Origin of the sequence: Thiocapsa imhoffii, from assembly GCF_016583985.1 — a bacterium.
In the GTDB taxonomy this organism is placed as follows: Bacteria; Pseudomonadota; Gammaproteobacteria; order Chromatiales; family Chromatiaceae; genus Thiocapsa; species Thiocapsa imhoffii.
This window is the reverse complement of sequence record NZ_NRSD01000009.1, coordinates 57,672-115,342: the sequence shown is the minus strand read 5'-3', so window position 1 is coordinate 115,342 and position 57,671 is coordinate 57,672. Positions and strand designations below refer to the sequence as shown.

The following is a 57,671-nucleotide window of genomic DNA, read 5'->3' as shown; positions in this document are numbered from 1 at the left end:
AGGCCCTCGATTGGCATGGGACGCAACCCGATGCCCTCTACCAGCTCGGGCTCTCGCGATTGCGTCGCGATCCCGATACGGCCCGTGCCCTGCTGGCCGAGGCCTATCGGCTGAACCCGACGCGCGCACAGCCGTTGCTCGCACTCAGTGCCTTGGCGTTAACGGATGGCCAGCCAGCGAGCGCCGAACACTGGGTCGATGCCGCGGCGAAATTGGCTCCGGTCAAGGCCTCGGTCCAAGAGGAAGTCGCTGCCTATTGGGCCACACAGGGCCGTCTGGATCGGGCTTTCGTGCACTGGACGCGCGCCATCGAGGCGGGCTCCCCACGAACCAGGACGCTCTTTTCAGGCTTTCGCGAACTCTTGGCGACCCCGATTGGATTGGCCGCATTTCGTGACCTGGCACGCGATCCGCCCACATGGTGGGAATCCTTTTTCATCGAGACCGCGCAAGGGAAGACACCGCTTGAGCTGGTGCAGGCGCTTTATGACATGCGGCGGGCTCCAAGTGCGGTCCCCTTATCGACGCCAGAGCGCATGGCCTATATCGAGCGACTGCTGCGTGAGAAGGCGTTCGAGGCGGCCTATCTGGCCTGGATCAATAGCCTGGTTCCAGCTCAGCGCCAACAGTCAGGGTTCCTCTACAATGGCACCTTCGAGGTTCCCTTCACGGGGTTTGGCTTCGATTGGCATGTCCTCAGGCATGACCGTGCGAGCATCGCGCGCGCTCCAACCGAAGGTGGTCGAGGACAGGCGCTGCGGATTACCTTTCGCTTTACGCGGAGTCGCTTCGAGCATTTTTACCAGCCACTCTATCTGGCTCCGGGGGGCACCTATCGGATCTCCGGGCGGTATCGCAGCGATAAGCTCTATACCGAATCAGGCCTACGCTGGGCACTGAATTGCCGAGACCCGGACAGCCAGACCCTGGGTGAGAGTCCCCGGATCCTGGGCAGCGAGGAGTGGACGACCTTCAGCTTTGAGGTCGAGGTTCCGGAGGAGTGTGCATACCAAGAACTCCGCCTAGCCAGCGTCGACACCCTGAGGCGTGACGAGGCCATCGACGGTTCGCTGTGGTTCGATGATCTGGCAATCGTCCGAATCCCGGCGATGTCGCCGTTGGAGCGTGCTCGAACGGCCGCGCGCCGATCCATCCTTTCAGAAGAAGCGCAGCCGGACTGAGGGGGACCGGGACGGTGATGAGAGTCGACGCATGCAAAGATTGCGACGATCAAACAGCATCACGAGTGGTCTAGTCTTTAAACATTGAGACTGATTGCAGGATCGACGCAGACCGCGATCGACTCAGGAACGCCCATGGAGCTTCTCATGACCGCAAACAGGTTGATCCGGAACATCACACCAGCGGCCCTCGCCATGCTGTCCGCGGGCACCCTGATCGCAGCCGAGCCGGTGGGCGAGATCGTCGCGATCCAGGGCACCATGATGGTGACGCAGCAGGATCGTTACGTCATCACGGGTGGTCATCACCCGATCCATGTCGGCGATCGTGTGTTCATGCTCGAAGGAGGACGCGCGGCGATTTGGTATGCGGACAGCTGCGAGTATTTCCTGTTCGATGACGTGGTTCTGGATGTCACGGAGCAGAGCCCTTGTGCGGCAGGTCGCGGCGGTCAGTACCGGGCGGACATCGCCGAGGTCGAGGCGGCGACACAGCCGCTCGAGGCCGCGACCGAGGCGGCCGCATCGAGCGAGGCCAGCGGAACAGCTGTTGAGGGCGTGGGCGACCGCCTAGCGGCAGCAACACGCATCGAGCCATCTGTCGCGCAGGGCTCGGCGGGAATCGAGGCCTCGCCGTCCGTGACCACAACGACGACGTCGGTGGCTGTGACGACAGGTGTGACCGCTTCGTCCTGGCTTCCTGCCGCCCTACTGGGAGCGGCCATCGGCTCGGCGGCCTTGTCGGACTTCCAGGGGAACATCAAGACGCGCGAGGAGGAGGAACCGATCAGCCGGATCGAGTGATGCCACTGGATCTGGTGATCCTGAATCAGTCTGTGATGGCGTGATAGAGCACCTGATTGGGGTTCAGACGCCTCACCAAGGGGCGGGCGAGCCGGAGCCGCGCGGGGAGAGCCGCGAGTGCCGTCCTGGCCTCTGCCTCCTCTGCGAAGAGCCCAAACCAGACGATGACGAATCGCTCAGTCGACTGCACATAGAGGCGCACGGGCTCCAGCGCGCTCTCGGCGAAGAACCGCGGGAGCCGCTCTGGATTCTGCAAGGTTGACAGTTGGATGGCGTACGCCGCCTCTTCGAGCAGAACCGGGCGCAGGCGGTGCGCAAGCACCTCGTGGGAGCCGATCCGCTGATGCGACGTCTCGGCGAATAGGTCACGATCGAATTCCGGATCGAGCGGCCGCGTCAGAATCGGCTTGACGCTGCCCGGTTCGCTCTCGTCTCTGGCGCCCGTGTGCTCCGGTTCGGGTTCGGGTTCAGTCATAGCGGGGTCCGGGCGCGGTCGGTCACCACCGAGCAATACCGGATCGCCGCCCGGTCCCGTTAGCTCTGCTGTCGGTCGCTCCACCGGCATCCGAGCGGATGCAATCCCCTCCGCTCCGGTCGTGTCGACGGGCTTTAGCCTCGCTTGCTCGGGACCATCCGTGTCCTGACCATCCCCATCCGGCCCGACTGTCGCGAGGTCGGATTCGCCCTCTCCCTCTCCCTCTCCCTCTCCCTGTGTCTCTCCCTGTGTCTCTCCCTGTCTCTCCTCCCCGGTCTGCTCTGCCACGCGGTGTCCTGATGGCACCTGTTCCGCTGATGTGGACGTTGGCTGCTCCAGCCACGACCAGTCGGTCTCGTACTCACGAGCCACATCGCGTTCGGCACGCAGCTGCAACACCTCGATCTCCAACTCAGCGAGACGTCGCTCGAGACGCGCGGTCGCACTGGCCGTCTGTTCGGCGAAAGCCCGATCCGGTGACATCATGGCTGGGGTGTTGTGCTCGTTGATACCACTATGGTCGCTGTCCGGGCGATCGGGGCGCATGATCAACTCCTCCAGGAACAGGAAGGCGCCCAATCCGGCCACTGCGACCAGTGCCAGGATCCATGCCGTCTCGGTACGGCGCCGGCGGTGCTCGGCTCGGGTGTCTAACCAGGGCGGTTCGGCTGCATCATGCCATTGCGGTCCTGGTCCTGATCCTGATCCTGATGGAGTGCCTCCAGGTGGCGTTGGTCCCGCGACCTCAGTAACCGAATCTGCTGGCTCAGTCCGCTCTCGCGCTGCCGACAAACCATCCGGTCCGTTCTCCCGCGCCCGTGCGGTGTCGCGCGCCGCCACCGCCCAGGGGGTGATCCGGCGCGTCGTCCATCTGGAGACCATTGGTGTTGCATCCGCGTCCAAGGTCATCAGCATGGTCTTGGCATGCACCAATTGCTGTTCGGATTTCCCGAGAATCCGTTCGAGTGCCTGCATCGCCTCCGCGCTGTCTGGATCTTTGCGCAGTCGATCGATGGCCGAGCTCAGTTGTTCGGAGGATCGCGTCAGGCTCTTGGCGAGGGCGACAGCGACGGCCTCGACATGGATACGGTTTCGTTTCCTGGCCGGGGACTCGCCCTCGTCATCGGATAGCCCGAGCGGAACGAGGAGCAGGGCTTGTCTTGCCTCAGCGATCCACGCCGAGATCTGACGACCGAGGTCGTTCAGGTGGTCAGCCATGTTCCCTGTTGGATCCGACACAGGTGAAAAATACACGTGCGGAATGCGAGCCTGCAGTGCATTCAGGGCCGCTAAGGCGTCTGGTGCCGCACGTTCATTGAAGACACGCATGGATCGAGTGAGGTCTTGGTGATTCAATCGCTTGTGAGTGACGTGTCGCAAACTAGAGGGACCTGCGTCCATGTCATGGCGACGTCGGTTCGACCCGGTCTGGAGCCCTTTGGGTCTTGAGGTCTTGAGGATCGCTGAATCGCTGGTGCGTGTGACCCACCACACCCGCTCACCGCCGATCTGATCGCTAAGGATGACACAGTTGACCCATGAGTCTAGTCATGCGCGGTTCGAACGGCCTTTCAGGTGGCGGGGGGATGTGCAATTGGAGCCTCGGCGGGAAGGACGGCGAGAACGGTGAAAATAAGGCGTGTGAGGGCACCCGTCTGTCCTGAAGCGAGACGGCCGCGGGCGGGGTCGCGCGTTCGGACCCTTGCCGGAGGAGTCAACCGCATCAGTGAATTGGGTCACGGTGGAACCAGGCGAAAGATGCTAGCCTTGGCGGTTCTGAGGACGCAGGTTGCACAGAGCCATTGCAGGGGTGATGAGGGTGAGTTTGAAGACGGCGTCGGATCCCGAAACGGAGACGGTGGTGCCCAATGAGCGAGATGATGGCGCATCACAGCGGCGGTCTTCGGGAGCGAAACGTGCCCGCACGGGCGCCTTGGAGCCATTGGGTTCGCGGCTCATCTTTTTTGGCTTAGCCGCGTTACTCGCCTTTGCCCCGATGCTGCGGGGTGGCTATGCCCCGAGCGCAACCCTGGTGCTGCAGTGGCTTGCATTGGGATTGTTGGTCTTGACGGTCTGGCAACCGCGACCCCCGGTGCTGCGTGGAACCGAGCTGGCCTTCCTCGGACTCCTCTTCATCCTCCCGTTGTTGTATCTGTTCCCCCTACCAACAGGGCTTGCACAGTGGCTCCCAGCACGGAACCTCTATCAGCACACGGCCGCGTTGCTCGATGACGAGGGGGGGAGACGCTTTGCTCAGCGCTTGGCGATCGCACCCTTGGCGACCGAGACGAGCTGGCTGATGCTGATCCTGCCCATCGGCGTCTATGTCGCGACTCGCGCCCTGTCCGAGACGCTGCAAACCCGCTTGGTCTATTGGTTCTTTGCCGTCGTGCTGGCGCAAGTCCTGATTGCGCTGTTTCAGTTCGCGACCGAAGGTGGCATGAGCTACGCGATCGCTGATCTGTTGGCCCGCTCGGGCGCTTCGGGCACCTATGTGAACCGCAACCACCTTGCCGGCATGATCGAGATGGCCTTACCGCTCTCCCTAGCGATGTTTCTCTTTGATTTTGGTGGGCAGTACCAGAAGAGCAAGCGTCGCGAGGGATTCGGTGACACCCTGGTGAAGCTCCTGAACTCGAGCAATCGCCCGAGCTGGTTCTTCGTCTTGCTCGCGCTGCTGTTCATCATCGGGATCATCGTAACCCGCTCGCGGACCGGGATCATGATGGGGATGGTGGGGATCCTACTGACCACGATCCTCTTCTCGCGCCGTGTCGGTGGGCGTGGAACCTTTGGCCTCATGGGGCAGTTGATCACCATTGGCATCGGGGTGGCGATCTTCATCGGCTTGGCCCCGGTGCTGGATCGCTTCTCGGTGGCGGAGATGGATGCCGATGCGCGCTGGCCGATCGCGGTCGCGACCTTCGATGCGGCCGGTCGCTTGCTCCCTTTTGGAAGTGGTCCGGGAACCTTTTCGGATGTCTTCGTGCTCTATCAGCCGATCGAACTGGGGCGCTGGTTCGTCAACTATGCACACAACGATTATCTGCAAACACTCTTCGAGATGGGCCTAGTCGGACTCGTCTTGATGGTGATGTTCCTGGTGCTCTACATGGCACAGTGGCCACGGCTGGTCACGCGACAGGCATGGTCACGCTATCGCTCGTTACAGATCGGCGCGGGAATCGCCATCCTGCTGGTCTTGCTGCATAGTCTGACCGACAACAACCTGCGTAATCCCGCGAATATGGCCTATTTCGCCATGGCCGCGGCGCTCTTCTTTAGCCCTCCAGGGGTGCCGAGCCTCTCGGAGCGGCCGCGCAAACGGGCGCGACGCACCAGAACCCTCGCACAGGCCGTGCCCCCGCCGCATCCTGATCAGGTCGCTACAGGTCGCTTCGAACCAAGCCCAGTCGATCAAGAGCCGGGCGATCGAGACCAGCTCGACCAGGAGGAGAGCAGCGCGAGCGAGGAACAGCGCTTGCGGCGACCATGGAATCCGTTCATGGATTGAGTGCGGTCTTCATTGAACGTGCGGCGTTGCGGACATCGCTGTGCCTCGGGCTTGAACCCTGGCCCACTGAGTGTTGATCGCGAGCCGACAATGATGGGATGAACAGGGGAACGTCGGATAGACCAGATGCCAGTTGACCCTTGTCGCCCATGATCGATCTACATTGCCATCTCTTGCCCGAGATCGACGACGGATCCACCTCCGTAAGCATGTCGCTCGAGATGGCACGCATTGCGTTCGATGACGGCATCACCGATACGGTGTGCACCCCGCACATCTACCCGTGGGTCTACCCCAACGAACGTCTCGATATCTGCCGCCGCGTCGACGTCCTCGCGCGGCAACTCCAGGAGGCTGGACTCTCGCTCCGGATTACCTCTGGGGCGGAAATCCAGATCGTGCCCGATTTGCTTCAGGGGTTGCGCAGTGGACGGATGCCCACGCTCAACCAGGGTCGTTATGTGCTGTGTGAACCACCGCACTTTTCGGTGCCGCATCGGTTTGCTGAGTTGATCGAGGATCTACTGATATCCGGTTATGTGCCCATCATCGCTCATCCCGAGCGATTGACCTGGCTCGACGAGGAGCATTACGACTGGTTCGTCGATGCCGCCTTCGCCGGGGCATGGATTCAAGTGACCGCCGATGCCTTGACGGGACGCTTTGGTCGGGAGGCGCGACGTTGGTCGGAACGCTTTTTAGATGACGGGCTGGTGCATCTCATCGCGAGTGATGGACACGACGATCGGCATCGTTTGCCCACACTGAGCGCGGGGCTGAGGATTGCCGAGCAGTGGATTGGCGCGGCGGAGGCGCGACGCCTCGTACTCGATCGCCCACGCTCCGTGCTAGACAATCGTGACCCATTGTCGGTTGTTCCGCCTCCAGGCTTGGCCGAGGATGATGTCATCAACGACGACTTGATCGAAGACGCATCACGCAACCTGACCTCATGGGAATGATGGCCGTTTGACGGGCGTGAGCGGGTCGGCGTATCGCTTCATGGTCTCCATCTTACTGTCACCACGAACCGTCGGCGGCCCGGTGTCGGATTGCTGATTGAGGCACCGGGACAGCCGTCCGGCCAGATAGGTCAAGGCGAGATAGCAGACGAAGGTGAGCAACGCCGCATAGAAGATGACGGACTCGTCTAGATTCGAAAAGTGTCCGAACAGACCCACCCCAGTCAGCGCGATCGAGAGCAGCAAGACGACGATCAGGGTCTGACGAGGGTTCTGAACCAGCCGTGTGAGGATGTGGTGCAGATGTTCATCATCGGCCTTGAATGGAGAAGCGCCGCGAAGGAGACGGCGGCCGATCACCCGTAACGTGTCCATCAGTGGAATGGCGACCAGCCATAGCGCCGTGACAGGAGCGATCGTCCCCCGTGGTTCAGAAGCCTCGACCAGCGACCAAACCAAAATATAGCCAAGCAGAAGACTACCGGAGTCGCCCAGAAAGACCTTCCGGCTTGCCCCGAAGAGACCGAGATTTCGGATCAGTACCGGGACTAGGGCCGCGATCGTTGCCAAACCCATCAGTTGCACGGGACCGAATGTCGGCGCCAACAGGACCAAGACCATCAATGCGATCGCGACCAGACTGCCGGCGAGACCGTCGATGCCGTCCATCATGTTGACGGCATTGATGATTCCAACCATCGCAAAGACCGTCAAGGGCACGGCGAATGGGCCCAGGCTAATGGTCCCAAACCCAAAGAGGTCGCCCAAAGAGGTGAGCGTCACGCCACTGCCCAATGTCAGGAGCAATGCCGCGGTGATCTCCGTGGCGAATCGAACCGATGTGCGACAACTGAAACGATCATCGAGGGCACCGACGATCACCAGTAATGCCGCTCCAGCGAGTCCCCAGAGATAGACTGGTTGAATTGGAAAAACGACCAGACTGGCAACGGCGAGGCCGAAAAAGATCGACAAGCCACCGATGGGTGGCACCCCATCGGTATGGAATTTTCGACGATCGTTCGGGAGATCAACCAAGCCGATCCGCTTCGCGAGCGGATACAGAAGCACTAGGGACCATGCACTGATCACCGAAGCCGTGATGATGCACAGGGCGGCGATGATCAAGCTGACACCCCAATCGCGGGGCGTGAGACAGATCGTCGGGGGCCCATCGGTCGGACCGACACCCCCATCCGACCCGGTCGTTCGAGGTTTGACAAGAACATGATCAGTTTGCAGATCCGCTTCAAATCGCAATGGCATGCCCGAATGCGGCGGCACGCTATATGCGTCCCTGTATGCGGTCCCGCGGCGGGTGTCGTCTGAGACGGAATGCGCGTCAAAAAACCGGTTGATCTGCAGCGAGCTTGCAAGCATTCATCCGGTCCAAGAGCAAGATCCCGACTCTGGTTTCACTTCATTATAACCTCTAGGATGGCCAGGTTTAGCGACAAAGTCTTGAAACCTTGCCTCGGAGGCGAATTCGTAGACGGCGTCCGCCCGTCCGTCCCGCTCGAAGCGCGTCAGGTCACGCCACAGCCCAAGGGCTCCCCTGCGGTCACTGGTGCATTGCAATCACACCATGCCCATCACGCCATGCCCATCACGCTATACAGGGAGGTCCCGCTGACCAGGCTCGCGGCGATCCGCTAGCCTCCGAACTCCTGTCGCACACGCGCCTGGATCTTCTTGGCCTGTTTGAAGGCTTCCTTGAGCATCAGGCGGTGCAGTTCGTTGAGATCATCCGGATTGACGCGATTGACCGCGTCGGGGTCTTGCGTGGCCAGTTGTTGATGGATCCGAAAGCGCTGGATCAGGAGGAAGGACTCGATCTCGGCGGCGACCTCCTCGGGGTCGCGCCGTTTGACCGCGGCGGCCTGGCGCAGTCGCTCGGTGGTGCTGGTGGCCCAGATGCCGTGCCGCAGCGCCCAGAGCCGGGCGGCGTCCATGAAGAAGCGCGCGCCCTGGGTCTTGAGATCGATGGTGTGGGGGAAGTCACGATTGCGGTCGAACAGGAATTGCCCCGCCCAGCCGATGGGTGGGGCGATGCCGAGTGACTGTTCGGCGAGTCCATGGAGAAAGCGCGTCGCTTCGGGTGCGCTGTGGCTAAGCCAGTCGCGCAAGCGGTCGACCGGTTCATCGCTGCCGTAAACCGGGCGAAAGTCGAAGAAGATGGTGGCGTGGAGCAGTGCCTCGGGCTCGGGTTCGCGCAGCCAGGCGCGGAAGTGTCCGCGCCATTCCTCGTCGCTCAGACACCATTGTGGATTGCCGGCCATGATGTTGCCGCGACAGCGCGCGAAGCCGCAGAAGTGCAAGGCCTGATTGACCGCGTGCGCGAAGGGCAGGAAGGCCGCGCGGACCGACTCCGCCTGCTCGGGAGCGGGCGGCACGAACAGCAGACCATTGTCCTGGTCGGTGGCGAAGGTCTGCTCCAGGCGTCCCTCGGAGCCGAAGGCCATCCAGCACCAGGGGACAGCGGGAAGGTCGTGTTCGTCCTCGATCAGTTCGATGACCCGCATGGTGATGAGGTCATTGAGGCCGGACATCCAGGCGCACAGGGTCTCGACCCCCATGCCGGCGTGGAAGAGCTCGGCACCGCGCCGTCGCACGCGGTCGGCGGCCAGGGCCATGGCCTTGACGTCGCGCGCGGCCTTGATCGCGGCGATCAGGCCCTCGGCGCCGCCGGCGCGCAGCCCGAGCAGATCCGCCTGGTTGATCAGGCCGACGAGCTGCCCGTCGTGCTCGACCAGCAGCAGATGCTCGACGCCCCGTTTCGCCATCATGACCCGTGCGCGATGCGCTGGGGCGTCCGCCGTTAGGGTGAGCGGAGCGCCCTGCATGTGCACGGCGACAGGATCCTCGAGGTTCCCGCCTTCGAATCCGATCACATGCAGCATGTCGCGCAGTCGGATCAGCCCCAGCGGCAACCCGCTGACCGGATCGCGAACGACCGCCGCGTCAAGATGGTCTTGACTGAAGTGATAGAGCGTCTCGCGCAAACTGGTCCCGGGATCCACCAGCAACGGCTGACGCCGCGCGAGGCTCCGCAACAGATCCTGCGAGCCCCCCTCGGCCCCCATCAGACCCGCGCACTCAACGCCTTGGCTCTCCGTCTCGCTCATCGAGTGTTTCTCCAACAGTGGAAACACGCCCATCTCAGGCTCAGCCCAACCCACATCCGCGCCAACACCAGCCACGACCCACTATTCACTACCCCCTATCCCCTATCCACTATCCACTATCCCCTATCCCCCCAACAACTCCTTCACCTTCGCAACCAAATCGCGCGTGGAAAAGGGTTTGGGCATGTAAGCATCGGCCCCGAGCGCCATTCCTTTCGTCTGCTCGGCCTCGCGCCCCTTTGCGGTCAACATGAGGATGCGGGTGCCGGTCAGATTCGGGTCGGCGCGCACGGCCTCTAGGACGGCGAAGCCATCGAGCTTGGGCATCATGACGTCGAGCACCACCAGATCCGGGCGATGGGTGCGCACCGCCGCGAGACCGGCCTCGCCGTCGCGTGCCACCCGCACCTCATGACCCTCGCGCATCATGAGAAATTCCAGAGAAATGACGATATTGGGTTCGTCGTCGACGATCAGGATGCGTTTGCTCATGCGTGTGGCCTTGAGTCCGGAGAAGTCGCCAACTGGGCGGGCAAGTCGAAACAGACGGTCGCGCCTGTCGTGGGCCGGCATTCCGCCCAGATCCGGCCACCGAGATTGTCCATGATTCGACGGCTGATCGGCAAACCCAGACCGGTGCCGCCCGGCTTCGCGCCGCCGAGTGCGGTCTGATGGAACTTCTCGAAGACGCGCTCGAGATCCTCGGCGGGAATTCCGGGGCCATTGTCGCTGACGCAGACCCGCCAGCTGGCCCCCTCGGCGCTGAGGCGGATGTCGATCGCGCCGGTGCCGGCGGGGGCAAACTTCGCGGCGTTCGAGAGGAGATTCACGAGGACCTGCACGATGCGGTCGCGGTCACCCGAGACCGCGGCGGGGGTGTCCGGAAGGTCCAGGGTGACGCGGCTGCCGCGCTCCTCGACATATTGCTCGGTCGCCGCCACCGCCTGGTGAATCAGATCCTGCAAGCAGAGGATCTCGGTGCGCCAGTCGGCATGACCGGATTCGATCTTAGCGAGATCGAGCACCTGATTGACCAGGCGCGAGAGCCGCTCGGTCTCGCTCACGAGGATGCCGAGGAAGCGCCGGCGCTGCTCGAGGTCGATCTCGGGGTCATCGAAGAGGATCTCGGAGAAGGCGCGGATCGAGGCCAGCGGGGTTCTCAGCTCGTGCGTGACCGAGGAGATGAAATCGTCCTTCATGCGATCGAGTTCCTGGAGCCGCAGATTGGCGGCCCGCAGTTCGGCGGTCGCGGCTTCCAGGGCGAGTGATTTCTGTTCCAGCTCGCGGCTGTAGGCACGGATCTGCGAGGCCTCGTCGAGGATGTTCAACACCTCGTCGAGACCGAGGGGTTCCTCGTCGGTCACCGAGGCGACCATGACGCGCGCCGAGGCGCCGCCGATGGCACCGGAGAGGAGGGTCTCGGCAAAATAGATGGTCTCGGCATCATCCGGCAACTGGTTCGGCGTCTTCACGCCACGCTCGCGCGCGAACTGTTCGAAGGCCGCGCGGGTGCGGCTCTGGCCAAGAAACCGGGCGTTCAGGGCCATGAGTTCGTCGATCTCGGCGCTGCCGCGCCACAGGGGCGCGCTGCCACGCACGGTGCGCCGGGAGGCGTCGACGAAGATCCCGGCCTGCGAGGCCTCGGTGGCATTGGGGGCGCGCAGTGAGGAGACGAACAAAAAGGCGCCGATGTTGGCGGTGAGACTCCAGAAGAGCCCATGGGTGATCTCGTTCCAGCCGGTCATGCCGAATAGGGCCATGGGGGCGAGGAGATCGAATCCACCGGGGCCGGATTCCATGAAGGCCGGGGGCAGCCAGCCGGACTTGGCGAAGGAGGGCAGCAGCAGGGTGTAGATCCAGACCAGGAAACCGGCGGCCAGTCCAGCGAGTGCCCCCTCGCGCGTGCCGCCGCGCCAGTAGAGCCCGCCGATCACGGCGGGGGCGAACTGGGCGACCGCCACGAAGCTGATCAGGCCGATGCTCACCAGCGCGTAGGCCTCACCGGCGAGCCAGTAGTAGAGATAGCCGAGCAGCAGGATGACGACGATGGCGCCGCGGCGGATCAGCAGCAACAGTCGCCCAAGATCCGCGGCCGGGGGACGGTGGCGCCAAAATCGCAGCAGCGCGGGGAGTGCGAGGTCGTTGCTGACCATGGTCGAGAGGGCGATGGTCTCGACGATCACCATGCCGGTCGCGGCCGACAGTCCGCCGATGAAGACCAGCAGCGCAAGCCAGGGCTGCTCGAAGGCCATCGGTACGGTGAGGATGAAGGTGTCGGCATGGACCTGACCGTCGGGGAAGGTCAGCAGTCCCACGATCGCGATGGGCACGACGAAGAGGTTGATCAGCAGCAGATAGAGCGGAAAGAGCCACAAGGCGCGGCGCAGGTGGCGTTCGTCGCTGTTCTCGACCACCGCAACCTGGAACTGACGCGGCAGCAGCATCACCGCGAGCCCCGCCAACAGGGAGATGGCGAACCAGTCGGCGAAGGGCGCGACGCTCGGCTCGAGCAGCGGCTGCAGGGGCGCGGGGTCTTGGAGCGGGGGTAAGGCCGGACCGCCCCAACCCAATACTCCCAGGGTGACGAAGAGACCCACCGCGAGAAAGGCGACCAGCTTCACGATCGATTCGAAGGCGATCGCGGCCACCATGCCCTCGTGTCGCTCGCTCGCGTCGAGATGACGGGTGCCGAACAGGATGGTGAAGGCGGCGAGCGACAGGGCGACGATGAAGGCGGTGTCACCCCAGAAGGGCTGCGCGCCGGCAACCGGCATGCGCACCGCTGGATACTGTTGCAGGATGGTGAAGCTCCAGGCGATTGCTTTGAGCTGGAGTGCGATGTAGGGCACCACGCCGATCACGGCGATGATGGTGACCAGGCCACCGAGCGCTTGGCTCTTGCCGTAGCGCGAGGCAATGAAATCGGCGATCGAGGTGATGCGCTCGGCCTTGCTCACCCGCACCATCTTCAGGAGCAGGGTGCCCCAGAGGAGCGCGATCAGGGTGGGACCCAGATAGATAGGCAGAAAGCCTAATCCGTTCTCGGTCGCCCGCCCGACGCTGCCATAGAAGGTCCAGGCGGTGCAGTAGACCGCGAGCGAGAGGGCATAGACCGTTGGATGGGCGATGACCGAGTGTCCCTGCTCGGCCCGACGATCGGCCCAGTAGGCGACCCCGAACAGGAGTCCGAGATAGCCGAGGGAGAGGGCGATGAGGACGGGGCCGCTGATCATGGGCCGCGCCTCAGTCCCGTGAGCGCGAGACGATCCAGGCCGCGAGGGCGATCAACAGGGCCCAGGTGGCGAAGAGATAGAGCACCAGCACGGGAATGCCCGACCAGCGTCCGAGCTGTTCGAATTGCAGCACCAGCGGGGAGAACAGCAGCAGGATCCCGACCAGGAACAGGAGGAAGAGGCGCTGTCGTAGGAGCGTGGCACGAGGCATGAGAGCGACCCAGAGACACGGAAGAAGGATACCTAAGCCTAGCAGAGCCGGCGAAACCGTTGGCCGAACGATGGCGCTTGACCTGGGTGATGTGTTGCCGCGGCGATCGATCAGCGGGTGCGCGTCTCCGGGCAAGCGTTGCCTGGATGCGATTCTGAATGGGTGAGGCGACCAAGTCGGTCCACCCGGTCTCAGGCGGCTTGCTTAGTCTTCTGCGTCAGGTGCAGATCGACGTGGATCTCGCTGAACGGACAGCAGACACCCCCCCGGGTCGTGCGCTCCAGGAGTCCCAGGTTAACCAGCGCATCCACCTCCTCGGACACGTGCTTGAGGTCGCGGCCAGCGCGCCGAGCGGTCTCGCGCAAGCCGAGTTCGCCGGCCCCGATGAGCAACTGCAACAAAGCCCAACGGAGTTCTGTCAGTTGGCTGAAGAAGGCGGTTGGGCTTTCGAAGTTGAGCGTTTCGCCCCGATAGCCGGACGCGCCGAAAGCACTTGCCTGAACGCGGAGCAGATCCTGCCAATGCGGGGACAATGTGATCGTTAGTCTCCGTTGCGGCATCGCTGGACCTCCTTGATGAAGTCTTCGATCAGTTGATCAGGGCCGCTGAACTGGTATGGGTGCTCTTTGCCGCCGATGTGGCAGTGATCCCCCTGACCACGCTCGTTGTCGAAACCAACCAGCCGTTGTCCGTTTCGCACATAGACCAAGCGGTACTTGTAACGATGTCCTGACGGTGGGACTGACTCTGGGAGTCGCCAGATCACCAGCTCGATGATATCGCCCTCCGGAGTGACGTCCTTGAGTCGTGTGATCAGTTCAGCAGACACGCCTGCAAATCTGCCCATCATGACGCCCCGTGTCAAACATGACGCGGACAGGCTCGAAATGGATCGAGCTTTGTTGATCGGCGTGGGGTTGTTTTTTGACCAAGCGCAATTAGGAACAGTTCAGAGTCGCATCATTTTGATTCTGATCCATACACCCTGCCCGGACATCGATTGCGAGCTGCCCATCCGCCTGCCCATCCAGTCGAGGTGATAGATGATGTCGTGCCCCCGTCCGCTCCAGACCCAGCGGATCCTTGATCCGTATCGCCACGCTCGCGCCCGACTCCTCGCGCTCGGGTTGAGCCTCCTTGCCGTGACCGCCCAGGCCGACACCGACGATGATTGGGCGGAGTTCGATCTCGCCGCGCGCATCGCCGCGGTGAATGAGGGTGAACTGAGCTTCGTCACGCCCGAGCGGGCCGCGAACACCCATCGTCATGTCAATCAGATCCGAATCGATGCCGACAGCCTGAGCGAAGGCTGGATCGAGCTGGTGCAGTGTCACGAAAATCTCGATGCCGTGCGGGCGGCGCAAATCCTCTTCAGCCCCGAGCGCATTCGCGACCTGGAGGTGGTGAGCAGTGACCGCATCGGCCGTGCTTGGGTCGAGGGTCATTCGGTGCAGCTCACCGACATCGCCCCGGAGGCGACGCTCTGCATCCGCGGCGAGAGTCGTGCGCTGACGGCGCTGGGCGAAGGGCGCTATCGGTTGCGCAATGGTCCCTATATGCGGCGTTTTCTCGATGGCTACTACCCGATGCAAGTCGTGCTCGATGTCTCCTATCCGGCCGAGCGTCTTGACCTGGTGCAGCATCAGCCGAACGCACAACCGGGTTTCGAGGTGCACGCCGAATCCGGTCACATCGCGGTCGCGGCAGCCTTCGAGGGGCGACTCTTCACCTGTCTCGATTTCTGCGAACGCGGCTCTCCGGACTGTGATCTCATGGTGAGTGATTGCACCGAGTGATGACCGCCGCCGCGGGGATGCGCTCAAGCCAACAGGGGTGGGTTGGAACGGGCCTCCACCCGCCGCCATTGGCTTCGATCGCGTGACGCCGCTCGTCAAGTGGAAAGGGCCGGGGCAGGCGAGGCGATGGTGCTCAGGGATGTTTGGGGCGCCGACCCGACAGGGCCCGCGGCGCCCCAAACACCGGTCTCGATCCGGTCGCTCAGGTCGAGCGGTTACGGAGAAAGGTTTCGGGTGACTCGACGCGCAGGGAGGACGGATGCGACGGGGGTTCATCGAAATCCTCGGCGTTGAGCGTCAGCAGGATGTCTGCGTTGATTTGGCGCGCGGCTTGCACCGTGAGTGCGTCGTCGAGATAGCGATAACCGAGGCTCATCGCACCGTCGAGGGTGGCCGCATCGACGGGAGCAACCGCGAGGATCGCCAAGATCCGCTGCAGGTGTGAACGCGCCGCTGCCGAACCGGATGAGCGGATCAGCAGGTCACCGACCTGCTCGATGGCGGCGGCGCAGATATAGCCGCGAATGCGCCCCCCCGCGGCCAGATCAAGAATCTCCTTGGAGAGACCGTCTGATTCGTCGGCATTGACGATCGCATCCAGGATAACGGTGACGTCCAAGAGCACTTTCGGTTGTGAGTCCATTGGCCTTCTCCTTTTCGTTACTGATTTCAGAGACTCAAGCGATGTTAATTCACGGGTTCGATGCCCCCGGTGGCACCAGCATCAGCGATTCGAGCTGGCGAGGCCCGCGTCCTGAGGGGGCGGCGCAGGCCGCGGGCTGAAACAGGAGGAGACGCGCGCGCGGGCTGTCGAGCTCCGGTGGAGGTGAGCAGATCATGGTGGGTGACAGGCGTTCGCGCACCACGGTAGAGGAGACAAGGGGACGTCTCGGGATGCGCCGGGGTGAGATCGGTTGCGGCTGGGCGCCGAGCCGGGTGCTGAGATGAAGACTGGGCCAAGGACTGAGCTGACGTTTGGGCCTTGCAGCCCGGAGTGCTTGGCTCGCGACGGATAATCACGCGCGCAACAGGGGTCGAATCCATTGGCATCGTCCTTGATCCGATCTGTGGCTAGGTGCGCCGGATGCGCTGTTTGATGCGCCCAGAACGCTTTGACGCTCCACGAGATTCCATCATCGTATAACAATTCAATTTGGTCAGTCTTTCCTTACCTTGGAGTATGCCACAAGTTTCCGAGATCGGCGCAAGTCTATTTTCCCCTGTTGCGCCGGACCCAACCGATCCGGACACCCGGCGGCGAGAGCGGGGCCTTGGGGCCATCGCCGACGCCCTGTGTTCCCGCGACATCGGGCTGGCTGGAACTCAGGAATCGAGCACGACCGGTTCGATCTGCCAGATCCGCTCGGCATACTCGCGAATCGCGCGATCCGAAGAGAAACGGCCCATGCGGGCGACGTTGAGGATCGACATCCGGTCCCAGCGCCGCGGCTGCGCATAGGCCTCGGTGACGCGTTCCTGACACTCGAGATAGGCGCGATAGTCGGCGAGGACCATGAAGGGATCCGCATGGATGAGGTGATCGGTGAGCGGGCGGAAGAGATGGGGATCGCCGTGGGAGAAGAGGCCTGAACTGATGAGATCGATGTCCGACTTCAGCTCCGCATCACCCTGATACAACGCCCACGGACGATACCCTTCGGCCTGTTTGCGCTGGACCTCCTCCGCGGTCATGCCGAAGAGGAAAAAGTTCTCAGCCCCGACGGCCTCGCGAATCTCGATGTTCGCCCCATCGTCAGTGCCGATGGTGAGGGCTCCATTCATCGAGAATTTCATGTTTCCCGTGCCGGAGGCCTCCTTACCGGCCAAGGAGATCTGTTCGGACAGGTCGGCCGCGGGATAGAGACGTTGGCCGTTCTTGACGTTGAAATTGGGCATGAAGGCAACCCGGAGGTAGCCGTTGACCTGAGGGTCACGGTTGATCACCTCGCCCACGGCATTGATCAGCTTGATCATGAGCTTCGCCATGACATAACCGGGTGCGGCCTTGCCACCGAAGATGAAGGCACGCGGCACCATGCTGACGGACGGGTCTTGTTTCAGGCGTTGATAGAGCCGGATGATGTGAAGCACCTTCAGGTGCTGGCGTTTGTATTCGTGCAGACGCTTGGCTTGGATGTCGAACATCGCCTCCGGATCGATCGGCACACCCGTGTGATGGTCGAGCCAGCACGCGAGGTCGCGCTTGGCGGCGATCTTCACCTGCCGCCAGCGCGCCTGGAGCACGGGATCGTCCGCATGGGTCTCGAGGTCACGGAGGTATTCGAGGTCACCGATCCAGCGGTCGTGCCCGCAGGTCGCCGTGATGAGACGGGCGAGGCGCGGGTTGCTGACGACCATGAAACGACGCGGTGTCACGCCGTTCGTCACCGTGTGGAAGCGCTCCGGCGCCAGCTCGTGGAAATCCTTGAAGATGGTCGTCTTGATCAATTTCGAATGCAGCGCCGCGACACCATTGACGGCGCGACTGCCGACGACCGCGAGGTGCGCCATGCGGATGCGCCGTCCGTGCGTCTCATCGATCAGTGACATCCGCGCGATCCGCGCCTCGTCACCGAGGAAGCGAACGCGCACCTGGTCGAGGAATTCCTGGTTGATGGCGTAGATGATCTCAAGATGCCGCGGCAGCAGTCGCTCGAACAGGGCGAGGGACCAGGTTTCCAAGGCCTCGGGGAGCAGGGTGTGGTTGGTGTAGCAGAAGGTCTGGCGCGTGATCGACCAGGCCTGCTCCCAGGTCATGGCCTGCTCATCGACCAGCAGGCGCATCAATTCGGCGATGGCGAGCGCGGGATGTGTGTCATTGAGCTGGACGACGAATTTCTGGTGGATGGTTTCCAAGGGGCCGACGGTGTTGCGATGCAGCCGAATCATGTCCTGCATCGAACAGGAGACGAAGAAATACTGCTGCTTCAGTCGCAGTTCCTTGCCGGCCTCGGGCTCGTCATTCGGATAGAGCACCTTCGAGATGGTTTCGGCCTCGATCTTCGCATGCACGGCGCCGTAGTAATCGCCGACGTTGAAGGTCTGGAAATCGAACGACTCGGGGGCCTCGGATTTCCACAGCCGCAGTAGATTGGCGTTGCGCACACCGTAGCCGAGGATCGGGGTGTCATAGGCGACCCCCTTGATGACCATCTCCGGGACCCAGCGCACGCGGCTGCGTCCCTCCTGATCGCGGGTTTGCTCGGTATGACCACCGTAGCGCACCGCGAAACTGATCTTCGGGCGCGGCAGTTCCCAGGGGTTGCCGTTGCGCAGCCAGTTGTCGCTGCGCTCGACCTGCCAGCCATCCTGGATGACCTGATCGAAGATGCCGAATTCGTAGCGGATGCCGTAACCAATGGCCGGGATGCGCTGGGTCGCGAGCGAGTCGAGATAGCAGGCGGCGAGACGTCCGAGCCCACCGCTGCCCAGCCCCGGCTCCACCTCCTCTTCGAGGATGGCGTTGAAGTCGACCGACAATTCCTCGGCGGCGGCACGGGCGACCTTGGCGATGCCGAGATTGACCAGGTTCTGCGTTAATTGCGGCCCGAGCAGATACTCGGCCGAGAGGTAGCAGAGGGTGCGCGCATGGGATGTTTTATAGACCTGGGCCGACTCCACCCAACGCTCGAGCATCCGATCCCGGGCGGTGAAGGCCGCGGCCATGTAGAGGTCGTAGGTTGAGGCCACATCGCGAAAACGCCCCTGGATGTAGAAGAGATTGTCGATGTAGGCCTGCTTCAGCGCGGCCTTGGACATCCCCGTGCGGGTCTGCTCGGGCGGATCGTTCGACGGCGCGGCGGTGGCTGGCGACCGGGTGCTCATGGGGTGGGGTGCTCGGCTAGGGTGACCTGATCCGCTCAAGAGTCGGGATGGATTCAGCGTTCATGGCGCGGCTTGAACAGATCACGCACGGCGGTCAGCGCGCCTAGGGTGCGCTGCCGCAGCCGCGCGGACCCCTGTGCGAACTCGCCCGGACTCGGCCAGGGAACCCCCTCCTGGGGCGACGCCGCCGACCGCGGGGACGTGGCGGCGTGCGCGTGCCGATCCGTCGTGACCGCTAGGGTCTGCGTCAGGTCCGCGACGATCTCGGCGCGCTCCCGGGCGAGCGCTTCGCTGAGTCGGTGGGTGATGAGTTCGGGTAGGATTTCATCGCACAGACGCCGCTCCAGGTGGTGCAGATCGCCGGACGACACCGGCGGTGGCGCGCCGACGCCCAATTCGGCGAGTCGGGCATCGACGAGATGGCGGGTCTCGGCCATCAACATCTCAGTGAGATCGCGCCGCAGGGATTCGACCAGTTGCGTCAGATGCTTGTTGATCCCGGCCTCGAGCCGTTCGTCGATCAAACCGCGCAGTGCCCGTGGGTCGATGGATTCGAGCGGTGCCGTCGCGCTCCGCGCGAGCCCGCCTGCGGGGGCGGGCGGCGCCGCCGGCTCCCCACCCGCGCGCGGCGGGGTCCCGGCGAGCACCTGGCGCAACTCCGCGATGATCTGGGGCAGGCGTTCCGTGACGAGCGACTTCGGCAGGATGCTCAAGATCCCCTTGCGCCGCGCCAAGGCGGCGAAGTCCCCATCCTCCTGAGAGGCACAGAGAACGATCGGAATCTGGGCCGTGCGCGGGTCGGTGCGGATGATCTCCATGGCCTCCAGGCCGTTCAAGCCCGGCATCACATGGTCCATGAAGATGGCATCCGGCACCTGCGTCTTCAGGATTTCCAAGCCGGCTTCGGCGGAATCCGCTGTCTCAACGTCGAGCCCGAGCTGTTGCAGTTCGATGCGCAAGGCATAGCGGGTGACCTTGGAGTCGTCGATCAGCAGGATCTTCATGGCGGCGGCGCGAGCGGTCTCGGTCATGTGGATGAAAGGCCGAAGTTTAACCCAGAGGGGCTGTTTGAGGCCCATTCGACGCGTGCGGCAATGCGCGGCGGCCGCCGGTGACATCGGGCTGGATTCCGCTGGTGCGATATGCCAGCCTGAACCCGCTGACACCAACCTTACCGACACCTAAAAACCAGAACCACCACCAAACGGAGGACTACGCCATGGTCGAATCCCAGGTCCAGTTCGAGCAATTCGATTCCGCCGCCGCCGTCGCCACGGAAACCGCGCGACGCATCAGCGCGGCAGCCCGCCGCGCGATCGCCGCGCAGGGGCGCTTTCGCTGTGTCCTGGCGGGCGGGCGGACGCCACTCGAGGCCTACGCCCAGCTGGTGGACGAGGCCGAGGATTGGGCACGGTGGTATCTCTACCTCGGCGACGAACGCTGCCTGCCACCCGATCACCCTGAACGCAACAGTCGTGCCATCACGGAGGTCTTCAGCGCGCATGTGCCCATTCCCACCGAGCATCTGCATTGGATCCCATCGGAGTTGGGGCCCGAGCTCGCGGCGGCCCGCTACGATCGACTGCTCGCCGCCGTGCTGCCGGTCGATCTGATCCTGCTCGGCATGGGCGAGGACGGCCATACCGCCAGTCTCTTTCCCGGTCAGAGCACCGCCGAGGGGATTCGTGCCGCGCCGGTTCACGGCGCACCGAAACCGCCACCCGAGCGGGTCACCCTCACCCCCATGGCCCTGGCGGCTGCGCCCGTGCGCCTGATCCTGGTCACGGGCAGCAGCAAACGCGAGGCCCTCGCGGCATGGCGCAAGGGTGCCGACCTGCCGGTGGCGCGCGTGGCGGCCCTGGGGCCGACCCAGGTGCTGTTCGATAACGAGGCCGCCGGAACCTGAGACGGCTCACCGCCTGGTCCACTGCGCGGGTGGTTCCGCATCGCGTGGCCGCAACGGGTCACGCGGTGTAGGACCATCACGCGGGTGACCCGAGCGCGGAATGCTGGACGACTGAACACGGACTGCGAAACCGTCACTTAGCGGTCATTCTTCGGACCCTGTCTCGTCACAGCGAAGCAACACGCACAGAATAGAGGGCATTTCACAGATGCCAACAAAATCTGTGGATAAGTTTGTGAAGAAGTGGTCTCCAAGCCGAACGGAAGGCTTGTCCTGTCTTGCTTCGGAACAAATCGGTCAAATCTTGACCGCATGCAATCCGCCCCATGAAATCAACGGTTTGACGATTCGTGCTCAACCCCACTGGATCGCCTCGGTGTCGTCGCCGACCCCGCGCCGGGCGGTTCGGATGCATGTGTACAACCGCCTTGTCAAGCCGGCGCCGGGGCGCGCCGAGGGCATCGCGCAGGACCCTGATCATCCGGGGGCGGCCACGGGATCGAACCCTGCCGGCGGGCACCCAAGGTGCGTGCCATGGACCGAGAGAGGACGCTGCCGAGGAGGCTTGCACTCAAGTGTAAAAAGACCGAGCATAGCCAGGCGGAGTGAGTCAATGCTGAGCATTGCTCTTCCGAATGGTGCGCAAACGATGGAGTTTGACATCGCGGGCTATCGGCGCGGCCGGTTGGCCCGCCCGGAGGCGGCCCGCTGTCGATCCGTCAATCGCTGATGCAGTCACGTCGTCGGCCGGACCACTCCAGTCGCCACGTCGGACCTCCAGCACTCAACCCTGTCCGGCGACCCTGCAGGCCTTGACCGGAGTCGCCCCCCGAACCCTTCGGGTCCGCCATTCTGCCGAGAAGTGCCCGAGCATGACGCCCACCGATCTCAAGCCCGTTCGCGACCACATCGCCGCTCAGATCATCGGGCAGGCTGATTTCATCGACAGCATGCTGATCTGTCTGCTCAGCGATGGACATCTGCTGGTCGAGGGCATGCCGGGACTGGCCAAGACCACGGCGGTGAAGGCCCTCGCCGAGGCCGTGGAGGGGGATTTCCATCGGATTCAATTCACCCCCGACCTCTTGCCCTCGGACCTCATCGGCACGGACATCTATCGCCACGAGAAGGGCGAGTTCGAGTTCCGCCCAGGCCCGCTCTTTCACAATATCCTGCTCGCCGACGAGGTGAATCGCGCCCCGGCCAAGGTGCAGTCCGCCTTGCTGGAGGCCATGGCGGAACACCAGATCACCGTGGGTCTGCGCACCTATCCCTTGCCGGACCTCTTCATGGTGCTGGCGACACAGAATCCCGTCGAGCAAGAGGGCACCTATCACCTGCCCGAGGCCCAGCTCGATCGCTTCCTGATGCAGGCGGTCGTGACCTACCCGAGTCGCGAGGAGGAGCTGAAGATCCTCGAACTCGACGCGCAACAGCGCGGCGAACCCGCGGCGCGTCCGGCCGCCCCCTTGTCGCAGGCCGATCTCTTCAGGATGCGGCGTGACGTCTCCGCGCTCTATCTCGACCCCAAGCTGCATCACTACATCGTCGATCTGATCCAAGCCACCCGGCAGCCGCGGCGCTATGATCCGGATCTCGGACGCTGGTGCCGCTTCGGGGCCTCGCCGCGCGCGAGCATCGCGGTCGCCCGCTGCGCCCGTGCCCGCGCCTGGCTCGATGGCGATGAGTTCGTCGCACCCCATCACATCCAGTCCGTCGTGCCCGCGATCCTGCGCCACCGCTTGCTGCTCACCTTCGAGGCCGAGGCCGAGGGCATCACCACGGATGCCTTCGTCGATCGGCTGTTGACGCTGGTGGCCATTCCCTAGGGCTGGACGCCGACGCCATGAGTCTCTACCCCCGTCTCGACGATCTCCTGGAGCTGCGTCATCAGGCCCATACCCTGGGCATGTCATCCCATCACCTGGTCAACTCGACCTTTACCGGGCTCTATGCCTCGGTGTTCCGAGGCGCGGGGGTCAATTTCGAGGAGGTGCGCGAGTATCGCGAGGGCGACGACATTCGTTACATGGACTGGAAGGTCACCGCGCGCATCAATGAGCCGCACATGAAGATCTTCCGCGAGGAGCGCGAACGCTCGGTGGTGCTCTGCGTCGATAAAGGACCACACATGGCGTTCGGCACGCGCGGCACCTTCAAGTCGGTTCAGGCCGCGCGCGCGGCCGCCTTGATTGGCTGGGCAGCCTCCCGCTTGAACGATCGCGTCGGCGGTCTGGTCTTCGGTGACCCGGCCGCTGGACTGCAGCATTTTCAGCCCTCGCGCGGCCGGCGCGCACTCTGGCAGTTGTTACGCACCCTGACGGAACCGGGCGCCGAACTCGATCCCTCCATCGACTGTCTCGGCGGCGCCTTGCGCCGGGCGACCGCGGGGCTGCCCACCGGCTCCTTGGTGTTCGTGATCGCCGATCTCAATCGGGATGCCATGGGACTGGAGCGCACCCTCGGTGATCTCGGCCAGCGCAACTCGGTGGTCCTGATCCCGATCGATGATCCGGCGGATTGGGAGATTCCCGCGATGGGTTACACCACCTTTATGGGCACCGATGGCACCCTAATCGAGGTCGATACCGATGATCCGGCGGCACGCGCGGCCTACCATCTCGCCTGGGAGGGACGACGCGCCCTGCTCCAAGCGATCACCCAGCGGCTCGGCATCCTGTTGCTGCCGGTGCGCACGGACACCGAGATCCACCTCAGCCTGATCCGCGCCCTCGAGCAGCGCGCGCGATCGCGGGCCGTGTGAGGTCAATAGGCGCGATGGAGACCCTCTCCCCATCCCTCCAACAGACTGCCCTGTTGCGCGATATCCATGAGATCCCGCCGCTCCCCTGGTGGCCGCTCGCCCCCGGATGGTGGCTGGTGGCGCTGGCCCTGATCGCGGCGGGGCTGCTGCTCTGGCGTTGGCGCGCACCGCTCAGCGTGCGTATTCCGCTGCCGGGTCTCACACTCGGCACCTGGCGCTGGGAGGCGGCCGCCGCCCTGCGTGATTTGCGGCGTCGCGTCGCGCGGCGACAGGACCCGCGCGCGCTGCTCGGTGAGTTCTCCGAACTGTTGCGACGCATCGCCATGGCGCGGCTGGGACGGGAGGCCTGCGCGGGTTTGCAAGGAGAGGCTTGGCTCGCCTGGTTGACCCAGCATGATCCCCGTGGTTTTTCCTGGTCCGAGCGCGCGCGCGTCCTCATCCTTGGCCCCTATGCCCCGCCGGAGCATCAACCGGAAGCCGGTACGGCTCAGGATCTCCTGCATCTGATCGACGCCGCACTGGCCTGGGTCACCGTCGCGGACGCGCGGGGGCGGTGGTGGCGGTGGCGACCCTGGAATGGGAGCCCGCGTGCACCGGGGCGATCAGCGCGCCCTGGCCCGATCCGTTAAGGCCGCCCCATGTTCGAGTTCCATTGGCCTTGGGCCGCACTCCTCTTGCCGCTTCCGCTCCTGCTCCACTGGCTGTGGCCCGAGCGGGGCGATGCCGCCGATCGCACGCAGACGCTCGAGGGCCAGCAGGTGACGCTCCGGCATCCTCAACTGAGCACCTTGGAGGCCGCCTTCAGCGTGCGCCGACCGCGCCTGCGTCTGGGTGGGTGGCTCTACCGTCTCTTGCTCGCGCTGCTCTGGATCGCACTGGTGCTCACCCTGATGCGCCCGCAGTGGCTGATGCCCTATACCGAGATCAGCACCCCGGGTTATGACCTCATGATCGCGGTTGATGCCTCGCACTCCATGGAGGCCCTGGACTTCACCGTCGAGGGCCGCCCGGTCAATCGCATGAGCGTGGTGCGGGGGGTCATGGGCCGTTTCATCGACGGGCGCAACGGCGACCGCGTCGGGCTCGTGGTGTTCGGCACCCAGGCCTTCGTGCTGGCCCCCCTGAGCCTTGACCGCCTGGCGGTCCGCCAACTGCTCGACGGCATCGTCCCCAGCATCGCCGGACCCGCGACCGCGCTGGGCGACGCCATCGCGCTTGGGGCCGCGCGACTGCGTGAACGCCCTGAAGGCTCCCGGATCTTGATCGTGATTGCCGATGGGGACAACAATGCGGGCCATTTCTCGCCGCTCGAGTCCGCGGACCTGGCCCGACAGCTCGGGGTGCGAGTCTATGTGATCGGCGTGGGCAGTACCGAGGCACGGATTCCCATCCTCGAGGAGGGCGTGGTGCGCTATCGCGACGATCTGACGATGGACGAGGGGACCTTACAGGAGATCGCCGAACGCACCGGCGGCGCCTACTTTCGCGCCACCGATACGCGCGCCCTCGAAACCATCTCCGCACGCATCGATCAGTTGGAGAAGACCGAGGCGGAGACGCGCACCGCCTATCTGCCGCAGCCACTCTATCGGTGGCCGCTCGGCGTGGCCCTCATCGCGCTGCTTGCCCTGGGTCTCTTCCCGGCGGGTCGGGCGCGTTTCCTCACGGGGCCGACCCCATGATGGAAGGCGGACTGCATTTTGCCCAGCCGTTCTGGTTGCTTGGTCTGCTGATGCTGCTGCCCGTGGCCTATTGGCTCAGGCGCAGTGCCATCCGGGCCGCGCAGGGTCCGCTGCATCGCTACGCCGACCCCCATCTGCTGCCGCACTTGACCGGAACGCGCGAACTGCGCGCACCCGAGCGCTGGCGCCGCGACCTGCGTTGGAGCCTGCTCTGGACCCTGCTGCTGGTGGCAATGGCGGGACCGCGGTGGGATGCGACCGATGTGCGACTCTTCCATCCCGGCAACCATCTGCTGGTGCTGCTGGATCTGTCGCGTTCCATGCAGGTCGCCGACGTGAGTCCGAATCGCCTGGCGCGCGCCCGGCATGAGATGAGTGACCTGATTCAGAAAAACCGCGAGCTGCGGCTCGGCTTGATCGTCTTCGCCACCGTCCCGCTGGTGATCTCGCCCTTGACCGATGAGACCCAGAGCATCCTCAATGCCTTGCCCGCGCTCACCACGGATCTGGCGAGTCCGAATCTGCAGGGAAGTCGCCTCGCCGCCGCCTTGACCCTCGCCGAACAACTGCTCGCCGGCCTTCCTGCCGAGAGTGCGCGCGCCATTCTCTTGATCTCCGACGGCGACTTCGAGGAACCGGATCTCCCGGAGCAGGTCGCCCGCTTGGCGGCCCAGGGCGTGGTCTTCCATACGCTTGGGGTCGGCTCCACGAGCGGCGGCGAGGTCCCCGCGCCCGGCGGGGGCGTGCTGCGGGATGCGCGCGGCGAACCGGTGCGCTCGGCGCTTGATGAAGCGCTGCTGATGGACCTTGCCGCCGCGGGCGGTGGGCTGTATCGCCGCGCCGATTTCCGTGACGAGGATACCGCGGCCATCCTGCGTGCCGCGACCCGGTCGGGCGGACCGCCGCAGACTCGTGACGAACGCACCTATATCTGGAACGAACGCTTCTGGATTCCAGTGGCCCTGGTGATGTTCCTGCTCCTCCCTCAGCTGCGTGCCCTTGGTGCGCGCCGGAGGCCAGGGCGATGAAGACCCGAACACCCCCCCTGGGCACGCCGGCGACTCGCGTGCCGAGCGCACGCCACGGACCGGTCGGACCCCTGCTGATCCTCGTCAGTGGGTTCTGCGGACTGGCTCACCCTGGCCTGGTCGCGGCCGATTGGTTCAAAACCACCGAGCAGAAGGCCTTTGAGCAGTATCAAGCCGGTGATGCCGAGGGTGCGGCGGAGCAGTTCCGCGAGCCCTATCGCAAAGGCGTCGCCCTCTATCGGGCCGGGCGGCTCGAGGAGGCCGAGAGCGCGTTCCTCGCCGCCGAGCAGGGCCAGTACGCCCAGTCGGCCCGCTACAACCTGGGCAATACCCGCTTCGAGCGCGGTGACTACACCGGGGCTGCCGCGGCCTATGAGTCCGTGCTGCGCCAGCAGCCCGACCATGAGGACGCGGCGCACAATCTCGCCGTGACGCGCGCCACGTTGGCGCGTCTCGAGCAGGAGCAATTTCGCGAGACCGAGCGCCTTGCGCAGGATCAGCCCGACGAGGAGCAGGAGCCATCCGAGCCCTCGGAACAGAGCGCGTCCGACGAGCAGGGTGAGTCCGCGCAGCAGGACTCGGAGACCGCGCAAGACGATGCCGCGGAGCAGAGCCAAGCGGGACAGGACAGCGAGGGAGAAGACGACTCGGGCGACTCGCAAGGCCCGGGCAGCGGTGCTCAGCCGTCCGCGGACGAGGGTGCGACCGGCGAGCAGCCGGGCGAGCCCTCCGCCGCGGGCGGTGCCGATGAGATGGATGCATCAAGAGGTGCCCCAGACGAGGAGACGACCGCGGGTGAAGGCTCCGCCGGGGACTCGGCCAGCGCCGGGGCCGCATCCTCCGAGGATCGCGATGAGCAGGGTGGCGGTGGCGACACCACCGCTGGGCGAGCGGATGCGGCCGGTCCCCCGGATTCCGAGATCGCGTCCGGGACGGAGGAGCGGCCCACCTCCGAGCCGGGTCCAACGCCCCCTGAACCCCCGCCGGATCCAGGGCCAGAACCGGATAGGGCAGGGTCCGACACCGATCCAGCGGCCGACCCTGATGCACCAGACGCGGGTGAGGAGACGGGCGCTGGCACAGAACCCGGCGATGCGGCGCCGGCTGCGCGGGCGGAGGGTGACGAGACCGATCGCATGGACCGGTCGGGGCGCCGCCCAGAGGGGTCCGCGCCGGCCTCATCGACTGAGGCGATGCCGCCGGAGCGTGTCTCGGATGCGGATGCGGGCGCAGCGATCACGCAGTTCGATCAACTCGCCGACGATGTGGGTGACCCACAAGGCGCGGAGGGCCTTGGCGAAGAGGGCGCGGGCGAGGATGCGGACGCGAATGCCGCGGGTCTGGCCCTGATGGAACAACGCTTGAAACAGGTCGAGGGGAGCCCTGCCATCCTGCTACGCAATCAGTACCGACTCGAGGAGTTACGCTGGATCCAAGGAGGAAGCACCCCGCTGTTGGAGAATCGCCCGTGGTGATTTCCGCGCACCCGAGGATGGCCGTGGATCAGGGGGGGCGGCGCGACCGCCTTCTTGTGCCTCTGTTCGTCGTGCTCTGCCTGATCAGCACGGCAACCTGGGGCTGGCCCTATGGACCGCCCTATGGCCCAGCGGCGGGACCACCGCCCGGCCATGCCCCCGGTCCGCCCCAGGGCAGCTATCCCCAAGCGCCAGTTGGTTCCGGTCCGCCGGCAGCCCCACGACAGAGTCCGTGGGAGTTCCGGCAGCCACCCCAAAGCCATGCCGAAGGGACACCGCCGGGTCCACTTCCAGCCCCCCAGCCGATGATGCCGGGATGGTCCGGTGGTTATCCCCAGCCGGTCTATCCTGGCATGCCGGGTCAAGCCCCAGGGGGGCGACCGACTCCCTACCCGGGTCCCTACTCCGCACCCGCGACCGGACCGGCGCAGGGTTCGCCGCCCCGACTCGAGGTCAGGCTCGGGAGCCAGGAGCCCTATCTGCAACAGCCGATCGTGCTCGATGTTCGCTTAATCAGTGGCGAGAATCCGAGCGAGGCCAGTCTGGAGTTGCCGATCTCCGGTGACGTGCTGATCCAGCGACTCGAAGGACCAACCCTTGAGGTCCAGGATCTGGGTCGAGGTCGGCGCGAGATCGTCAATCGCTTTCAGCTCATCCTGATCCCGCTGCGCGCCGGGGACCTGGAGATTCCACCGATCAGCGTCATTGGAAACGTCCGCGGTTACGGCGGCTCCTCGCAGCGCTTCGAGGCCACGGCGGATCAGCCCATGCGGCTGCGGGTCCAGCCCGCGATCGCCACCGTCAGTCCCTGGTTGCCGTTGCAGTCCTTGAGTCTGAACGCGACCATCGAGCGCGAAGAGGAGCTGGTGCCCGGGCAGCCGGTGACACTCGCGCTTGAGCTGAACGCCATCGGCGCCACCCCGGCGCAGCTTCCGAGCCTGGTGGATCAACTCACGAACCCCGGACTGCGGGTCTATCGCGAACAGGTGGTGAGCGAGGGCGGTCTGACCCCTGACCGTCAGGGGCTGTTTGCCCGTCGTGTCGAGTTCTACACCCTGGTCCCTCAAGCGACCGGGCGCCTGGTGCTGCCGGAAATCAGCCTGACCTGGTGGAACACTCAACTGGGGACACCAGAGGTCGCGCGTCTGCCGATGCGTATCCTGTCCATTGGGGGAGCGGGCAACGGTTTGGGGATGCCCGCGGCGCTCGCCGGCGCGCCTGAGTGGGGGCTGGTTTGGCTGCCGTTCGTCGCCATCCTCTTGGTCATCGCAGGCTACTGGGGCGGGGTCCTCTATGGTGCGCACACCGGGCGTCTGAGTGGCACGCGGACCAGGCCGCACCCGGGTCGCCTGGCGGCCGTGCAGGCGCGCCTCGCGACGCTCCACCTGCGGCTGCGGCAGCGTGGGCTGGCCCTGATCGAACCCCTGCGACCCGCGGTCATCCTGGCCCGTTCACGCGCGGCACTCCAGGCAGCGCGGCCGCGCAGTAGCCGGTTTTTGAGCTGTGTTCATCAGGCCAATGGCGCCACCGATCCAGTCGATTGGTGCAACCGCTTCGCACAGGGTGCCCGCAGCCGCTTGCGCTTCCAGGGCGAGATCACGCAGCCCAACCTGGTCAAACTCATCCTGACGCTCCGTCCCAGGGCCGATGCGGCAAGGCTCGCGCAACTGATCCAGGAACTCGACGCCGCGCTCTACGGCCAGCGTCCGGCGGATCTCGATTTCCCTCGCTGGAAACGCGAGTTCACCCATGAAGTCAGTCGGCGCACGGAGATCCTGCGCCGCCTGACCCATCGCATCCCGGTCAAGCGCGCCGTCTTGCCAGCCCTGAACCCTGGAGCCTAAGGCCTGGCTCGGACGCGCTCGGGTGGGTCGAGGAGGGGATCGCGACGCGGCGATGATCGTCGCCGCACGACCGAGATGGGCGGACCGAGCGGACGTTCAGGCACAAAAAAGCCCGCTTGAGCGGGCCTTGATGCCACCGGGACGCCCGTGGATCCTATTTGATCTTGCCCTCTTTATAGAGCACATGCTGACGGACGACGGGATCGAATTTCTTGATCTCCATCTTTCCCGGTTGGTTTCGCTTGTTCTTGGTCGTGGTGTAGAAATGACCGGTGCCGGCACTGGAATTGAGCCGGATCTTATCGCGTGCTGCCTTCGCCATCTCGAGTTCTCCCGTTAGACCTTATCACCGCGGGCACGGATCTCGCCGAGCACCACATCGATCCCACGTTTGTCGATGACACGCATCCCTTTGGTCGAGACGCGCAACTTCACCCAGCGTTGCTCGGACGCGACCCAGAAGCGTCGATCGTGAAGATTCGGCAGAAAACGTCGCTTCGTCTTGTTGTTCGCGTGAGAGACATTGTTGCCGACCATCGGTCGCTTACCGGTGACTTGGCAGATCTTGGACATGACGGAATCCCTGAAAATTCGCTAGGACGAGCTTCGAGCAAGTCAAGACGCGGAAAGATATCATGCTCTCCCGTTTCTGCAAAGTCCCAACATGCGATCGCAGGGCGGTCATGGGAGCAGCGGTGCGCGAGCAAGGTCGCACCAACACGCACGCCGGCAAGGAGTCGAGTATCCTCCATCCTTCGACTCGCCCGAGAAGGACACACGACCATGACCCGGCCCGATAACAGCTATCTGAAGGACCTGATCCTCCTGCGTCATGATCCCTCGAAGGTCGCGCGCATCCGCGCGGCTGCCGAGCGTGGCGAGGTCGATGCCCAATATGCCCTGGGTCTCATCTATGCGGAAGGGCGCGGGGTGGAGATCGATCTCGCCCAGGCGCACTTCTGGCTCACCTTGGCGATCGCGCAAGGTGATCAGGATGCCGATCTCCTGCGTAACATCGTCGGCAGCCAGATGAGCGATGCGGAATTCGCCGCCGCCCAAGCCCTCGCCCTCGCGCATCGGGCCACGCACCCCGAATCCAAGACCTGCCATTGAACTCGTCTCCGAGCGCGTCTGGTCGCTTTTTTATCGCGTCGGCCGAACGCCCTGGCTGGCGCGAACATGGGTATGCATCACACCGGCCGTGCTGGTGCGCCCGGTCGGGATCCCGATGACGCGAGCGGCCCCGCGGCCCCATCGCTGACTCGACGAGGGCTGTCTAGGGCTGTCTAGGGCTGTCTAGGGGGGGCTCGGCGTGGGCTTACTCGGCTGAGCGACGTGGATGATCGAGCCAGTTCTCCTGTTTGAAGCGCTCCGCTTCGCGGATCAGCGCCAAGCGCGAACGGTCCCGCCCCCACACGGCGTCGAGACGCGGCGCTGGACCCGTTTCCTCGGTCCAGAGCCGCCAGAGCAAGGTGGTGTTGTCCCAGTAAGCCGCGCCGATACTCTGTCCGTCCGGACTGAACGCGGCAAAGGCGACCCCTCCAAAATCGGCCGATAGGATCAGAAAGGGTTCGAGCACCGTGTCGCTCGCACGACGTGGACGCTGCCACATGCGCACCGTGCCATCCCGCGACGCGGTCAGGATCCAACGGCCATCGGCACTGAATTGCGCAGAATAGATCCGGTCCTTGTGATCGACCAACTCCGCGATCAGATGGCCATGGGTCGACCAGAGTTGCGCGCGTGCATCCAGGGCTGCCGTCACCAGCTCCTGACCGTCGGGGGCGAAGTCCACGCTGTAGAGTGCCCCGGCCTGAGGCTCCAACAGATGCCGCAGCGTACAGGCCTGCGGGGACAGCGCGAGCAAGGCGGCACGCCCGTCCTCGCTCACCGTCGCCAGTTGCTTGAGATCGGGGGAGAAGGCCAGATCGGTGATGACACTGGTATGGATCGAGGTGGCACAGACCGCACTCCAAACCCCTTTATCATTGGCGCGTAAGACACGCACCCCCCCGGTCTCATCGCCGAGGCCGACCCAGGTCGTTCCATCCGGCCCGCGTGCAAGCGTCGCCGCCGGAACCCCCGCGATGAAGTCGCCCCACGGCGGTTCGCTCGCCACGGGCGCGCAGGATTTCGGATCCCACAGCCGCACCGGGCGATCCGGTTCGCTCGAGGTCGTCAGGAGCCAGGATCCGTCCGGTGAGAAGAGCGCCCACTGACCATTCGGGCAGGCGGGACCCTGGTCCTGACACGGCAGGCCGTCCGTGGTCAGATGAAGCGGACAACCCTGCCCGGTGTCGAGGTCCCACACCCAAGCCGTGCCATCGTGTCCCACGCTCGCCACTTGATCCGCCGCCGGGGAAAAGGCGACACGCCGCACTCGGCCCTGGTGGCCGGTGAGCGTCCAACGCAGCAGGGGTGGCGAGACGGTGTCGGCACGACGCGCCTGCTCCCACACCGCGACGCGGCCATCGAAGGCCGCGGTGGCGAGCAGGGTCGTCCCGCGATCGTTCGGGTCGGCATCGGCGGCGGGAGGAACGGCGGCCATCGCGAGATGCCAGACATGATCCTCGCTGGGCAGATGGAATGCGAGGGTCTCGAGCGGTCGCGCCGACCAAAGTCGCGCGGATCCATCCAGATCCGAATAGGTCAGGATCCGCTGACCATCATCGCTGAAGCGGGCATCGGAGACGGCCTCGTCGTGACTGAAGGTCGCGACCTCCCGCCCCGTGATCAGGCCCCACAGGCGTGCGGTCTTATCGAGCGATGCGCTCAAGACCAGCGGCTCGTGATCCTCTACATCGGAGCGCTGACCGATCCGCAGATGCTCGACGCTCAACCCATGGTGCCCGAGGATCTCCGCGCGCCCACTCGGCAGATGCCAGCGCACCACCTGACCGCTGTCATCGCCCGCGACCAGATCCTGTCCATCCGGTGCGAAGACCGCCTCGCGCACGGCCGACTTGTGGATTCGGATCGACCGACCATCGCGTTCGAGCACGCCGAGTTCGGCCAGTTCCTGGCCGGCGAGGTCGTAGACGCGAATCCGTTCATCGGCCGAGGCGACCGCAACGCGACGGCCCGCGGGGTCGAAACGGGCTGAATTGGCCGGACGTCCGAGCGACCCGCGCCGCGGGAACACAGCTTGCTCGGTACCGGTCGCGCGCTCAAGCAGGCGCGCCGATCCGTCGCGCGAGGCGGTCAAGAGCTGTTCGCTATCAGGCGAGAAGACCAGGCTGCGCACCTCCCCGCGATGGATCGGGAGATCCCAAAGAGGTGCGCCGGGACGGGTCAGATCGAGGACGCACACGGCGAAGCGGTCCTGCGGCGCCCCGTGTGAAACGGCGAGAAAGCGCTGGTTCGGGGCGATGGCGATGGGGCTGTCCGAGCGTGCGCCACACGCCCAATCCGGCGGCTGATCAGAACGCGCCGGAAGACGCCAGATCCCGCGCTCGCCGATGCCGAGGATCATCTCGGATTCGGTGCCGATGAAGCGAATCGAGTGAATCGCCAGCGCGGGATCCGCCAGGATTCCCAAGGATCGAAAGCGTTGACCATCCAGCTCCCAGAGTTCCGCGCCCTTGCCAGTGGATTGGGTCACCAGCTGCTGCCCATCATCGCGAAAGGCCGGTGACATCGGCTGGACGCCCGGCGCGACATCCGATTGCACCATGGCGATCAATCGGTTGGCGGTAAAGGCTCGGCTCAGGGTATCGGTCGCGGCCTTCGGCAGATAGGGGCCCGCGCCCAGTGCCAGCCGCACCGCCTCGGGGGTGTTGCCACGCTGCACGGCCAGATCGGCCGCCTTCAGCAGGCTGCGCTGCAAGTTCAAGGTCGCCTCACGCGAGGCGTTCCAAGCCCAGAGGGCGGCCGAGGTGGAGAAGACCAGGAGGGTGGCTAAGGTCAGACCGAACAGGCGTGCCCAGCGATTGCGCGCCCGCTGATAGACCAGGTACTGCTGTGATTGCTCCAGGAATTGCTGTTCGAGCGGCTCGAGTTCGTCTGGGTGCTCCTCGGCGAAGCGCCGGGCCGCGGCATAGCCGCGCTCACCAAGGAGATACTCACGGTTGCAATCGGTGCGGCGCCACAGTCGGGACTGACGCGAGATCTGATAGCGCAGGATCAGGTCGCGTCGGTGCGCGGGTTCGTCCAGCCAGTCGCGCACCGGCGACCAGTGCTGAAAGAGTACTGGGTGGATCAAGGTGACGACCGGGCGATGCTCGGCCCAGTTCGGCGCTGGCGTCGCGTCCGCCGGGGCGGCGGTGCCGGGGATCACTGGGCTCAGCTCGGACTCGCCCGCGAGCGCAAACCCACGCTCCGTGCCGAGATCCTCCAGAACCGGGGCGGTGCCTTTGCCACGCAGTCGCTCTCGCCATTCCTCGCCGCTCTGGGCGAGCAGTTGGCGCAGCGACTCGATCAGGGTCGGCGGACCCTGACCACAGTCACGACGCCCCCCCGGATCGACCACGGCGTCGGCCACGATCAGGCGCGCCGCGATCAGGCGCTCGAGCAACTGCGCGACCATCGGGTTGCGTCGCAGCGTTCCAAGATCGCCCTTGCGTGCCGCCAGCTGTGACCGCCCACCCCCTTCGAGGGCCACCAGGGCGCGGCACAGGACGGGCAGGGCGCCCTGGAGCGCGGCATCGAGATCCGTCCAGAGTGTCTCGGCGCGGTGCAGGAGGGTACCTGACAAGCCGCCGACCTGACGATAGTCCGCGAGGGTCAAGACCCGGTGGATCGGCGCGTCGGCGGACACTGACGCGGTCTCGGTCGCCCGCCGATAGATGGCGTTGAGGGCCGGCGCCAGAACCGCTGGCCAGTGTTCGAGCCGACTGGCCTCCGCCTCCAGGATCTCGACCAATCCCTGGCTGTCCGCGCCGGTCATGGCTTCGTATTCAATCCCGGCCATGCGTGCCGGGATCTCGATCACCTGGCGGATGCGCGCCGGGGGCGGCGGCTCGACTTGATACCAACTGTGCTCATCGAGCAGCGTCACCAATTCCGGCAGGTCGGCGAGACGCTCGAGATGATCGCTGCGCAACGAGGCGATCACCCACACCCCCTCGCGGGCGGCGAGCCGCGCAAGCGCCCGGACCAAGTCCCGCGCCCCCGGCACCACCCCCGCGGCGGACTCGAAGAGCGGGTCGAGCGGATCGATGATGATCGCCAATTGCAGACGACCCTCGACGCCGGTCCCGCGCATGGCGGGGGCGGCACCGAGCTGATTCAGGGCGGCTTGGATCTGGTCCGCCGCCACCGCCGGCTCGCTGAGCAGCAGCCGCTCCAGACGCTCGCGGTCCAGCCCAAAGGCATCCAGCGCCGGACCCAGCATGCCGGTCCCGGCGAGCGCTCGCGACAGTGCCGCGAGCGGGGTCTCCCGCCCCAGTTCGACCAGGCCCCAGCGGCAGCCGGCAATTCCGGGGAAGAGGAAGGGACGCACCAGGCGCGGCAAGAGACCGGCGCGAATCAGCGAACTCTTGCCCACGCCACTCGCCCCGCTGAGCAGCAGCAGGCCACGCCCCGCACCCTGCAGGTGATCCAGCCGCCCGATCAGCTCGCGGCTCTCGGTCTCACGGCCCGTGAAGACCCGTTCGTCCTTGAGTTCGAATGACACACCGTCACGAAAGGGACTGCCACGCCAATCACCGGCGTCCGCGGCCAGGCGCCGCTCGGCGCTGATGCGCCGATTGAGCAACTTGCGCAGCTGGGTCTCGAGCAGCTGCCGAAACGATCGGTCGTTGGCGAACTCCCGAAACGCGCGACTGAAACTGCCATCGGGATTGAAGAAATGCTCGCGAAAGAAGGCGTCGAGGCGGTGTCGATCGGCCAGGGCCTCGCGCGTCGCCTCGGCATCATTGACATCCACCATGCGTGGCGCGGACTTCTTATAGACCAGCACCTCGGGGCGACCGGTGTGGGCCGAGGCCCGCACCGCATCCACGAACTCCCATTCGGTCCCCGTCATGCCGCCGTAGGGATCCTCGGCCAGCGGGGTCCCGAGTCGGGTCCAGAGCATCACCAGCACGATCTCGCACTCGGATGGGCGCAAGAGACCCGCCTGGAAACTTTGCGCGGCCGTCAAGGCCTCTTCTTCCCAGAGAATCGCCTGAAGATCAAAATAGGGCAGATACTCTTGAGTGAGCGCCGCGATCACGTCCTTCACGAGCGCACGCTCGTGCTCGAGATCGGAGGGCGAGGAGACGAAGATTCTGACCTTGGCTTCAGGCATGGTGGGGCATCGAGATTGGTTCTGCGGCAACTATAGACGAGGTTCGTTGACGAGACAGGGTTGCGCGGATGGCACGTCGCGACGGACCCTGTGCCAGATCATCGACACGATGAACCCACGAAGGTTTAAAATCAGCCTCAATATGGTCTTCCTGACGACGACCGATTGCTGTTTGTCGAATGCGGTGCATGCAACCCCATGGGCAGACCGGCCCCGCTCCGCTTGAGCGGGCTGCTTTCACGACCGACCTCCAGCCGACGGAGGAGACCGCGATGCCGAACCATGACATGGCCGATGCCCAACGCTTCGAACAGATGATCCAGCGCGCCGTGCGGCAGATCCTCGTCGCCCCGGATCCAGAGCAATTTCTGGCTTGGGCACTGGAGCATCTCCCGGAACTGCTCGGGCTGCGGGAGGGTCCGCTTGAACCTAACGAGCAGCGCCGTCTCTCGTATCTGCTCGGCTCCGCGATCTGGAACGCCACACCACAACCCACCGACGCCTTTCAGATCCATCGGCTGAAACCCCACCCAGCGGATGAGCGCTGTCCATGCGGTTCGGGCGACCGCTATGACGACTGCTGTGGCGGGATCGAGGACCTGCCCGAACTCGCCTCCGAACTCGTCTGGGAGATTCTGCTGGAGGAACTGCCCGAACAGGGACTGCGCGAGGCACTCTCGATCCAGGCGGTGCCGGAACCCTTGTTGGCCCAGATCGCGGAGCGTTGGTTGGACGAAGATCGACCGCGCCGCGCGACCGCCTTACTCGAGCCCATTTTCGCGGGGGCACTCGATGACCTCGATGCCGAATATGAGCCCGCGATCGATATCCTCTGTGATGCCTATGACCGCCTCGGTTATACGCACAAGAAACAGCGCTTTCTCGAGCGACTGTGCGCGGAGGGCAGTCGCGCGCTGCGGGCGGTCGCCTGGCAACGGCGCTGCACCATGGCGATTGACGAGGGCACCTTCGGCCCGGCCCAGGACGCCTTTGAAGCCGCGTTGCGAAGTGACCCGGACAATCCGGGCACGGCTATTCTCGAAATCACGCTGCTTGCCGCGCAGCATCAGAATTGGGTCGCGCGGGAGCGGGCACGCTTCTGGCGTCGACGCTTTCGCAACGTCGGCCTCGAGCATGCTGGCCTCGACACCTTCCTCTCGGACGCAATTGACGATCCACAACAGGCGCTGATCGCGAGCCAAGCCGATTCGCTCGATCCCATGCTGTTGGATCTCACCGATTGGATCGATCAGATCCACACCCGCCCACTGCCGGACTATCGGCTCGAACCCGTCCAGCTGCGCGCGCCCGACTGGTTGCCCGGGCAGCTCACCCTGTTCGATGATGTCCAACTCCAGACCTCGGACGTGCCGAGCGAGCGTGCGGCCTCACCCGAGTCACGGCACGACGGTATCACGGCGCGACTGATCGCGCCGGGTGAACTCCAGCGACTCGAGTCAGACTGGACGGCAATCTATCCGGGCACCAAACCCACCTCGACCCAGCTGGCCCCATCGGAGGAGATCGACCTCTGGTCGAACGCGGCCTGGCTGGAGCAGCTCTTGACGCAACCGGCGCTCGCCGACAGCCTCGAGGTGCTCGACGATCTGGCCACCGCGCTCTATCTGCACCCGGAGAGTGCCTATCCCTGGGTGTCCCATCGGCTGCTTCGACCCCTACTTGAGCGCGCCGGCGCCATCCTCGATCAGCTGTTGACACGCGAGGGACCCTGTCAGACCCCCTGGCTCATCCTGGAAAATCGTCCGGCGCTGCGTCTGCTCTTTCGTCTCTATCTGTGTCGGCTGGAGGAGCGCGAGTCGCAAGCAGCGGTGCGCACGCTCGAGACCCTCTTGGAGTTGAACCCGCGAGATCATCACGGGATTCGCGCCGAGTTGATGAATCACTATCTGCGTGACGGCGAGGACGAGCGCGCCCTGGCGCTGGCGCGGCGCTTTCCGAATGACGCCCTCGCCGATCTGGCCTATGGCGAGGTGCTCGCCCTCTATCGCCTGGGTCGGCAAGAGCGCGCGCGGCTGGTGCTTTCGACCGCGATCAATCGCTTGCCCAGCATCCCGCGCTATTTAACTCGCAAACGGATCAAGCAGCCGCGCTTGTCCGCTCCGGGCAATACTCCGGGCAGCGATGATCAGGCCTGGCTCTATCGCGAGGCGATGCGTGATGTCTGGGAGGCCGAACCCGGGATTCTCGCCTGGTTGCGGCGCATGACGGCCTGAATGCCGTGGTGAAGAGGATCGCCTGATCACCACGAAGGCGGCCCACGAGGATCGTCTCTCGCACTGGGGCGAGCGGCCCCGGTTCGGTCCAATCGCTACACGACAGGAGCATCGAGATGGTCGATCGCTACCGGATCCTCTATGCCGGCGAACTCATGCCGGGATGCACGCCTGAGGAGGTGGTGCCGAAGCTAGCGGCAAAATTCAAGGTCGCGGAGGAGGTCGCGCGCGATTTGCTTCGTTCGGGACGCGGGCGTGTGCTCAAACATGGTTTGAGTTCCGAGGCGGCGAGTCGCTATGAAGCCGCACTCAATGCCGTGGGCCTGAAGGTTGAAGTTGAGGTCGAAGTCGAGAGCGCGGCGACGGACGGAGAACAGGCCACGAGGGAACCAACGACATCGCGCGCCACGGACGACACCGCCACGGCCGGGCCAACCCGGCAGAGCCAGCCGACGAGCATCTGCCCCAAATGCGGTGCCGACGCCGTGGCTGCGCTGACCGGGGTCTGTCAGGCTTGCGGTCTGGTCGTGGATCACTATCTCGCGCATCAACCACCCGGGGCGACGACGGCGGCGGATGGTGATGCGATCAGCCACCTCTATGCACCGCCCCAGGCCGATCTGACACCGCCAGTGCCTGCCGACACAACGGATGATCCGCTGCGGGCGCCGCGGGCTCGCCCCGTCGGACAGGGTTGGATGTGGATCGCGGCGGCATGGCCACTGTTCAAGGCCCAACCCTTGGCCTGGATCGGGGCGATTGTGTTGTTCTACATCATCATTGTGATGCTCAGCTTCCTGCCGTTGCTCGGGAGCGTCCTCGTCACGATCGGCACGCCGATGCTCAGTGCGGGGCTCATGATGGGGGCGCACCGCCAAGCCAGTGGAGAGCGCTTTGCCATCAGCGATTTATTCCGTGGCCTCAGCACCCGAGCGGGTCCGCTGGCGCTGGTTGGACTCCTGTACCTGGCGTTTACCCTGGGGATCCTCCTACTGATGGTGGTGCTGTTCCTCGGCATCGTCATGGCCATCTCGAGCGCGCCGCTGAATCTAGCCGAGCTCGATCTCGAGCAACTCGATCTTATCCTGTCCGAACCCCTGATGTTGCTGCCGATCCTGATCGCGCTGCTGTTCGCCATTCCCTTGGCGATGGCGGTCTTCTTCGCCCCGAGTTTGGTCGCCTTGGATCAGGTCCCGGTTCTCCGATCCTTCAGCCTCAGCTTCTTCGGCTGTTTGAAGAATATCCTGCCCTTCCTGCTCTATGGTCTGGCCGCGATCCTCCTGATGATCCTCGGCTCCTTACCCATCTTGCTTGGACTCTTGATCGTCCTACCCCTTCTGACGATCAGCGTCTACACAGCCTATTGGGACATCTATCACGGATCCTGACGCAGCAATCCGACGCCGCAAGCATTCAGACTCCGACCGAATCGGGACGATCGAGGATCCGCGCGGCTCGGACGCGCCGCTCAAGGTCGCGGTCGGCGCGGCGGACCCTTGCGTGGTGCGCGTCGCCCTTCGGGACGCAGGCCGGTTCCGCTCGGCTGGAAACTCGGCACCAGGTGACGCTTGCCGTTTCCGATCAAATCCGCGCGGCCCATCGACATGAGTGCCGCGCGTAACAGCGGCCAATTCTCCGGGTCGTGGTAGCGCAAAAAGGCCTTGTGCAGACGGCGTTGGCGCTGTTTGCGCACCACGCTGATGGTCGGGGCGTCGCGGCTGATGCGTTGCAATGGATTGCGGGCGGTGTGGTACATCGCCGAGGCCACGGCCATGGGCGTTGGCAGGAAGGCCTGCACCTGATCGGGGCGCAGTCCATTGCGCTTGAGCCAGAGCGCGAGGTTCAACATGTCCTCATCAGTCGTGCCTGGATGGGCGGCGATGAAGTAGGGAATGAGATATTGCTCCTTGCCTGCTTCACGTGAGTAGTGGTCGAATAACGTCTTGAAGCGGTCATAGCTGCCCAGACCCGGCTTCATCATCATCTTAAGCGGACCCGCCTCGGTGTGTTCGGGAGCAATCTTCAGATAGCCGCCCACATGATGGGTCACGAGTTCGCGGATGTACGCGGGCGAGCGCACGGCGAGGTCGTAGCGCAGACCGGATGCGATCAGCACACGCTTGATACCCGGGAGGGCGCGCGCGCGGCGGTAGAGTGTGATCAAGGGGCTGTGGTCGGTCTCGAGATTCGCACAGATGCCCGGGAAGACGCAGGACGGGCGGCGACAGGAGGCCTCGATCCGTTCATCCTTGCAGGCGAGTCGCCACATATTCGCGGTGGGACCACCCAGATCCGAAATCGTCCCGGTGAAGCCCGGGGTCCGGTCACGAATTTCCTCGACCTCGCGCAAGATCGATTCCTCCGATCGGCTCTGGATGATCCGACCCTCATGCTCGGTGATGGAACAAAAGGTGCACCCACCAAAACATCCGCGCATGATGTTGATCGAAAAACGAATCATGTCCCAAGCTGGGATCCGCGCCGCGCCGTAGTGACTGTGGGGTCGCCGACTGTAGGGCAATTCATACAGGCGATCGAGTTCCCGCGTGGTCAAGGGGATGGGCGGTGGGTTCAACCAGACGTCACGATCTCCGTGTGCTTGTACCAGGGCCCGCGCATTGCCAGGGTTGGTCTCTTGATGGAAGACCCGTGACGCATGGGCATAGAGGACCGGGTCGTCACGCACCTGTTCGAACGAGGGGAGCCGAATCACCGTGCGGGTGCGATCCTGGCGCAGGGCAGGGCGCTTGCCCATGGAGGGCGGCGCGACCGGCAGACCTGGACGCTCGGAGGTGACCCGGCTGTCGCATGCCGAGTCCTCGTGGCTGTCTGGTGTCTCACGGCGAGCGATCGCTCGCACCGGAGCAGCGAGCTGACTCGCGTCGATCTCCTGCCAGTGTGGTGGTCGGCCGCGCGTCAGATAGGCCGTGCCACGCAGATCACGAATCGTGCTGATGGCCTCACCCCGTGCGAGCCGATGCGCCAGTGCAACGAGGGCGCGTTCGGCATTCCCGTAGATGAGGAGATCGGCCTTAGCATCGATCAACACAGAGCGCCGCACCTGCTCGGACCAGTGATCATAATGCGCGATCCGCCGCAGACTCGCCTCGATCCCACCGATCACGATCGGGACGTCGCGGAAGGCCTCGCGCGCGCGCTGCGCATAGACGATCACCGCCCGGTCGGGGCGCCGCCCCGGATCGGCATTCGGGGTGTAGGCATCGTCCGAGCGCGGACGACGATCCGAGGTGTAACGATTCACCATCGAATCCATGTTTCCGGCGGTGATCCCGAAGAACAGGTTCGGCTGGCCCAAGCGTCTGAAATCCGCGACCGAGGTCCAGTCGGGTTGTGCGATGATCCCCACGCGAAACCCCTGCGCCTCGAGCAACCGTCCGATGATCGCCATGCCAAACGAGGCATGATCGACATAGGCATCCCCGGTGAGGATGATGACGTCGCAACTGTCCCAGCCCAATTCATCCATTTCGGCGCGGGACATCGGGAGCTCGGGGGCCGTTCCCAGTTTATAGGCCCAATGTTTGCGGTATGAGAAGATGTCGGGCGCGGCCTTCATAGGGGGGACCTCGGAGCGTCTGAGCCCACATTCTAGACCATGCGGGTCGGTGAGGCGGTCGGTTCCACGAACACCGGAGCGCGGATCCGCAGACCCATGCGAGAACTGATGAACGACCGATTCGAGGCGCATCTAGACCGACACATCAGCTTGGCCACCCTGGTGCGCGACACACTTGGTCCAGCGGTCACGCTCATGGCGGATCGCGTGATCGCGACCCTCGCCGCGGGACACAAGATTATGCTCTGTGGCAACGGTGGCTCGGCTGCCGATGCGCAACACATCGCCGCCGAACTGACCGGGCGCTATGGGGTGCCGAATCGCCGCGCGTTGGCCGCGTTGGCGCTCAGCACCGACTCATCTGCCCTGACCGCGATCAGCAACGATCTGGGTTTCGATCAGGTCTTCGCTCGCCAGCTCGAAGCCCTCAGCCAACGCGATGACCTCCTCATCGCTATCTCCACCTCGGGGCGGTCGCCCAATCTGATTGCCGCGGTGGAACGGGCACGGCATCTGGGCCTGTACACGATTGGCTTGCTCGGTGGTGATGGCGGGGCTCTGCGCACGCGGGTGGATTTGCCGATCCTGGTGCCGTCTTCCGAGACTCCTCATATTCAGGAACTGCACATCACGCTGGGCCACATCCTCTGTAGCCTGGTCGATGAAGCCTTCCATCCTGATCGCCGAGACTCCGATCGGTGAACGCGGCATGCGGCCGTGTATCCTGGAGTGTGAGGAGAGCGATTCGGCGATCAGGATCGCTTGGCGATGGGCGGGGGCCGTCCGCCGCACTCGGGAACTTCCTTTATTTCCCGATACAAAAGGTCGAGAAGATGCTCCCTAGGAGGTCTTCCGAGGTCACCTGTCCGGTGATCTCACCGAGACAGGTCGCGGCGCGCAGCAGGTCTTCGGCCACCAACTCAGGGCCAGAGCCGTGTTCAAGCGTGGACCGTGCCGCCTCCAGATGTGCCACGGCCCGGCGCAGGGCGTCGAGATGCCGACGGCGCGCGACGAAGGCTCCCTCACCGAGCGCGGTGACCCCCGCGCGTTCCTTCAGATGGGACCGCAAGAGATCCAGTCCCGCTCCGGTCTTGACCGATAGGGCGATCTGCGTGCCGCCATCGCGTTCTTGGACGTGCGGCGCCGTACCCATGAGATCGATCTTGTTGATGATCCGGATGACCGGGACGCCAGGGGGAAGGCTGTCACGGGTCAAGGAATCTGGTGCCTGGGTGACATCCCGGACCCACAGCACCAGCTCGGCGTCACCGAGCTGAGCCTGGGCTCGGCGAACCCCTTCCTGTTCGACCAGATCTTCGCTGTGACGGAGACCCGCGGTGTCGACGATCCGAAGCGGGAGGCCATCGATGCGAATGTCGAGCTTCAGTGGATCCCGGGTCGTCCCCGGGATCGGCGTCACGATCGCTGCATCTTGACCTGCTAAGGCATTGAGTAAACTGGATTTACCCGCGTTCGGTGGACCCGCGAGCACAATCGCGAGACCCTCGCGAATCACGCACCCCTGGTGCGCTTGATCCAGGATGGCCTGGGTCTGCGCGAGCAGATCGCGCAGATCCTCGGCGAGACCAAAATCAGCCGGAAGATCCAACTCCTCGTCGGGAAAATCGAGCGTCGCCTCGAGAAAGGCGCGAACCCGCATCAGGTGTTCGCGAAGAGTCTCGATCTTTTCCGAGAAGACGCCCTGAAGACTGCGCCCCGCAAGCCGCGCGCCGAGCGCGCTCGTACTCTCGATGAGATCGGCAACGGCCTCGGCTTGCGCGAGATCGAGTTTCCCATTCAAAAAGGCACGTTCGGTGAACTCGCCGGCCCGAGCGAGGCGGGCACCAGACTCGAGGCAGCGCTGGAGCAAGAGGTCCATGACGACAGGACCGCCATGTCCTTGTAACTCGAGGACATCTTCGCCGGTGAAGGAATGAGGACCCGGGAAGAAGAGGGCGAGACCCTGATCGATGAAGTCTCCTGCCGCATCACGAAACACACAGAGGGTTGCGAGACGGGGCTTTGGAAGGCGTCCGACGAGATTCGTGGCGATATCCCGGGCACCGGGACCGCTGATCCGAACCACGCCGACCCCACCCATCCCTGGTGGAGTCGCCACGGCAACAATGGTCTCGGCCGTGGTCATGGTGCGGATGGCATCGCCGATGGATTCCGATCAGCGCTTGCGTTTGTTGGCGGCGGCCTCCTTCTCAATCGTCCGTGTGATGTACCACTGCTGCGCGATCGAGAGGAGGTTGTTGACCGTCCAATAGAGCACGAGTCCCGATGGAAAGAAGGCGAAGAAGACCGTGAATATGAACGGCAGCGCCATCATGATCTTCGCCTGCATCGGATCCGGAGGCGGCGGATTGAGCTTCATCTGCACGAACATCGAGGCGCCCATGATCAATGGCAGAATGAAGAAGGGGTCCGGCGCCGAGAGATTGTCGAGCCAGAGAATGAAGGGCGCGTAACGCAACTCGACGCTTTCGAGCAGCACCCAGTACAGGGCGATGAACACTGGAATCTGAATCAGGATCGGGAGACAGCCACCGAGCGGGTTGATCTTCTCGGTCTTGTACATCTCCATCATCGCCTGATTCAGGCGCTGCTTATCATCACCGTAGCGATCCTTGAGCGCTTGGAGTCGAGGCGCAAGTTGACGCATGTTCGCCATCGACTTGTAGCTGGTCTCCGAGAGCTTGTAGAAGAGCAGCTTGATGAGGATGGTCAAGAAGATGATGGCCCAGCCCCAATTTCCGACCAACAGGTAGATCTTGCTCAAGACCCAGAAGATCGGCTGCGCGATCACCGTGAGCCAGCCGTAGTCAACGGCGAGTTCCAGTCCTGGCGCGATGCTCGACAAGGTGTGCTGCAGCTTGGGACCGACGAAGAGTTCGTTCTCGAAGACCTGCGTGGTCCCTGGCGCAATACTGACGGCGGGCGAATATTTCCCGATGATGTAGCGGGTATTCCCCAGCACATTGGTGTAGAAGGTTTCGGCGACGCCGCGCGGCGGAATCCAGGCCGCGAGGAAATAATGCTGCATCATCGCGATCCAGCCATCGACGACGGTGCGATCGAGCTTGCCCTTGCGCATGTCGTCGAACGACACCTTCTTATACTTGTCCTCGGGGCTGTAATAGACCCCACCGGTAAAGGTGTGAATGAATCGTGACTCGTTGGGATCGTAGAGATCCGTGCGCTGCAACTGGTTGTACTGACGCACGACCACTGGTGCGTCCGTGTCGTTGGTCACCGACTGGCTGGTGCGAATGAGGTAGCGACCGCGCTCGAAGACGTAGCGCTTGCGAACCTCGATCCCGGTATCGCTGGTCCAGAGGAGTTCGACCTCGAGGCTGTCCTGGTCGGGTCCGAGTTGATAGAGGGTTTGGGTCGCCTCGAACAGGGCCTCGTGGGTCGGCAGATCGACCGAATCCCCACCCAGCAGTCCGGACTGGGCGATGAACATGTTCGGTGGAACAGGTTTGAGAAGCTGGAAGGGGTCATCCGGGCGATCGGCAACCGCTGCGTAATCGAGCAGCCACGCGGCTGAGACAGTCCCGCCACGAGGGGAGATCTCAACGTGGAAGACATCGGTTTCAACGCGGATCGGGGCCTCACTCGGAGCCGCTTGCATCTCTGAGAGGGTGCTCCCCGGCATCAGTGTCTCGGGTGTCGTCAGCACCTGGGGGACATCCTCGGCACCCGCGGAGGGAGTCGGGGTGGCGGCTTCCTGCGACAGGCTCGTCTCGTGAGCGACCTGAGGCTGGGCCGGCCGACCATAGTCTTGCATCCACGCGGAGTAGATCAAGAACAGAACCGCGGCGAGGGCGAAGATCAGGATTAAGCGCTGATTATCCATGAGAGGAGTTCTGCCTTTCGGTTGGAACAGGATCGAAGCCGCCTTCGTGCCAGGGATGGCAGCGCGAGACCCTCCGGATCGCAAGGTACAGACCGTAACCAAGTCCGTGTCGCTCGATGGCCTCGACCGCATAGTGCGAGCACGAGGGATGGAAACGGCAATGCGGGCCGAGCAGTGGGCTGATCAGATACTGGTAGGCGCGGATCAGTGCGATCAGGACGCGACGCATGTTTGGTTCTCGATGGTCATCCAGGCGCGCTCTAGGCTCGCAAACAAGCGCTCATTCGACATCGTGGGGGCAGCGGGGACACAGAGCACAACGATGTCCCAGCCGTGCAGTCGATCTCGGTGACGACGGAAACTCTCGCGCGCGATCCGTTTGAGGCGCGCTCGGTCGACGGCTCGACGTGCACATTTTTTCGCGATCGCAAGTCCCAATCGAGCCGGACCGGTCGGATTCGCACGGAACAGCACGAGGTAACCGGACCCACGATAGCGGAGAGGGGCTGCGAAGACCTTACGAAATGCTGTCGATGTGGTGAGTCGATGGTCCCGTGGAAACCTTTCGTCGCGCCCAGGATTCGTCTTCAAGCCATCGCGACGCTGGCCAGAATGGGGTTTGGAAGTCAGGGGATCAGACGCTTGCGTCCTTTCGCACGACGGGCATTGATGACCCGACGCCCGTTCTTGGTCGCGCTGCGCGCGCGAAAACCATGGGTTCGTGCGCGCTTGAGGCGGCTCGGTTGGAAGGTGCGTTTCATGATCGATACTCCGCAATTCGGGATGAAGGTCCGCTGGCTTTGGCCGCGCCTTAAAAAGTCCCGAAACATAAGCAGTTTGAGCGGTAAAGTCAATGCCCAGGACGCAGTGAAGGCTGCTCTGGTGATTGTGGATCAGTCCTGGCCAGAAGACTAGACTGACCCATCTTAGGTCGAGGGGTAGTGGCCCGCGAGCAGGAACCGCGGGCGCAACCGGCGCAGGCCGATCTGCGCGCGCGACTGGCTTCTGTGACGTCATCAGAACACGATAACCGGGGGATCGCCGTGAGTGTGTGGGAACAGTGTGTCAAACAATTGAAAGGAGAATTGACCTCGGCTGAGTTCAACACCTGGATTCTTCCGCTACAGGCGCAAATCGAGGGCGACCGGCTGCGGCTGTTCGCGCCGAACAACTTCGTGCTGGACTGGACGCGACAACATTATGAACCGCGACTGATGGAGTTGTGCCGGTCGCTCACCGACGGACAAGTGGCCCGATTGAGCTTCGAGGTTGGCGGGATCGATGCCGCGGAACGACGGGGTGGTGAGGATGTTTCGCTCAGCCTGCTCGAGGATGCCGACGCGGATCTCGCGGAGCGGCGTGCCAGTGCCAACCTGAATGCGGACTTCACCTTCGACAGCTTTGTGGAAGGAAAATCGAATCAACTCGCCCGGGCCGCGTCGATGCAAATCGGCCAAAACCCGGGCACGGCCTACAACCCTCTGTTCATTTACGGTGGCGTCGGACTCGGCAAGACTCATCTGATGCACGCCGTGGGCAACATTCTGCTCGCGACCAATCCGACCGCCCGGGTGATCTACCTCCACTCCGAGCGGTTCGTCGCCGAGATGATCAAGGCGCTGCAGCACAACCGGATCGATGACTTCAAGCGGACCTACCGTTCGGTGAATGCCCTCTTGATCGACGATGTCCAGTTCTTCGCGGGCAAGGAGCGCTCCCAGGAGGAGTTTTTCCACACCTTCAATGCCCTGTTCGAATCGCGTCAGCAGATCGTGCTGTCGAGCGATCGGTTTCCGAAGGAGGTCGTCGGGCTCGAAGAGCGCCTGCGATCGCGTTTTGGTTGGGGACTGACGGTCGCGATCGAGCCGCCTGATCTCGAGACGAGTGTCGCGATCCTGCACAGCAAGGCGAGTCTTTGGGGGGTTGACCTGCCAGAGGATGTCGCCTTTTTCATCGGCCGGCGGATCCGCTCCAATATTCGTGAACTCGAAGGCGCCCTGAGACGCTTGATCGCCAACTCACAGTTCACGGGCAAGCCCATCACCATGGATCTGGCGCGCCACGCCCTCAAGGACATGCTTGCAGCCCAAGACAAACAGGTGAGTATTGAAAATATTCAAAAAACGGCAGCTGAGTATTACAAGCTGCGCGTTTCAGACATGCTCTCGGCGAAACGCAGCCGCTCCATCGCGCGACCGCGGCAGATGGCCATGGCCTTAGCCAAGGAGTTGACCAAGCACAGCCTACCGGAGATCGGACGGGCATTTGGCGGGCGGGACCACACGACGGTGCTGCACGCGACACGGACCATTAAAACTCTGCGAGAGAGTGACGCATCGCTGGAGGAGGACTACAAGAATCTGTTGAGAATTCTGACCTCATAAGTGTGCATACCCTGTGCATGACACGAGCGCTGGTTTCGGGCACCGAGTTATGCACAGCCTCTCCCGAAGTTGACCACCTGCACGCTGCGACCCAATTCCTGTGCTGACAGTTGGTTAGACGATAGGCTCAGTTATCCTCAGGGCTTATTACAACGAAATGAATATATTTAATTTGATTATTGAGAGGGCATCCAATGGAGTTCGTCGTCAATCGTGAGAGCTTGTTGCCCGTGCTGGGCAAGGTCGTAGGGGTCGTGGAACGGCGTCAGACTCTCCCGATTCTCGGGAATCTCCTGGTCTCGGCGAAGGGAGATCGGGTCGATCTCTGTGCCACCGATCTGGAAGTCGAGGCTCGTGCCTTCTGTCCCGTCTCCATCCATCAGGAAGGGGAGACCACGCTCCCCGCGCGGAAGTTGATGGACATCGTGCGCAATCTCGCCGAAGGAACGGAGATTCGTTTTCGCATGAGTGGCGAACGTTGCGCGGTAACGGCAGGGCGTGGGCGATTCGCGCTTGGGGTCCTTCCTGCCGCGGATTTTCCGCTGATGCAGGTCGATCTCGCGGGACATGAGGCTCATGTCTCCGAGAAAACCTTCCGCACCATCTTGGATAAAACAGCCTTTGCGATGGCCCAGCAAGACGTTCGCTATTATCTGAACGGATTGTTGCTTGAATGGCAGCGCACCGGGATGACGGCGGTCGCCACCGACGGACATCGCCTCGCGAAGTTCGAGTGTCCGATGGACATCGACATTGAGGATCGTCTGCAAGTCATCGTCCCCAGCAAGACGGTGCTGGAACTCAAACGCCAGTTATCCGGCGGAGATGGCGAGATCCAGATTCTGGTGGGGCCACGGAACATCCGGCTGGTGATTGGTGAGATGTTGATGACATCGAAGTTGGTCGATGGCCGCTACCCTGAATATGAGCGCGTCATTCCACGCGAACTCGATAAGGTCGCACTCGTGAGCACCGAGGCGCTGAAACGTGCGCTTGCACGAACCGCCATCTTGTCGAACGAAAAATACCGAGGTGTCCGACTGGCATTCGAGCCCGGTGTCCTGCGTCTGCAGGCGCACAATCCTGAACAGGAGGAAGCGGAGGAGGAGATCGAGCTGGAATACGATGGAGAACCGACCTCCATTGGTTTCAATGTGTCCTATCTGTCCGATGCCTTGAATGCCGTGAGCGGGGATCAGGTTCAGGTTCAGTTCAATGATGGTGGAAGCAGTTCGGTATGGCGTGGTCAGAATGCCGAGGATGAGACCTACGTCGTGATGCCCATGCGCTTGTGATCCGTGTGAGCGATGAATGCGATCGTGAGTCCGCGGCTGAGCTCGCTGCGAGTTCGTCATCTGCGCAATCTGCGCGAGCTGGTTTGGGATCTCTCCGGAACGGCTCAGCAGCTGGTGATTTCTGGACCGAACGGGGTCGGAAAAACGACCCTACTGGAGGCGCTCTACCTCTTGTCGCGCGGTCGGAGTTTTCGAGGTCGTAAGGCTGGGCCACTCATCATGGATGGCGCGGAGCGGATGTCCATCGAGGGACGGTTTCAAGGAGTGGAGGGCGATCAGGAGACGATTCTGGCATTCGAGTGGTCCGGGTTCGAGGGGATCAGACGCTGGAATGGACGCCCTGTGACGCGACTGTCTCCATTCGAGAATCCGATCCGGTTCAAGTTGGTCGGGGAGAATCCGCAGGGTCTTCTGGCCGGTGACCCAACCCTGAGACGGACCTTTCTCGACTGGAATGTGTTCCACGTGGAACCACAATTCGGGCGCGTGCGGTCGGAGTTTCGTCGCGTCCTGGATCAACGCAACGCGTGGTTACGGAATGGTTCGCGCGAGTCCTGTGTGTGGGATCCCATCTTTGTCGACTTGGCACAGCAGGTTCACCAAGCACGTTCGGACTTTCTGGTCGCCTGGCAAGCGGCGTTTGCCGAGGCCGCCAAACCATTTGCGTTTCTCGCCCAGTGCGCACTCAGCTATTCCGCGGGTTGGTCTGTCGAGAGCACTCTTGACGAGGCACTGAGGGCCACGCGTGCAACCGAACGGCATCGACGCCAGACCTTGATCGGACCCCAGCGCGCAGACTGGTCAATCCAACAGAACGCCCGATTGATGCGGTTTTCTCGAGGACAGGCAAAGGTGGCCGTGTGTGTCTTGCAGATCGCAGCGGAGCAGGTGCATCGAGCTGGCGGCCTCAGCCCTTGTCTGTGGCTATTGGATGACCTGCATGCGGAACTGGATGTCGAGACCCGGACTCGGATCGAGCAGCTGTATCGGATGCAAGAGGCCCAGTGTTTTTGGACGCATGTCCGGGGCGACCACTTGCGGGCGGCCGAGGGATCGAGCGGCCAGTCCACCCCAATGTTTCACGTGGAACATCCACGGACGAGCCAACGGGCGTGCGTTTGATGCGGCCTGATGGGTCGCATGAGGATGCCATCGCTAGGATGGTCACCGACGGTGAGGTTTCGAGTCAGGATCGGTACAACCGCTCACGGCAGGGGGGGGAGCGTTCGAAACGACCCCGTGAAACAGACCTGATGCCATGTTCCACGTGGAACATGGCATCAGGTCTGTTTCACGATGCGGGCGGCATGGCGTGAACGCTCATCGCGGGAACGACTCAGTTGGACTTTGACGTCGAGCTCGAGAGCCGAGCGCGGCCGCGTTCGAACCGAAAGACGTCGTGCTCAGGCGGCCTTGATGTCGCTGGACGCACGCCAACCCAAGCCGATAGCGGGACGTCGATCACATGCATCACCTGCCGACATCCTGTCTGCCCGGGTGATCGAAGCGGTTAGCGACGACACCCTGTCTCGAGAAGAGGCACCTGCGGCGCTCTCGTTGCCGTTTGAGATGACCCAGGATGACGGGCCAGGAGGCCGTCAGGTGGGCGCTGAGGGCCGCCTTGACGTATAATCATCGGAGCGACAGCCGAATAGAGTGTCAACGGAACGGATCTCTGGATGAGGGATCGCCTGGTCCCAAATCGCGACATGAGTCGGCGGCGGAACGATCCGCCACATACCTGCGACCACCACGACAACAGAGTCAGCGGCAAATCTTGTCGGTCCAATCCTTGGCGCAACAGGCGACCGTGACGCGGCCCATTCCGAAATCATTGCAGGCAGCCCATCGCCGGGCGACACCTCTGCGCCGATGCATCATGATGTTCGGCTCACCTCTCGTTTCAGCACTAGAACAACGCCCATGACCTACGACTCCACCAGCATCAAAGTCTTGCGAGGGCTCGACGCGGTTCGCAAGCGCCCCGGTATGTATATCGGTGATACGGATGACGGCACCGGGCTCCATCACATGGTGTTCGAGGTTGTCGATAACTCGATCGATGAGGCACTCGCGGGCCACTGCGACAACATCCGGGTCAAGTTGCACGACGACGGTTCCGTCTCCGTGATCGACAATGGGCGCGGAATCCCCGTCGACATTCATCTGGAGGAACAGCGCTCGGCCGCAGAGGTGATCCTGACCGTGCTGCATGCCGGGGGGAAATTCGACGACAACTCCTACAAGGTCTCTGGGGGGTTGCATGGTGTGGGTGTGTCGGTTGTGAATGCATTATCCGATCGACTCCTGCTGCGGATCTGTCGCGGCGGGCTCGAGTATCACCAGGAGTATCGTCTCGGCGAACCCCAGTATCCGCTCAAACTCGTTGGTGAAACCGATGAGACAGGCACCGAGATTCGGTTCTATCCATCGAACCAAACCTTCACTCACATCGAGTTCCACTACGACATCTTGGCGAAGCGTCTGCGTGAGTTGTCCTTTCTCAACTCCGGGGTCCGCATCGAGTTGTCCGACGAGGTGAGTGGCCGGGAGGATGTCTTTGAATATCAGGGGGGCATTCGCGCCTTCGTCGAGCATCTGAATCAGAATAAGGAACCGGTTCACCCAACGGTCATCCACTTCAGTGCCGAGCGGCAGGATGTGACCGTTGAGTTGGCGGTGCAGTGGAACAGCGGGTATCAGGAGACGATTTTTTGCTACACGAACACCATTCCACAAAAGGATGGTGGGACACATCTCGCGGGACTACGAGCCGGTCTCACGCGAACATTGAACGCCTATATCGAGCGTGAAGGGCTCGATCGCACCCAAAAGATTCGACCTGTTGGGGATGACGCACGCGAGGGGTTGACCGCGGTCTTGTCTGTGAAAGTCCCTGATCCCAAGTTTTCATCCCAAACCAAGGACAAACTCGTCTCGTCCGAGGTCAAGGCGATCGTCGAGTCGCTCGTCGTCGAGCAATTGAACACCTTTCTCGAGGAACAGCCCGCCGAGGCAAAGGCTGTCGCGAACAAGATGCTGGAAGCGGCGCGCGCGCGCGAGGCGGCGCGTAAGGCGCGCGAGATGACCCGTCGCAAAGGGGTGCTCGATATTGCGGGTTTGCCGGGGAAGCTAGCGGATTGTCAAGAAAAGGATCCTGCCAACTCCGAGCTCTATTTGGTCGAGGGTGATTCAGCCGGTGGGTCGGCGAAGCAAGGCCGTGACCGTGCGTTTCAGGCCATCCTTCCGCTCAAGGGCAAGATCCTGAATGTGGAAAAAGCGCGCTTCGATAAGATGCTGTCCTCGGCTGAAGTCGGGACGCTAATCACGGCCCTAGGCTGTGGCATTGGACGCGAGGAATACAATCCGGACCAGCTTCGCTACCACCGCGTCATCATCATGACGGATGCGGATGTCGACGGAGCCCACATCCGGACCTTACTGCTCACATTTTTCTACCGCCAATTGCCAGAACTGGTGGAGCGTGGTCATATTTTTATCGCTCAACCGCCACTCTACAAGATCAAGAAAGGGAAACAGGAAGAGTATTTGCTGGATGACGCGGCACTGAACCGCGCCATGCTCCAAGTGGCGCTGGAGGATGCCGACCTGTACGTCAATGCAGAGACAGTCCCACTGGCGCGCACGGCGCTTGAGTCCTTGGCGCGGGATTATCAAATCTTTGTTGCAATCGTCCGGCGGCTCTCGCAGCGCTACGACGCTGTTTTTCTCGAGGAGTTGTCGAAGGCGCCAGCCTTGACCGACCATCTGATCAGCGATGGCCTGGCCTTCGCGCAATGGCGAGACGACTTGGAAGAGCGACTGAACAGGCATCAGTCATTCTCGCTTCATTATCGATTGCAATTGACGGAGTCCGAGGCGTCACGACCGACGTCCTTGGACCTGATTCGACTGGTCCACGGGATCCCCGAGACGCGTGTGGTGCCCCTGGAATTTTTCCACACGGGTGATTATGCCAAGATCCTTGAGTATGGTCGCAAGGTTGCGGACTTGCTCGAACCTGGTGCCTTCGTGACCCGCGGTGATCGGCGACAGGAGATCACCGATTTGGGTGAGGCGATCCGCTGGCTCTTGGCGGAGGCGCAGCGCGGCTACAGCATTCAACGCTATAAAGGATTGGGCGAGATGAACCCCGACCAGCTCTGGGATACGACGATGAATCCGGAGACGCGGCGACTGCTCCGAGTCACGATCGAGGATGCGGTCGCCGCGGACCAGATCTTTACCACACTGATGGGAGACCATGTCGAGCCCCGGCGCGAGTTCATCGAGCGCAATGCCCTGAACGTCGAGAATCTGGATATTTGAGGGTTACGACTGCTTTTCGGATGCGAGCGGGGAGGCCGCGCGATCCGCGGTGCGCTCACTGTGGCATCCCGGTAAGGCGGCAACGGTCGTTTCGATCCAATCCTCAACCTCGGAATTGATCTGCGGGGCCGATCGCCCCGCGGTCTCGATGGGTTCTCCAATCACGAGATCGATGACACCTGGACGCTTCCGCACGCTGCGTCGAGCCCAAAAGACGCCGGCGTTGTGCGCGATGGGGATGATGCGTCGACCACTCTTTGCTCCCAGCGTGGCACCGCCCATGGCATAGGTGTGCCGGGTCCCAGGTGCGACCCGCGTCCCTTCGGGAAAAATAATGACCCAACGGCCGCGCTCAAGACGTTCGAGACCCTCTCGAACGAGCTCGAGAATGGCTCGACGTCCTGCTGAACGGTTGATCGGGATCGGGGAAAACTGTTTCAGTCCGGTGCTGAAGATGGGGATGCGCATCAGTTCCTGTTTGAGAACCCAGCTCTGCCGCAACGGCAGAATGGCCCTGAGCGCGATGGTTTCCCAAGCCGATTGGTGTTTGGCGAGCACGATGACGGTGTCGTCTTGGCGCGGCAGCCGCTCGAGCCCATGGATTCGGTAATCCAAACCGCAGATCCATTTCAGCGCAACGAGGTTGAAGTACGCCCAGGCTCGAGCCAAGCGATCCTTGGTTCCTTCCAGTCCAAAGGGACTGACGAGCACGAGCAGGATCACGACGACCATCACGGAACCGATCAGCAGGCCGTGAAACACCAAGGACCGGAGCAGGATCCATCTAGGCATGGAGCAGATGATCCACAACGGCAGCGAGATCCGGCTTGATGGGCACACCTGCCAACACATCCGATCCTTCTTCGAGGGTTCGCGCACCCTTCCCAGTCAGCACGAGCCAGGGCTGGGCACCCACCGCGCGGGCGGCCTGGATATCCCCCAGGGAATCGCCCACGAACGGAATTCCCTGGAGATTGACCGACAGCCGTCGTGCGATCTCCAGGAGCATCCCTGGTCTCGGTTTGCGGCAATCGCAACGATCATTGGGTCCATGCGGGCAATGAACGATCATCTCGATGCGTCCACCGCGCTCGGCGACCAGATGCCACAGGCGCCGATGCATGGCGTCGAGCGCCGCTGGTTTCAGCAAACCGCGCGCCAAACCGGATTGATTGGTCGCGATGGCCACGCGGAATCCCGCGTGGCAGAGTCGGGCGATGGCATCGAGGCTGCCAGGCAAGGGCTGCCATTCATCGAGCGTCTTCACGAACTGATCCGAGTCGGCATTGATGACGCCATCTCGGTCTAGGATGATCACCGCGTCACGCATCGGGCTGATCCTCGCATCATGTCCCGCGCGGCGCGTCTTGCACGCGAGACAGATCCGCGACGAGCAGGAACAAACTGGCTAAGCTGGCGAGCAGCGCAAGCCGATTGTCACGAATCGTTTCATCCTCGTCCATCACCAATACGGCCTCGAAAAAGGCATCGAGATCGGCGTCGAGATCAGCAAGCGCCTCGAGCACGCCGACATAGTCACGGGCCGAGGCGAGTGGATGAACCTGCGCTGACAGCCGTGCGACGCGTTCACCGAGTCTCATTTCGGCGGGATCGACGAAGAGCTCGGCGCGCGGCTGAGGCTGAGTTGCCGCGGCCCCGACCTGGATGCCGGATTTGGTGAGAAGATTGCGAATGCGTTTGTTCGCCGCGGCCAAGGAGACGGCGGCCGGCAGTCGCCGAAACGCACTCACGGCAGTCAAGCGCGCATCGAGATCGGCGGGGTTCGTGACGCCTGTGCGCAGCACCGCCTCAATGGTATCGGCAGCAATCCCTCGGTCGTGGTAGTAGCCCCGGAGCCGTTCGAGCAGAAACTCGAGTGCCGCGGGTTCGACATCGGCGCTCAAGGTGCCAGCCGGATAGATGGACGCGGCAACGGCGAGCAGGTCACGTAGATCGAGATCGAGTGGAGACTCGATGAGAATTCGCAGCACGCCGATCGCGGCGCGACGCAGTCCGTAAGGATCTTTTGCACCGCTCGGTCGGAGACCGATTCCGAACACGCCAACCAGGGTATCAATCCGATCCGCGATGGCGAGTGTCCGCCCGCACGCCCCCAACGGCAGCCGATCTCCAGCGAAGCGGGGCAGATACTGCTCCTGCATCGCTTCGCAGATGCCGGCATCTTCCTGTGCCTGCGCGGCATAGTAACGACCCATGGTGCCCTGTAGCGTCGGAAATTCATACACCATTGAGGTCACCAGATCACAGCGCGACAAGAGGGCCGCACGGGCGGCGATCTCGGGATCGATCTGGAGGGTCGGTGCCAGATGGCGAGCTAAACAGGCCACCCGCGCGCTCTTATCCGCGAGCGATCCAAGCCGCTCTTGGAAGACCACGGTCTCGAGGCGCGTGCGATAGCTCTCCAAGGGTTGTTTCAGATCCTGTCGCCAGAAAAACGCCGCATCCGCGAACCTGGGGCGAATGACCCGCTCGTTCCCCGCCCGCACCTGATCGGGGTCACGACTCTCGAGATTCGTCACGGCGATGAAGGCGGCCTGCAAACGTCCATCCTGGTCTTCCAGCGGGAAATACTTTTGATGGGATTGCATGGTCTCGATCAGGACTTCTGGCGGGATCTCGAGATAGCTCTCGTCGAAATGGCCGAGAATGGGGACGGGCCACTCCACGAGGGCGGTGACTTCATTCAGCAGGTCTGGATCGAGGCGCGCGGTCAGTCCTTGCGTCGCGGCAAGCTCCATGACCGTCGTTTGAATCCGCTCTCGACGCCGGATGAAGTCTGGTTCAACGAACCCCTGTGAGCGGAGTAAGTCGGCGTAATCCCGGGCATGCGCGATCGGTAAAGCCTCTGGGTGGTGAAAGCGGTGCCCGAAGGTGACGCGTCCGCTCGCGACGCCGAGGATGGTTCCCGGCACCCGTTCGCGACCAAGCAGGAGGCAGACCCAGTGAACAGGCCGAACAAACTCGGCCGTACCAGTGCCCCAGCGCATCCGGCGTGGGATGGGTAACCCGGCAAGCGCGGTCTCGGTGAGCGTCGGAACGAGCGCGGCGGTTGGTGCGCCTGGGCGCATCTCGCGATAGAGCAGCCACTCCCCTTTGGGGGTTGACTCACGTGCGAGCGCGTCGAGCGCGACGCCACAGGAGCTGGCGAAACCAAGGGCGGCCTTGGTTGGCGCACCGTCCGCGGTGAAGGCGGCTTGCACCGCGGGTCCACGCCGTACCACCTCGCGGTCGGGTTGCTGGGTTTGGATGTCGTGGACCAGCAGCGCGAGGCGACGGGGTGAGGCGAAGCTCTCGATGGACGAGAAGGCGATCTCCGCGTCCGTGAGTTGCGTGCGCAATCCCTCGGTGAAGGCCAATGCGAGCGGTTGCAGGGCGGCCGGCGGAAGCTCTTCGGTTCCGATCTCGATGAGTAACTCGGTGGTTGGGCTCACGTCCGTCCCTCCTGAGATTCGAGCATGGGGAAGCCGATCGCTTCGCGTCGCGCGAAATAGGCCTGAGCGACCGCGCGAGACAGCGTGCGCACGCGCAGAATGAAGCGTTGCCGTTCGGTCACCGAGATGGCCCCGCGGGCATCGAGCAGATTGAAGGTGTGAGATGCCTTGAGAACGTGTTCGTATGCGGGGAGAGGGAGGCCGTTCTCGACGAGCTTGGCGCTGATCGCCTCGGCGCGGTCGAACTGTTCGAAGAGCGCCTCAACATCGGCGTGTTCAAAGTTGTAGCAAGACTGTTCCACCTCATTTTGATGGTACACATCCCCATAGGTCACGGTACGATCGGGTGTGCGACTCCAAATCAGGTCGAAGACACTCTCCACGCCTTGCAGATACATGGCAATGCGTTCAAGACCGTAGGTGATTTCTCCCGTGACGGGGCGGCAATCCAGACCACCGACCTGCTGAAAATAGGTAAACT

General features: G+C 63.4%; 45 protein-coding genes (2 of these 45 cut by a window edge). 21 read left to right on the top strand and 24 right to left on the bottom strand.

All coding sequences use genetic code 11. The annotated features are described in order from the left end of the window. Both CKO25_RS10385 and CKO25_RS10380 read left to right on the top strand, forming a co-directional pair. On the top strand, positions 1-1,181 hold the 3' portion of the coding sequence (locus CKO25_RS10385; RefSeq protein WP_200387868.1) for a tetratricopeptide repeat protein. Its footprint begins 193 nt before the window's first position; only the last 1,181 of its 1,374 coding nucleotides appear in the window; its start codon lies beyond the left edge, outside the window; its stop codon occupies positions 1,179-1,181. 147 nt (positions 1,182-1,328) lie between these two features. Further along, positions 1,329-1,985 (top strand): hypothetical protein, encoded by a 657-nt coding sequence (locus CKO25_RS10380; protein ID WP_200387867.1) that lies wholly within the window; start codon positions 1,329-1,331, stop codon positions 1,983-1,985. 25 nt (positions 1,986-2,010) lie between these two features. On the opposite strand, the gene CKO25_RS10375 is transcribed toward CKO25_RS10380, so the two are convergent. Beyond that, entirely contained in the window at positions 2,011-3,789 is a 1,779-nt protein-coding gene (locus CKO25_RS10375; RefSeq protein ID WP_200387866.1) for a hypothetical protein, read from the bottom strand. A gap of 496 nt (positions 3,790-4,285) precedes the next feature. Here CKO25_RS10375 and CKO25_RS10370 point away from each other — a divergent pair, with 496 nt between their 5' ends. Beyond that, entirely contained in the window at positions 4,286-5,974 is a 1,689-nt protein-coding gene (locus tag CKO25_RS10370; RefSeq protein WP_200387865.1) for an O-antigen ligase family protein, read from the top strand. A 149-nt stretch (positions 5,975-6,123) separates the two neighbouring features. Continuing rightward, complete coding sequence (locus CKO25_RS10365) at positions 6,124-6,936, top strand: tyrosine-protein phosphatase (RefSeq protein ID WP_200387864.1); 813 nt, start codon at positions 6,124-6,126, stop codon at positions 6,934-6,936. Here the strand turns inward: CKO25_RS10365 and CKO25_RS10360 are convergent. The 7 genes from CKO25_RS10360 to CKO25_RS10330 form a co-directional block, all read right to left on the bottom strand. Further along, on the bottom strand, positions 6,925-8,064 hold the full coding sequence (locus CKO25_RS10360; RefSeq protein ID WP_242467543.1) for an undecaprenyl-phosphate alpha-N-acetylglucosaminyl 1-phosphate transferase: 1,140 nt from the start codon (positions 8,062-8,064) through the stop codon (positions 6,925-6,927). The two genes, CKO25_RS10365 and CKO25_RS10360, sit on opposite strands and share 12 nt — an antisense overlap. A 524-nt stretch (positions 8,065-8,588) precedes the next feature. Beyond that, a complete protein-coding gene (locus CKO25_RS10355; protein WP_200387862.1) occupies positions 8,589-10,061 on the bottom strand; it encodes a DUF294 nucleotidyltransferase-like domain-containing protein in 1,473 nt (490 codons plus the stop codon). Positions 10,062-10,184: 123 nt separating this feature from the next. Beyond that, the gene (locus tag CKO25_RS10350; RefSeq protein ID WP_200387861.1) at positions 10,185-10,553 is read right to left on the bottom strand and encodes a response regulator transcription factor; all 369 of its coding nucleotides are present in this window, start codon (positions 10,551-10,553) and stop codon (positions 10,185-10,187) included. Then, the gene (locus CKO25_RS10345; RefSeq protein ID WP_200387860.1) at positions 10,550-13,294 is read right to left on the bottom strand and encodes a sensor histidine kinase; all 2,745 of its coding nucleotides are present in this window, start codon (positions 13,292-13,294) and stop codon (positions 10,550-10,552) included. The genes CKO25_RS10350 and CKO25_RS10345 overlap by 4 nt, the downstream gene beginning before the upstream one ends. Before the next feature lie 10 nt (positions 13,295-13,304). Further along, on the bottom strand, positions 13,305-13,505 hold the full coding sequence (locus tag CKO25_RS10340; RefSeq protein WP_200387859.1) for a hypothetical protein: 201 nt from the start codon (positions 13,503-13,505) through the stop codon (positions 13,305-13,307). Positions 13,506-13,696: 191 nt separating this feature from the next. Then, on the bottom strand, positions 13,697-14,065 hold the full coding sequence (locus CKO25_RS10335) for an HVO_A0114 family putative DNA-binding protein (RefSeq protein WP_200387858.1): 369 nt from the start codon (positions 14,063-14,065) through the stop codon (positions 13,697-13,699). Beyond that, on the bottom strand, positions 14,047-14,334 hold the full coding sequence (locus CKO25_RS10330) for a toxin-antitoxin system TumE family protein (protein ID WP_200387857.1): 288 nt from the start codon (positions 14,332-14,334) through the stop codon (positions 14,047-14,049). Before CKO25_RS10330 ends, CKO25_RS10335 begins: the two co-directional genes overlap by 19 nt. Positions 14,335-14,548: 214 nt before the next feature. Between CKO25_RS10330 and CKO25_RS10325 the strand changes: the two genes are divergently transcribed. Next, positions 14,549-15,301 (top strand): alpha/beta hydrolase, encoded by a 753-nt coding sequence (locus tag CKO25_RS10325; RefSeq protein ID WP_200387856.1) that lies wholly within the window; start codon positions 14,549-14,551, stop codon positions 15,299-15,301. 202 nt (positions 15,302-15,503) lie between these two features. Here the strand turns inward: CKO25_RS10325 and CKO25_RS10320 are convergent, their stop codons facing one another. The 3 genes from CKO25_RS10320 to CKO25_RS10310 form a co-directional block, all read right to left on the bottom strand. Continuing rightward, on the bottom strand, positions 15,504-15,944 hold the full coding sequence (locus CKO25_RS10320) for a PIN domain-containing protein (protein WP_200387855.1): 441 nt from the start codon (positions 15,942-15,944) through the stop codon (positions 15,504-15,506). Between the two features lie 680 nt (positions 15,945-16,624). Continuing rightward, positions 16,625-19,126 (bottom strand): glycogen/starch/alpha-glucan phosphorylase, encoded by a 2,502-nt coding sequence (locus CKO25_RS10315; protein ID WP_200387854.1) that lies wholly within the window; start codon positions 19,124-19,126, stop codon positions 16,625-16,627. 53 nt (positions 19,127-19,179) lie between these two features. After that, entirely contained in the window at positions 19,180-20,157 is a 978-nt protein-coding gene (locus CKO25_RS10310) for a response regulator (protein WP_200387853.1), read from the bottom strand. Between the two features lie 188 nt (positions 20,158-20,345). On the opposite strand from CKO25_RS10310, the gene pgl reads away from it, so the two are divergent. The 8 genes from pgl (at position 20,346) to CKO25_RS10270 (ending at position 29,825) form a co-directional block, all read left to right on the top strand. After that, positions 20,346-21,032, top strand: coding sequence for a 6-phosphogluconolactonase (gene pgl, locus CKO25_RS10305; protein WP_200387852.1), 687 nt, complete (start codon positions 20,346-20,348; stop codon positions 21,030-21,032). A gap of 872 nt (positions 21,033-21,904) precedes the next feature. Further along, a complete protein-coding gene (locus tag CKO25_RS10300) occupies positions 21,905-22,861 on the top strand; it encodes an AAA family ATPase (RefSeq protein WP_200387851.1) in 957 nt (318 codons plus the stop codon). Positions 22,862-22,878: 17 nt separating this feature from the next. Continuing rightward, entirely contained in the window at positions 22,879-23,796 is a 918-nt protein-coding gene (locus CKO25_RS10295) for a DUF58 domain-containing protein (protein ID WP_200387850.1), read from the top strand. 14 nt (positions 23,797-23,810) lie between these two features. After that, on the top strand, positions 23,811-24,425 hold the full coding sequence (locus CKO25_RS10290) for a DUF4381 domain-containing protein (RefSeq protein ID WP_200387849.1): 615 nt from the start codon (positions 23,811-23,813) through the stop codon (positions 24,423-24,425). 9 nt (positions 24,426-24,434) lie between these two features. Further along, positions 24,435-25,478 carry a VWA domain-containing protein gene (locus CKO25_RS10285; protein ID WP_200387848.1) on the top strand — a complete coding sequence of 348 codons (1,044 nt, stop codon included), beginning with the start codon at positions 24,435-24,437 and terminating at the stop codon, positions 25,476-25,478. After that, a complete protein-coding gene (locus CKO25_RS10280) occupies positions 25,475-26,506 on the top strand; it encodes a vWA domain-containing protein (protein WP_200387847.1) in 1,032 nt (343 codons plus the stop codon). The genes CKO25_RS10285 and CKO25_RS10280 overlap by 4 nt, the downstream gene beginning before the upstream one ends. Then, positions 26,503-27,981, top strand: coding sequence for a hypothetical protein (locus CKO25_RS10275; protein ID WP_200387846.1), 1,479 nt, complete (start codon positions 26,503-26,505; stop codon positions 27,979-27,981). The genes CKO25_RS10280 and CKO25_RS10275 overlap by 4 nt, the downstream gene beginning before the upstream one ends. Continuing rightward, positions 27,975-29,825 (top strand): BatD family protein, encoded by a 1,851-nt coding sequence (locus CKO25_RS10270; RefSeq protein ID WP_200387845.1) that lies wholly within the window; start codon positions 27,975-27,977, stop codon positions 29,823-29,825. The genes CKO25_RS10275 and CKO25_RS10270 overlap by 7 nt, the downstream gene beginning before the upstream one ends. Before the next feature lie 154 nt (positions 29,826-29,979). Here the strand turns inward: CKO25_RS10270 and rpmG are convergent, their stop codons facing one another. After that, positions 29,980-30,147 (bottom strand): 50S ribosomal protein L33, encoded by a 168-nt coding sequence (rpmG, locus tag CKO25_RS10265; RefSeq protein WP_200387844.1) that lies wholly within the window; start codon positions 30,145-30,147, stop codon positions 29,980-29,982. A 14-nt stretch (positions 30,148-30,161) separates the two neighbouring features. Further along, complete coding sequence (gene rpmB, locus CKO25_RS10260; protein ID WP_200387843.1) at positions 30,162-30,398, bottom strand: 50S ribosomal protein L28; 237 nt, start codon at positions 30,396-30,398, stop codon at positions 30,162-30,164. Between the two features lie 210 nt (positions 30,399-30,608). Between rpmB and CKO25_RS10255 the strand changes: the two genes are divergently transcribed. After that, positions 30,609-30,938 carry a tetratricopeptide repeat protein gene (locus CKO25_RS10255; protein ID WP_200387842.1) on the top strand — a complete coding sequence of 110 codons (330 nt, stop codon included), beginning with the start codon at positions 30,609-30,611 and terminating at the stop codon, positions 30,936-30,938. Between the two features lie 205 nt (positions 30,939-31,143). Here CKO25_RS10255 and CKO25_RS10250 read toward each other — a convergent pair whose 3' ends face one another. Further along, positions 31,144-36,054 carry an nSTAND1 domain-containing NTPase gene (locus tag CKO25_RS10250; RefSeq protein WP_200387841.1) on the bottom strand — a complete coding sequence of 1,637 codons (4,911 nt, stop codon included), beginning with the start codon at positions 36,052-36,054 and terminating at the stop codon, positions 31,144-31,146. A 272-nt stretch (positions 36,055-36,326) separates the two neighbouring features. On the opposite strand from CKO25_RS10250, the gene CKO25_RS10245 reads away from it, so the two are divergent. Together CKO25_RS10245 and CKO25_RS10240 are read left to right on the top strand one after the other, a co-directional pair. Continuing rightward, entirely contained in the window at positions 36,327-38,288 is a 1,962-nt protein-coding gene (locus CKO25_RS10245; protein ID WP_200387840.1) for a tetratricopeptide repeat protein, read from the top strand. A gap of 116 nt (positions 38,289-38,404) precedes the next feature. After that, positions 38,405-39,676, top strand: coding sequence for a BPSS1780 family membrane protein (locus tag CKO25_RS10240; RefSeq protein ID WP_200387839.1), 1,272 nt, complete (start codon positions 38,405-38,407; stop codon positions 39,674-39,676). A gap of 80 nt (positions 39,677-39,756) precedes the next feature. Here the strand turns inward: CKO25_RS10240 and CKO25_RS10235 are convergent, their stop codons facing one another. Then, a complete protein-coding gene (locus CKO25_RS10235) occupies positions 39,757-41,865 on the bottom strand; it encodes a YgiQ family radical SAM protein (protein ID WP_200387838.1) in 2,109 nt (702 codons plus the stop codon). 108 nt (positions 41,866-41,973) lie between these two features. Between CKO25_RS10235 and CKO25_RS10230 the strand changes: the two genes are divergently transcribed. Continuing rightward, positions 41,974-42,567 (top strand): SIS domain-containing protein, encoded by a 594-nt coding sequence (locus CKO25_RS10230; protein WP_200387837.1) that lies wholly within the window; start codon positions 41,974-41,976, stop codon positions 42,565-42,567. 103 nt (positions 42,568-42,670) lie between these two features. Here CKO25_RS10230 and mnmE read toward each other — a convergent pair whose 3' ends face one another. From mnmE to rpmH, 5 genes are read right to left on the bottom strand one after another with little or no spacing between them, the layout of a single operon-like run. Then, a complete protein-coding gene (gene mnmE, locus CKO25_RS10225; protein WP_200387836.1) occupies positions 42,671-44,011 on the bottom strand; it encodes a tRNA uridine-5-carboxymethylaminomethyl(34) synthesis GTPase MnmE in 1,341 nt (446 codons plus the stop codon). A gap of 30 nt (positions 44,012-44,041) precedes the next feature. Beyond that, a complete protein-coding gene (yidC, locus tag CKO25_RS10220) occupies positions 44,042-45,730 on the bottom strand; it encodes a membrane protein insertase YidC (RefSeq protein WP_200387835.1) in 1,689 nt (562 codons plus the stop codon). Next, the gene (yidD, locus tag CKO25_RS10215) at positions 45,723-45,959 is read right to left on the bottom strand and encodes a membrane protein insertion efficiency factor YidD (protein WP_200387834.1); all 237 of its coding nucleotides are present in this window, start codon (positions 45,957-45,959) and stop codon (positions 45,723-45,725) included. Before yidD ends, yidC begins: the two co-directional genes overlap by 8 nt. Beyond that, positions 45,944-46,321 (bottom strand): ribonuclease P protein component, encoded by a 378-nt coding sequence (gene rnpA, locus CKO25_RS10210; RefSeq protein ID WP_200387833.1) that lies wholly within the window; start codon positions 46,319-46,321, stop codon positions 45,944-45,946. The genes yidD and rnpA overlap by 16 nt, the downstream gene beginning before the upstream one ends. A 35-nt stretch (positions 46,322-46,356) precedes the next feature. After that, positions 46,357-46,491, bottom strand: a complete 135-nt coding sequence (gene rpmH, locus CKO25_RS10205; protein WP_200387832.1) for a 50S ribosomal protein L34 — start codon at positions 46,489-46,491, stop codon at positions 46,357-46,359. Positions 46,492-46,773: 282 nt separating this feature from the next. On the opposite strand from rpmH, the gene dnaA reads away from it, so the two are divergent. The 4 genes from dnaA (at position 46,774) to gyrB (ending at position 53,738) form a co-directional block, all read left to right on the top strand. After that, on the top strand, positions 46,774-48,114 hold the full coding sequence (gene dnaA, locus CKO25_RS10200) for a chromosomal replication initiator protein DnaA (protein ID WP_338115106.1): 1,341 nt from the start codon (positions 46,774-46,776) through the stop codon (positions 48,112-48,114). A 194-nt stretch (positions 48,115-48,308) separates the two neighbouring features. Continuing rightward, entirely contained in the window at positions 48,309-49,409 is a 1,101-nt protein-coding gene (dnaN, locus tag CKO25_RS10195) for a DNA polymerase III subunit beta (protein ID WP_200387831.1), read from the top strand. A 12-nt stretch (positions 49,410-49,421) separates the two neighbouring features. Then, positions 49,422-50,531 carry a DNA replication/repair protein RecF gene (gene recF / locus CKO25_RS10190; protein ID WP_200387830.1) on the top strand — a complete coding sequence of 370 codons (1,110 nt, stop codon included), beginning with the start codon at positions 49,422-49,424 and terminating at the stop codon, positions 50,529-50,531. 801 nt (positions 50,532-51,332) lie between these two features. Continuing rightward, positions 51,333-53,738, top strand: coding sequence for a DNA topoisomerase (ATP-hydrolyzing) subunit B (gene gyrB, locus CKO25_RS10185; protein WP_200387829.1), 2,406 nt, complete (start codon positions 51,333-51,335; stop codon positions 53,736-53,738). A gap of 3 nt (positions 53,739-53,741) precedes the next feature. Here the strand turns inward: gyrB and CKO25_RS10180 are convergent, their stop codons facing one another. The 4 genes in view from CKO25_RS10180 to glyQ are tightly spaced (at most 16 nt apart) and all read right to left on the bottom strand, a layout consistent with a single transcriptional unit that may run on beyond the window. Next, the gene (locus tag CKO25_RS10180; RefSeq protein ID WP_200387828.1) at positions 53,742-54,530 is read right to left on the bottom strand and encodes a lysophospholipid acyltransferase family protein; all 789 of its coding nucleotides are present in this window, start codon (positions 54,528-54,530) and stop codon (positions 53,742-53,744) included. Continuing rightward, positions 54,523-55,068, bottom strand: a complete 546-nt coding sequence (gene gmhB / locus CKO25_RS10175) for a D-glycero-beta-D-manno-heptose 1,7-bisphosphate 7-phosphatase (protein ID WP_200387827.1) — start codon at positions 55,066-55,068, stop codon at positions 54,523-54,525. The genes CKO25_RS10180 and gmhB overlap by 8 nt, the downstream gene beginning before the upstream one ends. Positions 55,069-55,084: 16 nt before the next feature. Then, entirely contained in the window at positions 55,085-57,190 is a 2,106-nt protein-coding gene (glyS, locus tag CKO25_RS10170) for a glycine--tRNA ligase subunit beta (RefSeq protein ID WP_200387826.1), read from the bottom strand. Next, positions 57,187-57,671 carry the 3' portion of a glycine--tRNA ligase subunit alpha gene (glyQ, locus tag CKO25_RS10165; RefSeq protein WP_200387825.1) on the bottom strand. It continues 436 nt past the right edge of the window, so 485 of the gene's 921 nt are visible here — the last part of the coding sequence; the start codon falls outside the window, past its right edge — the gene reads right to left on this strand; the stop codon is at positions 57,187-57,189. Before glyQ ends, glyS begins: the two co-directional genes overlap by 4 nt.

Excerpts from the sequence above, each read along its gene's own strand:
- CKO25_RS10380 (WP_200387867.1), top strand. The coding sequence starts at position 1,329 with ATGACCGCAAACAGGTTGATCCGGAACATCACACCAGCGGCCCTCGCC.
- CKO25_RS10375 (WP_200387866.1), bottom strand. The coding sequence starts at position 3,789 with ATGCGTGTCTTCAATGAACGTGCGGCACCAGACGCCTTAGCGGCCCTG.
- CKO25_RS10365 (WP_200387864.1), top strand. The coding sequence starts at position 6,124 with ATGATCGATCTACATTGCCATCTCTTGCCCGAGATCGACGACGGATCC.
- CKO25_RS10355 (WP_200387862.1), bottom strand. The coding sequence starts at position 10,061 with ATGAGCGAGACGGAGAGCCAAGGCGTTGAGTGCGCGGGTCTGATGGGG.
- CKO25_RS10350 (WP_200387861.1), bottom strand. The coding sequence starts at position 10,553 with ATGAGCAAACGCATCCTGATCGTCGACGACGAACCCAATATCGTCATT.
- CKO25_RS10345 (WP_200387860.1), bottom strand. The coding sequence starts at position 13,294 with ATGATCAGCGGCCCCGTCCTCATCGCCCTCTCCCTCGGCTATCTCGGA.
- CKO25_RS10340 (WP_200387859.1), bottom strand. The coding sequence starts at position 13,505 with ATGCCTCGTGCCACGCTCCTACGACAGCGCCTCTTCCTCCTGTTCCTG.
- CKO25_RS10335 (WP_200387858.1), bottom strand. The coding sequence starts at position 14,065 with ATGCCGCAACGGAGACTAACGATCACATTGTCCCCGCATTGGCAGGAT.
- CKO25_RS10325 (WP_200387856.1), top strand. The coding sequence starts at position 14,549 with ATGATGTCGTGCCCCCGTCCGCTCCAGACCCAGCGGATCCTTGATCCG.
- CKO25_RS10320 (WP_200387855.1), bottom strand. The coding sequence starts at position 15,944 with ATGGACTCACAACCGAAAGTGCTCTTGGACGTCACCGTTATCCTGGAT.
- CKO25_RS10315 (WP_200387854.1), bottom strand. The coding sequence starts at position 19,126 with ATGAGCACCCGGTCGCCAGCCACCGCCGCGCCGTCGAACGATCCGCCC.
- CKO25_RS10310 (WP_200387853.1), bottom strand. The coding sequence starts at position 20,157 with ATGACCGAGACCGCTCGCGCCGCCGCCATGAAGATCCTGCTGATCGAC.
- pgl (WP_200387852.1), top strand. The coding sequence starts at position 20,346 with ATGGTCGAATCCCAGGTCCAGTTCGAGCAATTCGATTCCGCCGCCGCC.
- CKO25_RS10300 (WP_200387851.1), top strand. The coding sequence starts at position 21,905 with ATGACGCCCACCGATCTCAAGCCCGTTCGCGACCACATCGCCGCTCAG.
- CKO25_RS10295 (WP_200387850.1), top strand. The coding sequence starts at position 22,879 with ATGAGTCTCTACCCCCGTCTCGACGATCTCCTGGAGCTGCGTCATCAG.
- CKO25_RS10290 (WP_200387849.1), top strand. The coding sequence starts at position 23,811 with ATGGAGACCCTCTCCCCATCCCTCCAACAGACTGCCCTGTTGCGCGAT.
- CKO25_RS10285 (WP_200387848.1), top strand. The coding sequence starts at position 24,435 with ATGTTCGAGTTCCATTGGCCTTGGGCCGCACTCCTCTTGCCGCTTCCG.
- CKO25_RS10280 (WP_200387847.1), top strand. The coding sequence starts at position 25,475 with ATGATGGAAGGCGGACTGCATTTTGCCCAGCCGTTCTGGTTGCTTGGT.
- CKO25_RS10275 (WP_200387846.1), top strand. The coding sequence starts at position 26,503 with ATGAAGACCCGAACACCCCCCCTGGGCACGCCGGCGACTCGCGTGCCG.
- rpmG (WP_200387844.1), bottom strand. The coding sequence starts at position 30,147 with ATGGCGAAGGCAGCACGCGATAAGATCCGGCTCAATTCCAGTGCCGGC.
- rpmB (WP_200387843.1), bottom strand. The coding sequence starts at position 30,398 with ATGTCCAAGATCTGCCAAGTCACCGGTAAGCGACCGATGGTCGGCAAC.
- CKO25_RS10255 (WP_200387842.1), top strand. The coding sequence starts at position 30,609 with ATGACCCGGCCCGATAACAGCTATCTGAAGGACCTGATCCTCCTGCGT.
- CKO25_RS10250 (WP_200387841.1), bottom strand. The coding sequence starts at position 36,054 with ATGCCTGAAGCCAAGGTCAGAATCTTCGTCTCCTCGCCCTCCGATCTC.
- CKO25_RS10245 (WP_200387840.1), top strand. The coding sequence starts at position 36,327 with ATGCCGAACCATGACATGGCCGATGCCCAACGCTTCGAACAGATGATC.
- CKO25_RS10240 (WP_200387839.1), top strand. The coding sequence starts at position 38,405 with ATGGTCGATCGCTACCGGATCCTCTATGCCGGCGAACTCATGCCGGGA.
- CKO25_RS10235 (WP_200387838.1), bottom strand. The coding sequence starts at position 41,865 with ATGAAGGCCGCGCCCGACATCTTCTCATACCGCAAACATTGGGCCTAT.
- CKO25_RS10230 (WP_200387837.1), top strand. The coding sequence starts at position 41,974 with ATGAACGACCGATTCGAGGCGCATCTAGACCGACACATCAGCTTGGCC.
- mnmE (WP_200387836.1), bottom strand. The coding sequence starts at position 44,011 with ATGACCACGGCCGAGACCATTGTTGCCGTGGCGACTCCACCAGGGATG.
- yidC (WP_200387835.1), bottom strand. The coding sequence starts at position 45,730 with ATGGATAATCAGCGCTTAATCCTGATCTTCGCCCTCGCCGCGGTTCTG.
- yidD (WP_200387834.1), bottom strand. The coding sequence starts at position 45,959 with ATGCGTCGCGTCCTGATCGCACTGATCCGCGCCTACCAGTATCTGATC.
- rpmH (WP_200387832.1), bottom strand. The coding sequence starts at position 46,491 with ATGAAACGCACCTTCCAACCGAGCCGCCTCAAGCGCGCACGAACCCAT.
- dnaN (WP_200387831.1), top strand. The coding sequence starts at position 48,309 with ATGGAGTTCGTCGTCAATCGTGAGAGCTTGTTGCCCGTGCTGGGCAAG.
- recF (WP_200387830.1), top strand. The coding sequence starts at position 49,422 with ATGAATGCGATCGTGAGTCCGCGGCTGAGCTCGCTGCGAGTTCGTCAT.
- gyrB (WP_200387829.1), top strand. The coding sequence starts at position 51,333 with ATGACCTACGACTCCACCAGCATCAAAGTCTTGCGAGGGCTCGACGCG.
- CKO25_RS10180 (WP_200387828.1), bottom strand. The coding sequence starts at position 54,530 with ATGCCTAGATGGATCCTGCTCCGGTCCTTGGTGTTTCACGGCCTGCTG.
- gmhB (WP_200387827.1), bottom strand. The coding sequence starts at position 55,068 with ATGCGTGACGCGGTGATCATCCTAGACCGAGATGGCGTCATCAATGCC.